Source organism: Pseudomonas sp. Fl5BN2 (assembly GCF_009908205.1).
Classification (GTDB): Bacteria; Pseudomonadota; Gammaproteobacteria; order Pseudomonadales; family Pseudomonadaceae; genus Aquipseudomonas.
The window spans coordinates 228135-285805 of record NZ_JAAARL010000004.1 but is presented as its reverse complement, the minus strand read 5'-3'; the positions used below and the strand labels follow the sequence as shown (position 1 = coordinate 285805).

At 63.6% G+C, this 57671-nt stretch carries 40 protein-coding genes (2 of these 40 cut by a window edge); 20 read left to right on the top strand and 20 right to left on the bottom strand.

Annotated elements, in window-relative coordinates:
• The 3 genes in view from GV819_RS07570 to pelG are tightly spaced (at most 8 nt apart) and all read left to right on the top strand, a layout consistent with a single transcriptional unit that may run on beyond the window.
• Positions 1–752, top strand: partial view of a tetratricopeptide repeat protein gene (locus tag GV819_RS07570; RefSeq protein WP_161755086.1) — the 3' portion only. The gene continues 238 nt to the left of window position 1, outside the view; 752 of the gene's 990 nt are visible here — the last part of the coding sequence; its start codon lies off the left edge, out of view; the stop codon is at positions 750–752.
• 8 nt (positions 753–760) lie between these two features.
• Positions 761–2275, top strand: a complete 1515-nt coding sequence (gene pelF, locus GV819_RS07565) for a GT4 family glycosyltransferase PelF (RefSeq protein ID WP_178125953.1) — start codon at positions 761–763, stop codon at positions 2273–2275.
• Positions 2276–3646, top strand: a complete 1371-nt coding sequence (gene pelG / locus GV819_RS07560) for an exopolysaccharide Pel transporter PelG (protein ID WP_161755084.1) — start codon at positions 2276–2278, stop codon at positions 3644–3646.
• 90 nt (positions 3647–3736) lie between these two features.
• On the opposite strand, the gene GV819_RS07555 is transcribed toward pelG, so the two are convergent.
• Positions 3737–4447 (bottom strand): aspartate/glutamate racemase family protein, encoded by a 711-nt coding sequence (locus GV819_RS07555; RefSeq protein ID WP_161755082.1) that lies wholly within the window; start codon positions 4445–4447, stop codon positions 3737–3739.
• A gap of 79 nt (positions 4448–4526) precedes the next feature.
• Here GV819_RS07555 and GV819_RS07550 point away from each other — a divergent pair, with 79 nt between their 5' ends.
• Together GV819_RS07550 and GV819_RS07545 are read left to right on the top strand one after the other, a co-directional pair.
• Positions 4527–5303: a helix-turn-helix domain-containing protein gene (locus tag GV819_RS07550; RefSeq protein WP_161755080.1), complete on the top strand. Its 777-nt coding sequence runs from the start codon at positions 4527–4529 to the stop codon at positions 5301–5303.
• A gap of 220 nt (positions 5304–5523) precedes the next feature.
• Positions 5524–6015 (top strand): hypothetical protein, encoded by a 492-nt coding sequence (locus GV819_RS07545; protein WP_161755078.1) that lies wholly within the window; start codon positions 5524–5526, stop codon positions 6013–6015.
• Positions 6016–6173: 158 nt separating this feature from the next.
• Here the strand turns inward: GV819_RS07545 and GV819_RS07540 are convergent, their stop codons facing one another.
• Together GV819_RS07540 and ccoN are read right to left on the bottom strand one after the other, a co-directional pair.
• Entirely contained in the window at positions 6174–6392 is a 219-nt protein-coding gene (locus tag GV819_RS07540) for a cbb3-type cytochrome c oxidase subunit 3 (RefSeq protein WP_161755076.1), read from the bottom strand.
• 62 nt (positions 6393–6454) lie between these two features.
• Positions 6455–7882 carry a cytochrome-c oxidase, cbb3-type subunit I gene (gene ccoN / locus GV819_RS07535; RefSeq protein ID WP_161755074.1) on the bottom strand — a complete coding sequence of 476 codons (1428 nt, stop codon included), beginning with the start codon at positions 7880–7882 and terminating at the stop codon, positions 6455–6457.
• A gap of 273 nt (positions 7883–8155) precedes the next feature.
• Between ccoN and GV819_RS07530 the strand changes: the two genes are divergently transcribed.
• From GV819_RS07530 to GV819_RS07520, 3 genes are all read left to right on the top strand, one after another.
• Complete coding sequence (locus GV819_RS07530) at positions 8156–9829, top strand: nitrite/sulfite reductase (RefSeq protein WP_161755072.1); 1674 nt, start codon at positions 8156–8158, stop codon at positions 9827–9829.
• Positions 9826–10320, top strand: coding sequence for a DUF934 domain-containing protein (locus tag GV819_RS07525; protein ID WP_161755070.1), 495 nt, complete (start codon positions 9826–9828; stop codon positions 10318–10320). Before GV819_RS07530 ends, GV819_RS07525 begins: the two co-directional genes overlap by 4 nt.
• Positions 10321–10537: 217 nt before the next feature.
• On the top strand, positions 10538–11209 hold the full coding sequence (locus GV819_RS07520; RefSeq protein ID WP_161755068.1) for a DUF3313 domain-containing protein: 672 nt from the start codon (positions 10538–10540) through the stop codon (positions 11207–11209).
• A gap of 163 nt (positions 11210–11372) precedes the next feature.
• Here GV819_RS07520 and GV819_RS07515 read toward each other — a convergent pair whose 3' ends face one another.
• A complete protein-coding gene (locus GV819_RS07515; protein WP_161755066.1) occupies positions 11373–12350 on the bottom strand; it encodes a DUF3829 domain-containing protein in 978 nt (325 codons plus the stop codon).
• Positions 12347–13984 (bottom strand): J domain-containing protein, encoded by a 1638-nt coding sequence (locus GV819_RS07510; RefSeq protein WP_161755064.1) that lies wholly within the window; start codon positions 13982–13984, stop codon positions 12347–12349. Before GV819_RS07510 ends, GV819_RS07515 begins: the two co-directional genes overlap by 4 nt.
• A gap of 405 nt (positions 13985–14389) precedes the next feature.
• Here GV819_RS07510 and GV819_RS07505 point away from each other — a divergent pair, with 405 nt between their 5' ends.
• From GV819_RS07505 to GV819_RS07465, 9 genes are all read left to right on the top strand, one after another.
• Positions 14390–14833 carry a polyketide cyclase gene (locus GV819_RS07505; protein WP_161755061.1) on the top strand — a complete coding sequence of 148 codons (444 nt, stop codon included), beginning with the start codon at positions 14390–14392 and terminating at the stop codon, positions 14831–14833.
• A gap of 52 nt (positions 14834–14885) precedes the next feature.
• Complete coding sequence (locus GV819_RS07500) at positions 14886–15563, top strand: type 1 glutamine amidotransferase domain-containing protein (RefSeq protein WP_161755059.1); 678 nt, start codon at positions 14886–14888, stop codon at positions 15561–15563.
• 304 nt (positions 15564–15867) lie between these two features.
• On the top strand, positions 15868–16368 hold the full coding sequence (gene tpx, locus GV819_RS07495) for a thiol peroxidase (RefSeq protein WP_161755057.1): 501 nt from the start codon (positions 15868–15870) through the stop codon (positions 16366–16368).
• Positions 16369–16546: 178 nt separating this feature from the next.
• Positions 16547–17878 (top strand): MdtA/MuxA family multidrug efflux RND transporter periplasmic adaptor subunit, encoded by a 1332-nt coding sequence (locus tag GV819_RS07490; protein WP_161755055.1) that lies wholly within the window; start codon positions 16547–16549, stop codon positions 17876–17878.
• Positions 17875–20973: an MdtB/MuxB family multidrug efflux RND transporter permease subunit gene (locus GV819_RS07485; RefSeq protein ID WP_161755053.1), complete on the top strand. Its 3099-nt coding sequence runs from the start codon at positions 17875–17877 to the stop codon at positions 20971–20973. Before GV819_RS07490 ends, GV819_RS07485 begins: the two co-directional genes overlap by 4 nt.
• Before the next feature lie 91 nt (positions 20974–21064).
• A complete protein-coding gene (locus GV819_RS07480) occupies positions 21065–24172 on the top strand; it encodes an efflux RND transporter permease subunit (RefSeq protein WP_161755050.1) in 3108 nt (1035 codons plus the stop codon).
• A complete protein-coding gene (locus GV819_RS07475) occupies positions 24169–25662 on the top strand; it encodes an efflux transporter outer membrane subunit (protein ID WP_161755048.1) in 1494 nt (497 codons plus the stop codon). Before GV819_RS07480 ends, GV819_RS07475 begins: the two co-directional genes overlap by 4 nt.
• A gap of 329 nt (positions 25663–25991) precedes the next feature.
• Positions 25992–28067, top strand: a complete 2076-nt coding sequence (locus GV819_RS07470; protein WP_161755046.1) for a putative bifunctional diguanylate cyclase/phosphodiesterase — start codon at positions 25992–25994, stop codon at positions 28065–28067.
• A 137-nt stretch (positions 28068–28204) separates the two neighbouring features.
• Complete coding sequence (locus GV819_RS07465; protein ID WP_161755044.1) at positions 28205–28951, top strand: SDR family oxidoreductase; 747 nt, start codon at positions 28205–28207, stop codon at positions 28949–28951.
• 89 nt (positions 28952–29040) lie between these two features.
• Here the strand turns inward: GV819_RS07465 and GV819_RS07460 are convergent, their stop codons facing one another.
• From GV819_RS07460 to ccoG, 6 genes are all read right to left on the bottom strand, one after another.
• Complete coding sequence (locus GV819_RS07460; protein WP_161755042.1) at positions 29041–29595, bottom strand: hypothetical protein; 555 nt, start codon at positions 29593–29595, stop codon at positions 29041–29043.
• Positions 29596–29637: 42 nt separating this feature from the next.
• Positions 29638–30429, bottom strand: coding sequence for a PoNe immunity protein domain-containing protein (locus tag GV819_RS07455; protein ID WP_161755040.1), 792 nt, complete (start codon positions 30427–30429; stop codon positions 29638–29640).
• Between the two features lie 14 nt (positions 30430–30443).
• Positions 30444–31232, bottom strand: coding sequence for a PoNe immunity protein domain-containing protein (locus tag GV819_RS07450; protein ID WP_161755038.1), 789 nt, complete (start codon positions 31230–31232; stop codon positions 30444–30446).
• 14 nt (positions 31233–31246) lie between these two features.
• Complete coding sequence (locus tag GV819_RS07445; RefSeq protein WP_161755036.1) at positions 31247–32302, bottom strand: hypothetical protein; 1056 nt, start codon at positions 32300–32302, stop codon at positions 31247–31249.
• Between the two features lie 197 nt (positions 32303–32499).
• Positions 32500–33909 carry a GntR family transcriptional regulator MpaR gene (gene mapR / locus GV819_RS07440; protein WP_161755034.1) on the bottom strand — a complete coding sequence of 470 codons (1410 nt, stop codon included), beginning with the start codon at positions 33907–33909 and terminating at the stop codon, positions 32500–32502.
• Between the two features lie 164 nt (positions 33910–34073).
• Positions 34074–35489, bottom strand: coding sequence for a cytochrome c oxidase accessory protein CcoG (ccoG, locus tag GV819_RS07435; protein ID WP_161755032.1), 1416 nt, complete (start codon positions 35487–35489; stop codon positions 34074–34076).
• 877 nt (positions 35490–36366) lie between these two features.
• Between ccoG and GV819_RS07430 the strand changes: the two genes are divergently transcribed.
• The 3 genes from GV819_RS07430 (at position 36367) to glgB (ending at position 44079) form a co-directional block, all read left to right on the top strand.
• A complete protein-coding gene (locus GV819_RS07430; protein ID WP_161755030.1) occupies positions 36367–38361 on the top strand; it encodes an alpha-1,4-glucan--maltose-1-phosphate maltosyltransferase in 1995 nt (664 codons plus the stop codon).
• Between the two features lie 142 nt (positions 38362–38503).
• Positions 38504–41851: a maltose alpha-D-glucosyltransferase gene (gene treS / locus GV819_RS07425; RefSeq protein ID WP_161755028.1), complete on the top strand. Its 3348-nt coding sequence runs from the start codon at positions 38504–38506 to the stop codon at positions 41849–41851.
• Positions 41848–44079 carry a 1,4-alpha-glucan branching protein GlgB gene (gene glgB, locus GV819_RS07420; protein ID WP_161755027.1) on the top strand — a complete coding sequence of 744 codons (2232 nt, stop codon included), beginning with the start codon at positions 41848–41850 and terminating at the stop codon, positions 44077–44079. Before treS ends, glgB begins: the two co-directional genes overlap by 4 nt.
• Positions 44080–44187: 108 nt before the next feature.
• On the opposite strand, the gene GV819_RS07415 is transcribed toward glgB, so the two are convergent.
• The 9 genes from GV819_RS07415 to GV819_RS07375 all read right to left on the bottom strand — a co-directional run.
• Complete coding sequence (locus tag GV819_RS07415; protein WP_161755025.1) at positions 44188–44877, bottom strand: alpha/beta hydrolase; 690 nt, start codon at positions 44875–44877, stop codon at positions 44188–44190.
• A 261-nt stretch (positions 44878–45138) separates the two neighbouring features.
• Entirely contained in the window at positions 45139–45897 is a 759-nt protein-coding gene (locus GV819_RS07410; RefSeq protein WP_161755023.1) for a PIG-L deacetylase family protein, read from the bottom strand.
• Positions 45898–46272: 375 nt separating this feature from the next.
• Complete coding sequence (glgX, locus tag GV819_RS07405; RefSeq protein ID WP_161755020.1) at positions 46273–48435, bottom strand: glycogen debranching protein GlgX; 2163 nt, start codon at positions 48433–48435, stop codon at positions 46273–46275.
• Positions 48436–48548: 113 nt separating this feature from the next.
• Entirely contained in the window at positions 48549–48836 is a 288-nt protein-coding gene (locus tag GV819_RS07400; protein ID WP_161755019.1) for a DUF2934 domain-containing protein, read from the bottom strand.
• A gap of 21 nt (positions 48837–48857) precedes the next feature.
• Positions 48858–51644, bottom strand: a complete 2787-nt coding sequence (locus GV819_RS07395) for a malto-oligosyltrehalose synthase (protein ID WP_161755017.1) — start codon at positions 51642–51644, stop codon at positions 48858–48860.
• Positions 51641–53722, bottom strand: a complete 2082-nt coding sequence (gene malQ, locus GV819_RS07390; RefSeq protein ID WP_161755015.1) for a 4-alpha-glucanotransferase — start codon at positions 53720–53722, stop codon at positions 51641–51643. Before malQ ends, GV819_RS07395 begins: the two co-directional genes overlap by 4 nt.
• Entirely contained in the window at positions 53719–55515 is a 1797-nt protein-coding gene (treZ, locus tag GV819_RS07385) for a malto-oligosyltrehalose trehalohydrolase (protein ID WP_161755013.1), read from the bottom strand. Before treZ ends, malQ begins: the two co-directional genes overlap by 4 nt.
• Positions 55516–55528: 13 nt before the next feature.
• Positions 55529–57097, bottom strand: a complete 1569-nt coding sequence (gene glgA, locus GV819_RS07380; RefSeq protein ID WP_161755011.1) for a glycogen synthase GlgA — start codon at positions 57095–57097, stop codon at positions 55529–55531.
• A gap of 495 nt (positions 57098–57592) precedes the next feature.
• A protein-coding gene (locus GV819_RS07375; RefSeq protein WP_161755009.1) for a D-2-hydroxyacid dehydrogenase family protein crosses the window boundary here: on the bottom strand, positions 57593–57671 show its 3' portion. The gene runs 875 nt beyond the window's last position; the window shows 79 of its 954 coding nt (coding positions 876–954); its start codon lies beyond the right edge, outside the window — the gene reads right to left on this strand; the stop codon is at positions 57593–57595.

Here is a 57671-nt window from a genome sequence, read left to right as displayed (position 1 = left end):
CGGTCGGAGTGATGGTGGCGATCTTCCCGGCGCTGTACCTGCCGCGCAAGCGCGAGACGCAGATGTGGCAGGCGGTGGGCATTCCCGATCTACCGTTCCGTGCACAGGTGCAACTGCATTCGCCGACCTTCGGCGACAGCGGCTTGCAGGATGTGCTGCGCCACGCGCCTGATCCGGACCAGCGCCTGGCAGCGTTGCTGGCCACCCGGCGGATGCCGGGCAAGGAAGCCGTGCCGATTCTCAAGCTGGCCCTGGGCGATCCAAGCGATGACGTGCGCTTGCTGGCGTACTCGATGCTCGACAAGCAGGAAAGCGATATCAACATGCGGATCCAGATGGCCCTCGCGCAACTGCCAACGGCGGTGCCGAAGAAGGCCGCGGCGCTGCACGCCACTCTGGCTCGCTGGTACTGGGAACTGACGTATCTGGGCCTGGCCCAGGGCAGTGTCCAGCAACACGTGCTCGGGCAGGCCGGTGAACATGCCGAGTTGGCCCTGGCGGCGGGCGAGGGCGGTGAGTTGCTGCTGCTGGCCGGGCGCATCGCCCTTGAGCGGGGTGACGCCGACAAAGCCCGGCTGCATATGCAGCAGGCCCAGGACGCCGGTATGGATCCGGCCAAGGTCCTGCCTTTTCGGGCGGAAATCGCCTTTGAGAGCGGGCGTTATGCAGAGATCCCGGAGCTGCTGCAAAGATTGCCGCTGGATATGCAGCAGCGGCCACCCTTTGCTGCGCTGGTCAAGAACTGGACATGAAGAGCCTGATGAAAAAACCGCTCACCACCCCGATAGCCGATGTCTGCCTGCTGCTCGAAGGCACCTGGCCTTATGTCCGAGGTGGCGTGTCCGGCTGGATCCACCAGATGATCCTCGGGTTGCCGGAGCTGACCTTTTCGGTGCTGTTCATCGGTGGGCAGCGTGAGGCTTATGGCCAGCGCCGCTATGACATTCCGCCGAACGTGGTGCATATCGAAGAGGTGTTCCTGGAGGAAGCCTGGCGCAATCCGAAACATCGGCGAGTCGCGCACCAGGCGTCCCTCGAAGAGCTGAGCAACCTCTATCGGTACTTGCACAACCCGGAGAAACCTGCGGCCGAATTGGGCTTCAGCGTGCTCGAGTCGCTGGCCCAAGGGCGGATAACCCTGGATGACGTGCTCTACAGCCGCCCCAGTTGGGAGGCGCTGACCGAAGGCTACCAGCAGCACTGCGCCGACCCTTCTTTCGTCAATTACTTCTGGACCCTGCGCACCATGCAGTCGCCGCTGCTGATGCTGGCCGAAGCGGCCCGGCGCATGCCGCGGGCGCGGGTGCTGCATGCGATCTCCACCGGCTACGCCGGGCTGTTGGGCTGCATTCTCAAGCAGTTGTGGAATTGCCGTTTCCTGTTGAGTGAGCACGGCATCTACACCAAGGAACGCAAGATCGACCTGGCCCAGGCCAGTTGGATCGCCGAGAGCACCGAGCAGGCCTTCAACGACAGCATGGACGCCGGTTCCGGTTATGTGCGCATGCTCTGGGTGCGCTTCTTCGAGCGGATCGGTTACCTGGCCTACGAGAGTGCCGACCAGATCATTGCGCTGTACGACGGTAACCGCCAACGCCAGATCAAGGATGGCGCACGGCCGGAGCGCACCCAGGTGATCCCCAACGGCATCAACCTGGAGCAATGGACCACAGCACTGAGCGCCCGGGCCGAAGGCATTGCGCCGGTGGTCGGGCTGATCGGTCGGGTGGTGCCGATCAAGGACGTCAAGACGTTCCTGCGGGCCATGCGCGGGGTGCTCAGCGTGATGCCGCAGGTCGAGGGCTGGATTGTCGGGCCGGAAGAGGAAGACCCCGAGTATGTCGCCGAATGCCGCAGCCTGGTGGCGAGCCTGGGGCTTGAGGACAAGGTGCTGTTCCTGGGGTTTCAGCGTATCCAGGACATCCTGCCGCAATTGGGCCTGATGGTGCTGACGTCCATCAGTGAAGCTCAGCCCCTGGTGATTCTCGAAGCTTGGGCTGCCGGTACGCCGGTGGTCAGCAGCGATGTCGGCTCTTGCCGCGAGTTGATCGAAGGCGGTGTGGCCGCCGACCGTGACCTGGGCTTGGCCGGTGCTGTGGTGGCGATTGCCGATCCGCAGGCCACCAGCCAGGCGATCACCGATCTACTGCGTAGCCCCCAGCGCTGGAAATCGGCCCAAGAGGCGGGTTTGTTGCGGGTGCACCGTTATTACAGTGAGACATTGATGCTAGATCGTTATCGCACGCTCTACCAAGCTGCCATGGGGGCCGAGTAAATGGCCGGTATCGGTTTCGAACTGCGCAAGATTCTCTCGCGCGACTCCTACACGGCGACACTGCATGCCTACGTCTACGCGGGCCTGATCAGCTCCGGGCCCTGGGTGCTGTCGATTCTCAGTGTGATGCTGGTGGGGATCATCAGCCTCGGGCTGGTGGTACCGGAGCTGCTGATCCGGCAGTTCCTGATTACCGTGACCTACCTGATGGCCACGTCGCTGATCCTCACCGGCGGGCTGCAGCTGTTTTTCACCCGCTTCGTTTCCGACCGTTTGTTCGAGCGCAAGTACGAGCAGATTTTGCCCAACCTGATTGGTGTGTTGCTGCTGGTGACCCTCGGCTCCGGGATCCTGGGCATCATTCTATTGGCCGTATTGTTCGACCAGTCGCTGATTTATCGCTTGCTGGTGCTGGCCAACTTCGTGGTGCTGTGCAACCTGTGGCTGGTGATCATTTTCCTCTCCGGGATGAAAGCCTATAACCGCATCCTGCTGGTGATGCTGGCGGGTTATTCGCTGATGGTCGGCAGCGCGTTCTTCCTGCGCTACATGGAAATGGAAGGCCTGCTGATGGCGCTGTTGCTGGGCCACAGTGCTCTGCTGTTCCTGTTTCTCTACGATATCCTGCGTGAATATCGCGCGGAAAAATTGGTGGCTTTCGACTTCCTCAAGCGTCGCCAGGTGTTCCTCAGCCTGTTGGTGACGGGGTTCTGCTACAACCTGGGAATCTGGATCGACAAGTTCATGTTCTGGTTCAACCCGGGCACCTCCAGCCAGGTGATCGGCCCGTTGCGCGCTTCGATTCTCTATGACTTGCCGATCTTCCTGGCGTACCTGGCGATCATTCCGGGGATGGCGGTGTTTCTGGTGAGGATCGAGACCGACTTTGCCGAATGGTATGACCGGTTGTTTCGTGCGGTGCGTGACGGTGAAACCTTGCAACACATCGGTTCGCTCAAGGCCGAGATGACCTTCTCGATCCGCCAGGGACTGCTGGAAATCTGCAAGGTCCAGGGCCTGACGGTGGTGTTGCTGTTCCTCTTCGGTCCGCGGCTGCTGGAATGGCTGGGGATGTCCAGCTACTACCTGCCGTTGTTCTACATCGACCTGATCGGGGTGAGCATCCAGGTGGTCTTCATGGCGATTCTCAACGTGTTTTTCTACCTCGACAAACGCGCGATCGTTCTGCAGCTGTGCCTGTTGTTCGTGGTGCTCAACGCTGTGCTGACGTCGGCCAGCCTGTACCTGGGGCCGAGCTTCTTCGGTTATGGCTTTACCCTCTCGCTGTTGGCCTGTGTGTTACTGGGGCTGGCGCGGCTGTCCACGGCGCTGGACGACCTGGAGTACGAGACGTTCATGTTGTCGCGCTGATCGGGCGAGCGCGTTGCAGGGTTGCACGCCGCGTGGGTTGACGCTGGCGCGAGCGGATCGCGCTGCGCCAGGTCAGGGTTACTGGCAGCGCTACTGTGCTGCCGGTGTGCCGCTGCCCAGGGCGAACTCCACCGCTGCCCGGGCATGCAGTTCGGTGGTATCGAGCAAGGGCAGGGGGCTGTGCTCCGGCTTGAGCAGCAGGCCGATTTCCGTGCAGCCGAGGATCACCGCCTGGGCGCCTCGGGCCTGGAGCGACTCGATCACCTGCTGATACACCCGGCGCGACGCCTCGCTGATAATCCCCACGCACAATTCCTCGTAGATGATCCGGTGCAGCGCCTGGCGCTCCTGCGCATCGGGTATCAGCACGTTCAGCCCGTGCTGCGCCAGGCGGTTCTTCAAGAAGTCCTGCTCCATGGTGAACGCTGTGCCCAACAGCCCCACGCTCAGGGTTGTCGCCTGCTGTGCAGCCTGCGCGGCGGGGTCGGCAATGTGCAGGAACGGCACCGTGATGGCCGCCTGAATCTGCTCGGCCACCTTGTGCATAGTGTTGGTACAGAGCACCACGCATTCAGCGCCGCCGTCTTGCAGACGCTGGGCCGCGTCCACCAGGATCCGTGCGGCGACGTCCCAGCGCCCGGCATGCTGGGCCTGTTCGACAGGCCCGAAGTCGACGCTGTACATTAGCAACTGCGCCGAACGCAGCGGGCCCAGTCGATCACGAACCTGCTGATTGATCAGGCGATAGTATTCGGCGCTGGATTCCCAGCTCATGCCGCCGATCAGGCCAATGGTGCGCATGTGCAACTCCTTGAAGGGTGGTGTTGAATGGCCTTCAGTCTCCCGTGGCCCGCGGTAGCGATCTATCAGGAAATTTCACATGCCCGAGGTGCTTGAACGCCGTCTGCTGGACGGTCGCCTGGTTCTGCAACTGCTGCCTGCGGCTGCTTACAGCGCCCGCGATCCGGCACAGTGGCAAACCCTGGGCGTGACCCTGGAACGCCAGCGTGGGGTGCATGCGATCGACTCCGACCGCCGCGAGGATTTTGACACCTGGCCCGGTACCCTGGCCCTGACTCCGAAGGGCGTTGAAGTGTTTTCCGAATCCGCCAGCGGCGGCGAGTACCTGTTGGCACGCTGGCAGGGCGAAGCGCCGTTGATCGCCGGCCAACAGCGCCTGCAAAGCCCGGGACATGCCCGCGCCCTGGCCTTGGGCCGTGAAGCGCGGCGCTTGCTGCTGGCGTCCGAGACCGACGAACTGGCCCTGGAGCAATGCGCCCTGGCCTTCATTGGCCTGCCCCAGCAGACCCGCGCCAGCTCAGCCGCGTCGCTGCGCCTGGGCCAGGTCCTGCAACAGATTGCCGATGAATACGCCCAACCGCTGTCCCTGGCGCAACTGGCCGTGACTTACGGTCACAACGAGCTGCGCCTGCTGCGGGACTTCAGCCGTGGGGTGGGCATGACGCCCCATGCCTGGATCAGCGAAGTTCGCCTGCAAGCGGCCCGGCGCCTGCTGGAGCAGACGGACCTGCCCCTGGCCGCGATTGCCCTGGACAGCGGTTTTGCCCATCAATCACATTTGGGCAGTGCCCTGCGTAAAACCCTCGGCCTGACCCCGCGCCAATACCGGCTGCAGTTCCACAACCGCGCAGGCTGATCACGCCACCCATGGCCGTCACAGCCGCAGTCGGTGATCGAGCGATACGCAGCCGACGATCTCACCGATGTCGCGCTCTTGCGGGTTGCTCGCAGCCTGGGGCTACGGCCACAGGTTTTGTCGGGCGTTCGCTAAACAGCTCTACGCACGCCCTGCGCATCTGCCATGATCAAGACCGGCGACCTGCTGTTCCCAAGGTCGATGCCAGGGAAAAAACGCAATGGATGACATTCAGCAACTGGGCGAGATGCTGCGGCATTACGCGGCAAGCGAAGCCCACAAGAAGCAGCTGTTCGACAGCCAGTCAGTGATCTGGAGTACGCGTATCCATGAGCTGTTCGGGCAGATCGAAGCGTGGCTGGCGCCGGTGCTGGTGCCGGACTTGCTGGCGCTGCATCGCGAGCCTTACGTGGCTTTCAGTCCCGCGGTGCCGGTGGAAAGCTCGACCTTCAAGAGCGAAAAGCTGACCATTGTGATTGCCGGGAAACCGGTGGAAATCGTGCCGGACATCATGGGCGCCAATGGGCAGATCTCCCTGGCGGTGATGGGCTTGACCGCTGCACGCCTGGGCAGTGTGTCGCTGGTGGGCGAGGCGTCTGGCGCCTGGCAGTGGCGCAAGACCAATGGCCTGAAAGACCCTGACATCTTCGTCTTCGACGGCAACTTGCTTGCTGCCCAGTTGCAGAGCCTGATCCCTCGCGACCGCGCCTGACCTGGCGCGGCACCCGCATGTTTAGGCGTTGGCTGGCCAGCGAAAGCGGTCAGCCGTCATGTGCAAGACTTGCGGGTCGATTCGCCGGCAAGCCGGCTCCTACAGCGAAGGCGGTCTGCAGAAGCCTGCAGAATCTGCAGGCCCCTTCGCCAGTTCGTTCACATATCCAGGTTGATCCACCCCGGCTTGGCTTCCTCCGGTGCCACGGCATTGACCTTCTTGCCCGTGGCCAACTCCACCCGGCGCGCTACGTCCGGGTCGTCGGCAAAGGGAATCAGGCTGGCCTCATCCAGGCTCTTGGCGCTCTGATGGCGCAGGCAGTACTCGATGCAGAGGTAGAGAAACACCACCCCCAGCAGGTTGAACAGGATATCCATCAGCAATCTCGTTCCCGGAAAAAGGAAACGCCGGCCATGGCGGCCGGCGTGGGAAGGGTGGGTCAGGCGATCTGGGCGTCGTTCAGTGCGAGCTGCTCATCGGCTACGCGCACGGTGCGCCAGGTGTTGTAGGCCATCAGCAGCATGCCGCTGAGGAAGAACACGCCGCCGGCGAAGCGCACGATAAAGCCCGGATGGCTGGCCACCAGGGCCTCGACGAAGGAGTAGGTGAGGGTTCCGTCTTCGTTGACTGCGCGCCACATCAGGCCCTGGGTGATGCCGTTGACCCACATCGAGGCGATGTAGAGCACGGTGCCAATAGTGGCCAGCCAGAAGTGCAGGTTGATCAGCGGCACGCTGTACATCTGCTCGCGGCCAAAGACCTTGGGCACCATGTGATAGATCGCGCCGAAGGTGATCATCGCCACCCAGCCAAGGGCCCCGGCGTGTACGTGGCCGATGGTCCAGTCGGTGTAGTGGGACAGGGCGTTGACGGTCTTGATCGCCATCATCGGACCTTCAAAGGTCGACATGCCGTAGAACGCCAGGGACAGCACCAGAAAGCGCAGGATCGGGTCGGTGCGCAGCTTATGCCAGGCCCCGGAGAGGGTCATCATGCCGTTGATCATGCCGCCCCAGCTGGGGGCCAGGAGGATCAGCGACATGGCCATGCCCAGCGACTGCGCCCAGTCCGGCAGCGCGGTGTAGTGCAGGTGGTGCGGGCCGGCCCAGATGTACAGGGTGATCAGTGCCCAGAAGTGCACGATCGACAGGCGATAGGAGTACACCGGGCGACCGACTTGCTTGGGCACGAAGTAATACATCATCCCGAGAAAACCGGTGGTCAGGAAAAAGCCTACGGCGTTGTGCCCGTACCACCACTGGACCATGGCGTCGGTGGCTCCGGCATACACCGGGTAGGACTTGAACCAGTCCACCGGGATCGACAGGTGGTTGACCACGTGGAGCATGGCGATCACCACGATGAAGGCCCCGAAGAACCAGTTGCCGACATAGATGTGCTTGCACTTGCGCTGCACCACGGTGGTGAAGAACACAATCGCGTAGGCAATCCAGACCACCGCCATCCACACCGCGCCGGCGAATTCGATCTCGGCGTATTCCTTGGTGGTGGTGTAGCCCAGGGGCAGGGTGATCAGCATGATCACGATCACCGACTGCCAGCCCCAGAAGGTGAAGGCGGCCAGGGTGTCGGAGTACAGCCGTACCTGGCAGGTGCGCTGTACTGCGTAGTAGCTGGCGGCGAACTGGGCACTGCCGGCGAAACCGAAGATCACCAGGCTGGTGTGCAGGGGCCGCAGGCGGCCGAAGCTGGTCCAGGGCAGGTCGAGGTTCATTTCCGGCCACACCAGTTGCGAGGCGATCCACACCCCCATGGCCATGCCGATCACGCCCCATACCACGGTTGCGACGACGAATTGGCGAACCACCTTGTAGTTGTAAGCCTGTCCGATTGTTGCTGAGTTCATGGTCAATGCTTCCACGGTTGCAAAGTCTTGCCAGGCCACCCGGTCTGGCACGGGGTGCACTGTAGGAATCAGCGAGGAAACAAAACAGGCTCAGAAAAACTGCATTAATACGGATCAGATTTATCGTTTGTCCACGGCACTTCGGTAGCTACTGATATGGTTTTTTAGTTTTTACCTGAATCTGTAACGTTCTGCGCCGCAAGCGCATAGTCGCTCCCTCACCGCACGCGCCGCTTAGAGCACGATGAGCATTGATGAGGACGAGGTAGGCACATGTATCAGTACGACGACTATGACCGGGCCCTGGTCTTTGAACGGGTGGCGCAATTTCGCGATCAGGTCGAGCGCTTCTTGGCCGGCCAGCTGAGCGAGGAAGAGTTTTTGCCCCTGCGTCTGCAGAACGGCCTGTATATGCAGAGGCATGCCTACATGCTGCGGGTGGCGATTCCCTACGGCACCCTGAGCGCCCGGCAGATGCGCACCCTGGCCAGCATCGCCCGGGATTTCGACCGCGGCTACGGGCACTTCACCACCCGCCAGAACCTGCAGTTCAACTGGATCGAGCTGGCCCAGGTGCCGGACATCCTCGAACGCCTGGCCGAGGTGGAAATGCACGCCATCCAGACCTCTGGCAACTGCGTGCGCAACATCACCACCGAAGCCTTTGCCGGGGTCGCCGCCGATGAGTGGCTGGACCCGCGTCCCCTGGCGGAGATCCTCCGCCAATGGTCGACCATCAACCCGGAATTCCTGTTCCTGCCGCGCAAGTTCAAGATCGCCATCTGCTCGGCCAAGCAGGACCGCGCGGCGATCATGATGCATGACATCGGCCTCTACCTGTACCGCGCCCACAACGGCGAAATGCTCCTGCGAGTGATCGTCGGCGGTGGCCTGGGGCGCACCCCGATCCTCGGCCTGCAGATCCGCGAAGGCCTGCCCTGGCAGCACTTGCTGTCTTATGTCGAGGCGGTGTTGCGGGTCTACAACCGCCACGGCCGGCGCGACAACAAGTACAAGGCGCGGATCAAGATCCTGGTCAAGGCCCTGGGCATCGAAGCCTTCGCCAAGGAAGTGGAGGAGGAGTGGCAGCACATCAAGGACGGCCCGGCGCAGCTCACCGATGATGAGTACCAGCGGGTCGCCAGCGCCTTTGTGCCACCCACTTACGAGCGCCTGGTGGACACCGACCTCGACTACGGCAGCCGCCTGGCCGAGCATCCGGCGTTTGCCCGCTGGGTAGCGCGCAACGTGCAGCCGCACAAGATGCCGGGTTATACCAGCGTGGTGCTGTCGACCAAGCCGGGCGGCAGCTCGCCACCGGGGGACGTCACTGGCCTGCAGATGGACGCGGTGGCCGACTGGTCCGAGCAGTTCGGCTTCGGCGAAATCCGCATCGCCCACGAACAGAACGTGGTCCTGCCGGATGTGCCCAAGTCGCAACTGTTCGAGCTTTGGCAACGGGCCAGTGAACTGGGCCTGGGGTGTGCCAACGTCGGCTTGCTGACGGACATCATCGCCTGCCCTGGTGGTGACTTCTGCGCCCTGGCCAACGCCCGGTCGATCCCGATCACCCTGGCCATCCAGCAGCGTTTCGAGGACCTGGACTACCTCCACGACCTGGGCGACTTGAGCCTGAACATCTCTGGCTGTATCAACGCCTGCGGTCATCACCATATCGGCAATATCGGCATCCTCGGGGTCGACAAGAATGGCGCCGAGTGGTTTCAGGTCACTCTCGGCGGCGCCCAGGGCCGCGACAGCACCTTGGGCAAGGTGATTGGCCCGTCCTTCAGTGCCGAGGAAATTCCCCAGGTGATCGAGCGCATCATCGGCACCTTCGTGCGCTACCGCGAGAGCGACGAGCTGTTTATCGACACCTTGCAGCGCATTGGCCTGGAGCCGTTCAAGGAGCGGGTCTATCCCAAGGCCGTGGAGCTGATGGCATGAACAACCTGTTGCGCTTGCATGAGGGTGAAGCCCAATTGGTCGAGGAAGATGCCTGGAGCCTGGTGCGTGGGGTCGACGACACGTTGCCCGATGGCCCGTTGATCCTGCCCCTGGCCCGCTGGCTGATGCGGCGCATCGAGCACCACCCGGCCCGGGATGGGGTATGGATCGGGCCGGACGATGAAGTGGAAAGCCTCAAGCCCTGGCTCAAGCTGATTCCGCTGATTGCCGTGGATTTTCCAAGTTTTCGCGATGGCCGGGGTTACAGCCAGGCGTACTTGTTGCGCACCCGCCTGGGCTGGATGGGCGAGTTGCGGGCCATTGGCGATGTACTGCGCGATCAACTGAGCCACATGCGCCAATGCGGGTTCGATAGCTTTGCCGTGCGTGAAGACAAATGCGCCATGGATGCGCTCAAGGGCCTGGCGGGCATGAGCGTGCTCTATGGCCGTTCGGTAATCGAGCCACGGCCGTTGTTCCGTCGTCGTTAGACGACGGACGCTGCGCCGCAGCATAGGTGCCGGCTGTCCGGCGAAGGGGCTCTCGCTCTTGCGCGAGCCTGGCGGCCAGTTTCTGCTGGCTCGCCAGCTCCTGCCCATTGCCGCTGTGATGGATTGCCGAAAAAACACAGTCCCTTGCGGCGACCTTTTGGCTATACCTGTATTTCCCCTGGCCAGTTTCTGGCTGCGGCACCTACAGGAGTTACCCATGAAGCTTGCTCTGACCCTCAGCACGCTGTGCCTTGCCACTCTCGGGATGGCTGGCTGCTCCAGCAATGTGACCCAGCCTGACGAATACTCCGGGTTTCTCCAGGACTACAGCCGACTCAAGGAAGCCAAGTCGCCATCCGGGATGGAGGTGATGCGCTGGATTGATCCCAAGCTCAAGCTGAGCAAGTACACCAGTGTGTACATCGAACCGACCCAGTTCTATCCGCAGCCGCATCCCACGGTGAAGATTCCGCAAAACACCTTGTCCAACATCACCCGTTATTACGACCAGGCCTTGCAGCGTGAGATGAGCAAGTCCTTGCCGCTGGCCACCGGCCCCGGCCCCGGCGTGGTGGTGGTGCGTGCGGCGATTACCGCGGTGAGCAGCAAGACCGAAGGCCTGAAGCCTTATGAAGTCATTCCGGTGGCCCTGGTGGCGGCGGCAGTCAGCACCGCCGCCGGCATACGCGACCAGGAGACCACCCTGGGAACCGAGGCGGCGTTTCTCGACGGTGGCAATAACGCGGTGATTGCCGAGGTGGTGCGCAAGGGCACTGGCAAGCCGCTGGAAAACGACACCCAGGTGATGCAGGCCAACGATGTGAAGAACGTTATCGATGGCTGGGCCTCGGACATGCGCCAGTCCTACCTGCTGCTGAAGAATAAATGACCCGACGCTGAGATCCGCACACTCGGGAATCAGGCCCTGCGGACGCTGCCTCAGGCCGCTCGGACGATAACCACCGAAGAGCCTGCGCCGTCGCCCGCGTTGCGTGGGTTCGCGGCTTTCAGCAGTGCCTGTGCTGTGCATGGACGGCGTGCGCCGACAGCCGTCAGTACTGTTTTCGCGCCAGTTTGTTGTAGCGGTAGAGCATCTGGTCGTAACCCTGGGTGATGGCGTGGTAGTCGTCGCTCAGGCGCTGTGGCGCGGCATGGTCGAGCCAGTCCCGGTGCAGCCTGTCCAAGGCGTGCAGGTACTGGTCGCTGGGTTCGGCGATCAGTTGCCAGAGATACAGGGCTTTCTGAGTGTCCTTGTCGGGCTGCTCGATGTGCAGAAAATGCTGCCTGGTGTCCTGGGCCTGGCGCAACTGCCGAGTGGTTTCGGCCAGTTGTTCCGGGGTCAGGGTCTTCTGCCGGACGCCTTCGGCAAGTAGCTCCACGGTGCTGCGGGCCTGGATCATGTAGTCCAGTAGCGCCCAGTGGACATTGCGATCCAGGCGCTGCTCCAGGCGCATCAGTTGTTCGCTTCGAGGTTCGACGTCCAGTATCTCAAGCAACTGGCGGACGCTGGTGGAGGCCTTCAGGTAGTCCCGGCGCTGGGGTTCAAGTTGGCTCAAGAACTGGTCGAGTTGCGCATCGCTCAGGGGGCGGCCATATCCCTTGCGCTGCATGTAGGCGTCCTTGGTCAGGGTGACAAAGCGTCCGAGTACCTGAAGGTATTGCTCGGTGGCACTGAGCAATGGGCTGTCGGGCGTGAGGATTTTCAGCTTGTCGGTGATGCTGCCGGGGCAGGCAAAGCGGTACACCGAGTCGATGTCCTGGCCGCCGTTGGGGCTGATGTCATAGGCGCCGGCCGCGGTGGCCCGAGGTGAGCCTGCGGCCAGGTACGCCTGATGGGCCAGGCGCAAGGGTACGTCCATCTGGTTCAGGCAGTTGATGATCGGGCTCAGGGCGTTGGCCTGGGCGGTGGCCGGGCTGTCTTGCTGGTCCAGCCAGAGGTCGAGCCGATCCAGCGGCCCGTGAGTGATTGCCAGCACGGTGAGGGTCATGCCCAGGCCCAGGCCGATGGGCAGTAGCCAATTGGCGTTCATCGGCCATCCTCCTTGCCGTACCACTGTTCGACGGTGGCTGGTACTGCGCATTCACTGGCGTCGATCGGCATCCGTGCGCACAGCCGTTCGCTCCATTGCTGCAGGCCCTGGTTGGCAGTCACGGTGCCGTAGTTGCTGGCCAGCTTGATTGCGCTCAGTGCGGCGACCAGCACCATGCAGCCCAGGCCTATCAGCAGGCGCCGTTGCCAGGGATCGGCCTGTTCCCAGGGCGCCCGGACCTTGAGCTCCCGGCGTCGGCCAATGGCAATCCCCAGCAGCACCAGCAGATAAGTTGCGCCACTGACCGCGCCACAGAAATACCCCAAGACCGCACCGAGCAGCACGGCCGGCAGCAGGTCCTGCAGGATCAGCACGTCGCACTGTCGATCGAGCCAGTGCGGCAAGCGGCTACTGAGCTGCTGGTCCCTGGCCCAGAGCCGATGGGCCAGGGGTTGCCAGAGCCACCACAGCAGCGCCGCGAACGCCGCAAAGCAGGCGCTCCAGAACAACGCTACGCCGATGATCTCCTCCAGGCTGCTGGCTTGCGGGGCATAGCGGGCGAAGGCTCCGGCCAGGCTGGCGATGATGATCCCCAGGTACATCGGCCAGGCATCGAAGGCAAATTCCCAGTCGCGCCAGAAAAACGCGGTGCCGCCGGGCATGCCGGCCGATACCTCGGGGTGGTTGGCATGCAGCCGCGAGCTGAGCTGGCGACAACTGGCCCAGTCGTCGCTGCGCAAGCGCCGGGCAAATGCCCGACGCCGACTGAAGCTGATGGGGGCCAGCAACAGGTAGGCGGCCCGTTGCTCTGCTGTGGCCAAGGGTTCAGCGGCCAGGGCCTGCTGGCGGGCGATGAACTGCGGTGCTTCATGGCGCGCCAGCAAGCGCTCCCACTCCAGGGCCGGGCAGGCGTTGTCGTCGCCTGCCTGCCAGCCTTGGCCGGCGCAGACCGCCTCGAATACTTCGGTGAGCCAGTAAGGGCTGTCCAGCAGCAACACGACCAAGCGCTGGTTGAACCACTGGCGCTGATCCAGGCTATTCAGCCAGACATGCTGCGAGCGCTGGGCATAGTGCTGCACAAAGGCTGCGCCGTCCTGTTGCTGCAGCGCTTCGAACAAGGGCTGCTCAAGCGCCTGCCGACAACCTTGCAACAGCGCTTCGAGCAGGTAGTCCGGCAGTTCCAGGCGTTGCCAGGCGCTGAGCCAGTGAAAGGTGGCGAAGGCCCAGGCCAGCAGTTGCACCGATTGCTCGGGCCGCTCCACGCAGTGGCGCAGCAAGCCCAGTTCGAACTCCAGTAGGCAGTCGGTATCGATAGCCTGCTGATGGCGCTGATCCAACTGGTCGATGCGGATGCCTTCCAGCAGTGGTGCAACTCGCTGGGCAGGGGACTGCTGAGGTTGCTGTTGCAATGCCGGCCAGTCATCAGCTGCGGTAGCCTGGGGCGGTGTCTCGAGGTCGTCCTCGGAGCTCAGCCAGTGGGCTTGATCCAGCGCTTGTTCATAAGCCTCGCGCAACTGCTGGAAGCCTTGCGGATCTTCATCCGGTCGGGTCTGTTTCAGCAACCTGGCGTAGTGACGCTTGATGGTCCGGGTATCAACGGTGGGCGGCAGGCCAAGCAGGGTCCAGCAACTCATTGGGCGGTACGACTCCATGAAAACCCGCAGCGAAATCCAGCGATGGCTGGGTGAAACTGCGCACCCTAGCGGTTTCTCGGTTAAAAGTCCCAGGCCGGTGAACGTCTTGTTCGTGGTGCAGGCACAATCTTGAAGGGTTATTGGCCGTGTCGAGGGTGGCGTTTCTGGCTGCGCAGGATATCGCACAGCAGACGGTGGTTTGCTGCTGGTTGGCGGTCACGGGGTATATGAGGGGGGGCTGGCACTGATTTGTCTTAATGTTGAATGTTACTATTTCCATGCATTTTTAGTGGTTAAGTTAATGTGATTTATTGATTAGTTAAAATCGTTATAAATCATGTATTTATAGTTATTTTATAATGTGATTTATCTGTATTTATTGGCTGGACAAGGAGGCTTTCAGGTATGCCAGTCGTTGAGCGCAGGACATTTATTGCCGGCTACAGTCCGGCTCAGGTGCTGGATTTCTGCCTTGAGGGGGCCAACTTTCCGAAGATCTTTCCCGAGCGAATCACGCCTCTCGGTGGCGTCGACATCAATGACCTGCGGATCAGCGTCGGGCGCCAGTTCAGTTTCCTGCACTGGATGTGGGGTGTCATACCGGCGAAATGGACAGTGGTTATACGTGAGGTCAGCGATTGTCATTTCGTCGACGAGATGCTCAAGGGCCCGTTGCGCGCCTTTCGTCACGAACACCGGGTCGAGGCCGCTGAAGGAGGCACCCTGTACACCGACCGGGTGACTTACAGGGCCATTGGCGGTGCACCTTTGGAGTGGCTGATGGTCAACGTCTACATGGCGCGCATTTTCGATGCCCGGCATCGCAACATGTTGCGCTTGCTGAGCTGAGAGTCGCCGTTGCATTTCTTTGTCTTCTTTTGCAGATACCAAGGAGCATGCCGTGAGCAAGAAAATTCTGGTGGTCCTGACCAGCGTGGCCAAATACCCGACCCTGAACCGCGCCACCGGTTTGTGGCTGGGGGAGGCGGTGCATTTTGTGAAGAAAGTCGAAGCCGCCGGCTTCCAGGTGGACTATGTCAGCCCCAAGGGTGGTTATGTGCCGATTGACCCCCACAGCCTGGCGATGGCCGACGAGACCGATTGGCAGTGGTATCAGGACAGCGCCTTCATGAGCCGCCTGGGGGCAACCTTGCGACCGGAGCAGGTCAAGGCCGAGGATTATCTGGCGATCTACTACGCCGGCGGCCATGGCGTAGTCTGGGATTTTCCCGACAACAGCCAGTTGCAGGCCTTGAGCCGTGACATCTATGAGCAGGGCGGTTATGTCAGTTCGGTCTGCCATGGCGCGGTGGGCCTGCTCAACATCAAGCTCAGCGATGGCTCGCTGCTGATTGCCGGCAAGCAGGTCACCGGTTTTTCCAACGAAGAGGAGAAGCTTGCCGAGTTGGACCAGTACGTGCCGTACCTGACGGAAACCGAGTTGGTCAAGCGTGGTGCCCTGTACCAGAAGGCCGCCGCACCCTGGGCGCCCTTTGCGGTAGAGGACCAGCGAGTGATCACCGGGCAGAACCCGGCATCCGGCGGCCCGGTCGCGCAGCTGCTGCTGGCGCACCTGTAGGAGCCGGCTTGCCGGCGAAGGGGCCCTTGAGTCTTGTGGCGCTCTTGCGGACGCCTTCGCTGGCAAGCCAGCTCCTACGATTGCCGATTGCCGATTGCCGATTGCCGATTGCCGATTGCCGATTACCGATCGGTGATCGGTGATCGGTGATCATTGCGCGCTCCGCCTGGGCGCTGTCGACGGGGCTTGTCGGACAATTTATCCGCCCGGCAATAGGTGCTCGCGCCGTTTCATGCTTAACTTCGGCCTCTCAACAATTTCTCATTGCTGTTCCATCATCACTGTTCAATAAAGGACTCCGTTCATGGCTCAAGTCACTCTCAAAGGCAACCCGGTACAGGTCAACGGCCAGCTGCCACAAGTGGGCTCCAAAGCCCCTGCGTTCTCCCTGGTAGGCGCCGGTCTGGCTGATGTTGCGCTGAGCAGCCTCGCCGGCAAGCGCAAGGTGCTGAACATTTTCCCAAGCGTTGATACCCCGACCTGCGCGACCTCGGTTCGCAAGTTCAACGCCCAGGCCAACGAGCTGAGCAACACCGTGGTGCTGTGCATCTCCGCCGACCTGCCGTTCGCCCAGGCACGCTTCTGCGGCGCCGAAGGCCTGGAAAACGTGCAGAACCTGTCGACCTTGCGCGGCCGCGAGTTCATCGAAAACTACGGTGTGGCGATTGCCGACGGTCCCCTGGCTGGTCTGACTGCCCGCGCCGTGGTGGTACTGGACGAAAATGACACCGTGCTGCACAGCGAGCTGGTCAAGGAAATCGCTGAAGAACCGAACTACGACGCGGCGTTGGCTGTACTCAAGTAAGCGGTTTTACAATTATTCACGGCCTGGCCCTGTCCAGGCCGTTTTTATTTGTGCTTCAGTGGCTTAGCGCTGCACGTTAAAACGTCAGTCAAAGGTAAATTGCCGGTAAAGGCGCTTTGCTAAAACAGCTTCAGTGCTTATCTTTCAGCCTTCTCAAAAGAAGACTCCCACGCGCCCAATGGTTGATCACTCCATGCAATCCTCTGCTCCCCGCAACTCCCGTCGCTGGCTGTTCGGTCTGTTTGTCCTGCTGCTGGTCGCTGGCCTGTGCTGGAAATTCTGGCCGGCCGGCAGTACCCACCAGGAGGCTGCCGGGCAGAAAGCCGCGACCGGGCATACCGGGCGCAGCGGCAGCATGCGCCCGGGTTTCGGCGGCGCCAGCGGGCCGATCCCGGTACGGGTGTCGCCGGTGACCCAGGGCGACTTCGCGGTCTACTACAAGGCCCTGGGCACGGTAACGGCGCTGAACACTATTAATGTGCGCAGCCGGGTGGCGGGGGAGTTGGTCAAGGTCAACTTCGAGGAAGGGCAAATGGTCAAGGCCGGCGACTTGCTGGCGCAGATCGACCCGCGGCCTTATCAGAATGCCTTGCTCCAGGCCGAAGGCACCTTGCTGCAGAACCAGGCCCAACTGAAGAACGCCCAAGTCGATCTTGAGCGTTATCGCGGCTTGTACGCCCAGGACAGTATCGCCAAGCAGACCCTGGACACCGCCGCGGCGCTGGTGGGCCAGTATCTGGGCACGGTCAAGACCAACCAGGCGGCGGTCAACGACGCCAAGCTCAACCTTGAATTCACCAATATCCGCGCACCAATTGCCGGGCGCCTGGGCCTGCGCCAGCTGGACGTGGGCAACCTGGTGGCCGCCAACGACACCACCGCGCTGGTGATCATCACCCAGACCCAACCCATCAGCGTGGCCTTCACCTTGCCGGAAAACAGCCTGGAGACCGTGCTCGGGCGCTACCACAGCGGGGCCAAGCTGCCGGTGCAAGCCTGGGACCGTGGTGATGTGAAGCTGCAGGCCAGTGGTGTATTGCAGAGTCTCGACAACCAGATCGACACCACCACCGGCACCCTGAAGTTCAAGGCGCGCTTCGATAACCGCGACCAGGGCCTGTTCCCCAATCAGTTCGTCAATGTGCGGCTGCTGGCCGATACCCTGAAGAACGTGGTACTGGCACCGTCGGCGGCCATCCAGTTCGGCACCAACGGAACCTTTGTCTATGCCCTCGATGGCGACAACAAGGTCAAGATCCGGCAGTTGAAAGTCGGTGACAGCAACGGCGATTCGACGGTGATCAAGGAAGGCCTGCAGGCTGGCGATCGGGTGGTGATGGAAGGCACCGACCGCCTCAAGGACGGCAGTGATGTCGAAGTGGTCAACGACAGCGCCGAGCTGCCGAGCACTCCGACCGAACACCTGCAAGGCCAGCCAGGCGGTCCGGCCAGTGCGCCGGCAGCCGATGGCAAGCCGGCTGCAGCCAAGGCGCAAAAGGTCGGCGCATGAATTTCTCGCGGCTGTTCATCCTTCGTCCGGTAGCCACCACCCTGAGCATGCTGGCCATTGTCCTGGCCGGCCTGATCGCCTACCGCCTGTTGCCGGTGTCGGCCTTGCCTCAGGTCGACTACCCGACCATCCGCGTCATGACCCTGTACCCCGGGGCCAGCCCGGACGTGATGACCAGCGCGGTCACCGCGCCGCTTGAGCGCCAGTTCGGGCAGATGCCCGGCCTGACCCAGATGGCCTCCACCAGTTCCGGTGGTGCCTCGGTGCTGACCCTGCGTTTCAGCCTCGACATCAATATGGACGTGGCCGAGCAGCAGGTGCAGGCGGCGATCAATGCCGCCAGCAACCTGCTGCCCAAGGACCTGCCGGCACCGCCGGTGTACAACAAGGTCAACCCCGCGGATACCCCGGTGCTGACCCTGGCCATCACCTCCAAGACCATGCTGCTGCCCAAGCTCAATGACTTGGTCGACACCCGCATGGCGCAGAAGATCGCCCAGATCAGCGGCGTCGGCATGGTCAGCATCGCCGGCGGCCAGCGCCAGGCGGTACGGATCAAGGTCAACCCCGAGGCCCTGGCGGCCAACGGCCTGAACCTGGCGGACGTGCGGACCCTGATCGGCGCGTCCAACGTCAACCAGCCCAAGGGTAACTTCGACGGCCCGACCCGGGTCTCGATGCTCGACGCCAACGACCAGTTGACCTCGCCCAAGGACTACGCCGAGCTGATCCTGGCCTATAAAAACGGCGCGCCGCTGCGCCTGAAGGATGTTGCCGAGATCGTCGACGGCGCCGAGAACGAACGTCTGGCGGCCTGGGCCAATGAGAACCAGGCGGTGCTGCTGAACATCCAGCGCCAGCCCGGGGCCAACGTGATCGAGGTGGTGGACCGGATCAAGGCGCTGCTGCCGAGCATCACCGACAACCTGCCGGCGGGCCTTGAAGTCACGGTGCTTACCGACCGTACCCAGACCATCCGCGCCTCGGTCACCGATGTGCAGCACGAAATGTTCATCGCCATTGCCCTGGTGGTGATGGTGACCTTCCTCTTCCTGCGTCGGGCCAGTGCCACTCTGATTCCGTCGATTGCCGTGCCGCTGTCGCTGATCGGCACCTTCGGCGTGATGTACCTGGCCGGCTTTTCGGTGAACAACCTGACCCTGATGGCGCTGACCATCGCTACCGGTTTCGTGGTGGACGATGCCATCGTCATGCTGGAGAACATCTCGCGCTTCATCGAGGAGGGTGACAGCCCGATGCAGGCGGCGCTCAAGGGCGCCAAGCAGATCGGCTTCACCCTGATCTCCCTGACCCTGTCGCTGATCGCGGTGCTGATCCCGCTGCTGTTCATGGCCGATGTGGTGGGCCGGTTGTTCCGCGAGTTCGCCATCACCCTGGCGGTGGCGATCCTGATTTCCCTGGTGGTGTCCCTGACCCTGACCCCGATGATGTGTGCTCGGCTGCTCAAGCCCGAGCCCAAGCCTGAAGAGCAGGGGCGTTTCTACCGCGCCAGTGGTGCCTGGATCGATTGGCTGATCGAAAGCTACGGGCGCAAATTGCAGTGGGTGCTCAAGCATCAGTTCCTGACCCTGATGGTGGCCATCGGTACCCTGGGCCTGACCGTGCTGCTGTACATGGCGGTGCCCAAGGGCTTCTTCCCGGTGCAGGACACTGGGGTCATCCAGGGGATTTCCGAGGCGCCACAGTCGATCTCCTTCGCTGCCATGAGCCAGCGCCAGCAGGACCTGGCGAAGATCATCCTGCAGGACCCGGCGGTAGAAAGCCTGTCGTCCTACATCGGTGTCGACGGTGACAATGCCACCCTCAACAGCGGGCGCCTGCTGATCAACCTCAAGCCCCACAGCCAGCGTGACTTGAGCGCCACCCAGGTGATTGCGCGGATCCAGCCGGAAGTCGACAAGCTGCTGGGCATCCGCCTGTTCATGCAGCCGGTGCAGGACCTGACCATCGAAGACCGGGTCAGCCGCACCCAATATCAATTCAGCCTGTCGTCACCGGATGCCGAGATGCTCAGCCTGTGGAGCGGGCGCCTGGTGGAGGCCCTGGTCCAGCGCCCGGAACTCACCGACGTGGCCAGCGACCTGCAGGACAAGGGGTTGCAGGTGTACCTGGTGATCGACCGCGACGCCGCCTCGCGGGTCGGGGTCTCGGTGTCGAACATCACCGATGCGCTGTATGACGCCTTCGGCCAGCGGCAGATCTCCACCATCTACACCCAGGCCAGCCAGTACCGCGTGGTGCTCCAGGCCCAGGCCGGCGAGCGCATCGGTCCGCAGGCCCTGGAGCAGATCCACGTCAAGACCACCGACGGCGGGCAAGTGCGCCTGTCGAGCCTGGCCCATGTCGAGGAGCGCCAGGCGCAACTGGCGATCGCCCATATCGGCCAGTTCCCGGCGGTGATGATGTCCTTCAACCTGGCGCCGGGCGTGGCCCTGGGCGAGGCGGTGAACGTCATCGAGCAGGTGCAGCAGGAGATCGGCATGCCGGTGGGGGTGCAGACCCGCTTCCAGGGCGCGGCGGAGGCCTTCCAGGCGTCGCTGTCGAGCACCTTGCTGCTGATCCTGGCGGCGGTGGTGACCATGTACATCGTGCTCGGGGTGCTCTATGAGAGCTACATCCACCCGATCACCATCCTCTCGACCCTGCCTTCGGCAGCGGTGGGGGCCTTGCTGGCGCTGATCCTCAGCGGCAATGACCTGGGCATGATCGCGATCATCGGCATTATCCTGCTGATCGGCATCGTCAAGAAGAACGCGATCATGATGATCGACTTTGCCCTCGACGCCGAACGCAACCAGGGCATGGAACCGGAGAAGGCCATCTACCAGGCGGCGCTGTTGCGTTTCCGGCCGATCCTGATGACCACCCTGGCGGCGTTGTTTGGCGCTGTGCCACTGATGCTGGCCACCGGCTCCGGTGCGGAGCTGCGCCAGCCTTTGGGCCTGGTGATGGTCGGCGGCCTGCTGGTCAGCCAAGTGTTGACGCTGTTCACCACGCCGGTGATCTACCTGTACTTCGATCGCCTGGGCCGTCGCTTCGGCAAGCGCGAAGCCGCCCAAGAGGCGCAGGTATGAGCCGCAGCGGCAAGTGGGCTGCTCAGTCCACGTCCATGTCTGGCGCGTTTTCCCCTCGCTGCGTGCAGCTTGAAGTGTGGAGCCGTCGCCGATGAACCTGTCAGGACCTTTCATCAAGCGTCCAGTGGCGACGATGCTGCTGAGCCTGGCAATCATGTTGCTGGGCGGGGTCAGCTTCGGCCTGTTGCCGGTGGCGCCGCTGCCGCAGATGGATTTTCCGGTGATCGTGGTCCAGGCCAGCCTGCCGGGGGCCAGCCCCGAGGTGATGGCCTCCACCGTGGCCACGCCCCTGGAGCGCTCCTTCGGGGCGATTGCCGGGGTCAACACCATGAGCAGCCGCTCCAGCCAGGGCTCGACCCGGGTGATCCTGCAGTTCGACCTCGATCGCGACATCAATGGCGCAGCAAGGGAAGTGCAGGCGGCCATCAACGCCTCGCGCAACCTGCTGCCCAGCGGCATGCGCAGCATGCCCACCTACAAGAAGGTCAACCCGTCCCAGGCGCCGATCATGGTGCTGTCACTGACCTCCGACGTGCTGGAGAAGGGCCAGCTCTACGACCTGGCCTCGACCATCCTGTCCCAGAGCCTGTCCCAGGTGCAGGGCGTGGGCGAAGTACAGGTCGGCGGCAGTTCGCTGCCGGCGGTGCGTATCGAGCTCGAGCCACAACTGCTCAACCAGTACGGCGTGGCCCTGGACGACGTGCGCAATGCCATTGCCAATGCCAACCAGCGTCGGCCCAAGGGCTCGGTGGAGGATGACCAGCGGCTGTGGCAGATCCAGGCCAACGACCAGTTGGAGAAGGCCAAGGATTACGAGCCGCTGATCATCCATTACAACAACGGCGCGGCCCTGCGCCTGAAGGATGTGGCCAAGGTCAGCGACGGCGTCGAGGACCGCTACAACAGCGGCTTCTTCAATAATGACGCCGCGGTGCTGCTGGTGATCAACCGCCAGGCCGGGGCCAACATCATCGAGACGGTGAACGAGATCAAGGCCCAGCTGCCGGCGTTGCAGGCGGTGCTGCCGGCCAGCGTCAAGCTCAACCTGGCCATGGATCGCTCGCCGGTGATCAAGGCCACCTTGCACGAGGCCGAGATGACCCTGCTGATCGCCGTGGCCCTGGTGATCCTGGTGGTGTACCTGTTCCTCGGCAATTTCCGCGCCTCGCTGATCCCGACCCTGGCGGTGCCGGTGTCGCTGGTGGGCACCTTCGCCATCATGTACCTGTACGGCTTCTCCCTGAACAACCTGTCGCTGATGGCCTTGATCCTTGCCACCGGGCTGGTGGTGGACGACGCCATCGTGGTCCTGGAGAACATCTCCCGGCACATCGACGAAGGCATCGCGCCGATGAAAGCGGCGTACCTGGGGGCCAAGGAGGTGGGCTTCACTCTGCTGTCGATGAACGTCTCGCTGGTGGCGGTATTCCTCTCGATCCTGTTCATGGGCGGGATTATCGAGAGCCTGTTCCGTGAGTTTTCCATCACCCTGGCGGCGGCCATCGTGGTGTCCCTGGTGGTGTCCCTGACCCTGACCCCGATGCTCTGCGCGCGCTGGCTCAAGCCCCATGTGCCGGGGCAGGAGAACGGCCTGCAACGCTGGAGCCGGCGCAGCAACGAGTGGATGGTGGGCAAGTACGCCACCAGCCTGGACTGGGTCCTGCGACACAAGCGCCTGACCCTGTTCAGCCTGCTGCTGACCATCGGCGTCAACGTGGCCCTGTATGTGGTGGTGCCCAAGACCTTCCTGCCCCAGCAGGACACCGGCCAACTGATTGGGTTTGTCCGTGGTGACGACGGCCTGTCCTTCACGGTGATGCAGCCGAAGATGGAAATCTTCCGCCGCGCGGTACTCAAGGACCCGGCGGTGGAGAGCGTGGCCGGCTTTATCGGTGGCAACAACGGCACCAACAACGCCTTCATGCTGGTGCGCCTCAAGCCGATCAAGGAGCGCAACCTTTCCGCGCAGAAGGTCATCGAGCGCCTGCGCAAGGACATGCCCAAGGTCGCCGGCGCCCAACTGATGCTGATGGCGGACCAGGACCTGCAGTTCGGCGGCGGCCGCGAGCAGACCACCTCGCAGTACTCCTACATCCTGCAAAGCGGCGACCTGGGTTCCCTGCGCGAGTGGTACCCGAAAGTGGTCACCGCGCTGCGCGCCTTGCCGGAACTGACCGCCATCGATGCCCGTGAAGGTCGTGGCGCGCAGCAGGTGACCCTGATGGTCGACCGCGACCAGGCCAAGCGCCTGGGGGTGGACATGGACATGGTCACCGCAGTGCTCAACAACGCCTACAGCCAGCGGCAGATCTCCACCATCTACGACAGCCTCAACCAGTACCAGGTGGTGATGGAGGTCAATCCGAAATACGCCCAGGACCCGATCACCCTGAACCAGGTGCAGGTGATCACCTCCAGCGGTGCGCGGATTCCGTTGTCGGCCATTGCCCACTACGAAAACAGCCTGGAAGACGACCGGGTCAGCCACGAAGGGCAGTTCGCCTCGGAAAGCATCTCCTTCGACATGGCCGAAGGGGTGACAGTGGAGCAGGGCACCGCGGCCATTGAGCGGGCGATTGCCAAGCTCGGCATGCCGGAGGAGGTGATCGTCAAGATGGCCGGCACCGCCGACGCTTTCGCCGCGACCCAGAAGAGCCAGCCGTTGATGATCCTCGGTGCGTTGCTGGCGGTGTATCTGGTGCTGGGGGTGCTGTATGAAAGCTACATTCACCCGCTGACCATTCTCTCCACCTTGCCCTCGGCCGGGGTTGGCGCCTTGCTCTCGATCTACGTGCTGGGCGGGGAGTTCAGCCTGATTTCCTTGCTGGGGTTGTTCCTGTTGATCGGGGTGGTGAAGAAGAACGCGATCCTGATGATCGACCTGGCCCTGCAACTGGAGCGGCACCACGGGCTTGACCCACTGCAATCGATTCGCAGTGCCTGCCTGCAGCGCCTGCGGCCGATCCTGATGACTACCCTGGCAGCGATCCTCGGTGCCTTGCCGCTGCTGCTGGGGGGCGCCGAGGGCTCGGAAATGCGCCAGCCCCTGGGCCTGACCATTATCGGCGGCCTGGTCTTCAGCCAGGTCCTGACCCTCTATACCACTCCGGTGGTCTACCTCTATCTCGATCGCCTGCGCCACAAGTTCAACCACTGGCGTGGGGTCCGTACCGATGCTGCTCTGGAAACGCCGCTATGACCGACCATTCGTCCCGTCCTGTTTTCCCGCTGTCGGCCCAGCGCCTGGCCATGGCCCGAGGCTCGCGGGCCTTGAGCCTGGGCCTGTGCGTACTGTTGCTCAGCGCTTGCGCCATCGGTCCCGACTACCAGCGGCCCGAGGTGGCCGAGCCGGTGCAATACAAGCAAGCCCAGGGTTGGCGTCAGGCCAACCCCAGTGACGCCCTGGCCCGTGGCGCCTGGTGGGAGCTGTATGGCGATGCCGAGCTCAACGGCCTGATCGACAAGCTCAACCGCTCCAACCAGAGCGTGGCCCAGTCCGAGGCGCAGTTCCGCCAGGCCCGGGCTTTGGTGCGCAGTTCCCGGGGATCATTCTTTCCCAGCGTTGACCTCAGTGCTGGCAAGACCCGGGCCAGCCAGGGCACCGGCAGCAGCAGTTCGGGGCTGAGCAGTTCCAGCAGCGGTATTCGCGACACCTACAACAGCCAGTTGGGGGTGAGTTGGGAGGCGGATGTCTGGGGCAAGCTGCGCCGTGACCTGGAGGCCAACGAAGCCAGTGCCGAGGCCAGCTTTGCCGACCTGGCGGCGATGCGCCTGAGCCAGCAGTCGGAGCTGGTGCAGAACTACCTGCAGTTGCGCGTGATCGACCAGCAGAAGCGCTTGCTGGACGCCACGGTGGCGGCCTATCAGCGTTCCCTGACGATGACCCAGAACCAGTATCAGGCGGGGGTTTCCGGCAAGGATGCGGTGGCCCAGGCCCAGACCCAACTGAAAAGCACCCAGGCTGACCTGATCGACCTGATCTGGCAGCGGGCGCAGTTCGAGAACGCCATTGCGGTGCTGATCGGCGAGCCACCGGCACAGTTCAACCTGGCCGAAAGCCAGAGCATTCCTGCGCTGCCGCCAGTGCCGCTGGGGGTGCCGTCGCAGTTGCTCGAACGCCGTCCGGACATTGCTTCGGCGGAGCGTTCGGTGATCGCCGCCAATGCCAAGATCGGCGTGGCCAAGGCTGCCTACTATCCGGACCTGACCCTGAGCCTCGCCGGAGGCTACAGCAGCAGCACCTATGCCGACTGGATCAGCTTGCCGAACCGCTTCTGGTCGGTGGGGCCGAAACTGGCCATGACCCTGTTCGACGGTGGCCAGCGCTCGGCGGAAGTGGACCGCACCGAGGCGGTGTATGACCAGACCGTGGCCAAGTACCGGCAGACCGTGCTCGACGGTTTCCGCGAGGTGGAGAACTACATGGTCCAGCTCAAGGTTCTGGAGGACGAGGCGGGGGTTCGCCAGCAGGCCCTGGATTCGGCCCGCGAAGCCCTGCGCCTGACCGAGAACCAGTACAAGGCCGGGTTGATCGCCTACCTGGACGTGGTCACCAGCCAGACTACCGCCCTGAGCAACGAGCGCAGCGTCCTCACCTTGCTGCAGAGCCGGCTGATTGCCAGCGTGCAATTGATCGCTGCCCTGGGCGGCGGTTGGGATGGCCAGTTGCAGGTCAGCGAGCAGAAGTAGCCCGGACTCATTGCTGTAGCGGCTGGCGCAGGCTGCGCTCGGCCGCTACGGGCATGGCGATTTGGCAACCATTGACGGTTGGGCACGACCCCGGTCTTGCCCCGTTGCTGGCACTGGCCAGGGAGGGCGACTGGCCTGCCGTGGAGCATGGTCGAAGGGCGCAGAGCCCATGTCCACAAGGCCTGTAAGGGCATGAGCGGCTCGAACCAAACGTTCTGTCTGACTAATGGCTTTTTGCTCACTTTGTAGATGCGTTCTTCCACGCAATCAGTACAATCTGCGCTTTTGCCGCCGAGCAGGACTGTCGGCACAACGACCAAGAGATGCTCATGCTCATCGGAAGTTACTCCCCCGCACTGGTCGTGATCTCCATTTTCGTGGCGATCCTCGCGTCTTATACCGCCCTCGATCTCACTGGACGGATCGCCACCACCAAAGGTCGCGCGGCCTATCTGTGGATGTGCGGCGGAGCCATGGCAATGGGCGTCGGCGTGTGGTCCATGCACTTTATCGGCATGCTCGCTTTCAACCTGCCAATTGACCTGGGCTACGACATCACGCTCACCGCCTTGTCATTGCTGATCTCGATCCTCTCCTGCGGCTTTGCCCTGTGGCTGGTGAGCCAGCCGCGCCTGCCGTTGTCGCAGTTGCTGTTCGGCGCCTTGATCATGGGGGCGGGCATCAGTGGCATGCATTACACCGGCATGGCGGCCATGCGCATGCAGCCGGGCATCGACTACGACCCGCGGCTGTTCAGCGCGTCGCTGTTGATTGCCTTCGGCGCCTCGCTGGCGGCGTTGTGGATCGCCTTCCGCCTGCGCCAGAACACCCCCTATGTGCGCCTGGCCCGCAGTGGCGCGGCGGTGGTCATGGGTTTTGCGATTGTCGGCATGCACTACACCGGCATGGCCGCAGCGCGCTTTGGCGACGGCAGTTTCTGCGGTGCCCTGGGCAATGGCCTGAGCGGCAAGGGCCTGGACAACCTGGTGTTGATCACCACCCTGGCGGTGCTGATCATCGCCTTGCTGACTTCGGTGCTGGATGCGCGCCTGGAGGCCCGGACCGCGGTGCTGGCGCAGTCCTTGACCGAGGCCAACAAGGAACTCACCCAGCTGGCCCTGCATGACACCCTGACCGGCTTGCCCAACCGCATCCTGCTGGCGGACCGGATCGATCAGGCGATGCACCGGGTGACCGCCCATGGCGGCTGTTTTGCGCTGATGTTCATTGACCTGGACGGCTTCAAACCAGTCAACGATGCCTTTGGTCACCACATGGGCGACCAGTTGCTACGTGAGGTTGCTCAGCGTTTGCGCGAGGATCTGCGCAGCGAAGACACCCTGGCACGGATCGGTGGCGACGAATTTGTCCTGTTGGTGCAACTGGGCGAGCCCGATGATGCTTTGCGCCTGGCCGCCCGCCAGGTGAGCCTGGTGTCGCGTTCGTTCCGGGTGGCCGAGCATGAGCTGCAGATTTCCGCCAGCATCGGTATCGCGGTGTACCCCGGCAATGGCCTGAACGCCCAGGAATTGCTGATGAATGCCGATGCGGCGATGTATCACGCCAAGGGCACCGGCAAGAACGGCTACAGCTTTTTCGACGCCTCGATGAACGGCAACGCCCGGCGCCAGCTGCAACTGCTCCAGGACCTGCGCAATGCCCTGGAGCATCATCAGTTCCGCCTGCATTACCAGCCCAAGTTCGATGCCGCCAACGGCCGGCCGGTAGGTGCCGAGGCGCTGCTGCGCTGGGAGCACCCGCAGCATGGCCTGCTGTTGCCGGACAAGTTCATCGAACTGGCGGAGAAGACCGGGCTGATCATTCCCATCGGTGATTGGGTGTTGAACGAAGCCTGCCGGCAAATGCGCGAGTGGTACGTCCAGGGCTACACCGACTGGCGCATCGCGGTGAACCTCTCGGCCCTGCAGTTCTGTCATGTGGGGCTGGTCAAGAGCGTCACCGGTGCCCTTGAGCGCTATGAACTGCCGGCCAACAACCTGACCCTGGAGATCACCGAGACCACGGCGATGAATGACGCCGATGTCAGCATGGTGGTGTTGCAGCAACTGGCGGACATGGGAGTGGACCTGTCCATCGATGACTTTGGCACGGGCTATTCGAGCCTGATGTACCTCAAGCGCCTGCCAGCCAACGAGCTGAAGATCGACCGTGGGTTTGTCCGCGACCTGGAGCATGACAGCGACGACGCAGCGATCGTCTCGGCGATTGTCGCCCTGGGCCAGGCCTTGGGTTTGCGCATCGTCGCCGAGGGCGTGGAGACTGGCGTGCAGCAGACCTTTCTCACCCAATTGGGCTGCGACTCACTGCAAGGTTACTTCCTTGGCCACCCGTTGCCTCCTGAAGGCTTCATGCAAGGCATCCACCTGGCCGAACACAAGGCCTGAATAGCTGATCGTCCGCGTGCTGCCCGAGCCTGGGGCGGCGCTTATCGGGCGCGCGTCGTGTATCGATGCGGTTTTCATCGTGGCCTGTGCGGTGTTTAATGGCTGGCGTTGAATTGATCAGTGAGGGAGTCGGCAGCATGGACAAAGTCATCATCATCACCGGTGGCGGACGGGGAATTGGTGCAGCCACGGCGTTGTTGGCTGCGCAGCAGGGTTTCAAGGTGTGCATCAATTATCAGGCCGATGAGCAGTCGGCCCATCAGGTGCTGGAACAGGTGCGCGCCCTGGGCGTCCAGGCCATTGCGGTACGTGCCGATGTCAGCATCGAGGATGAGGTCATCGGCCTGTTTCAGCGGGTCGACAGCGAACTGGGCCGGGTCACCGCCCTGGTCAACAATGCCGGGACCGTGGGGCACAAGTCGCGTCTCGACGAGATGTCCGAATTCCGTATCCAGAAAATCATGAAGACCAATGTCATGGGGCCGATTCTCTGCGCCAAGCACGCGGTGCTGCGCATGTCGCCGCGTCATGGCGGGCAGGGTGGCAGCATCGTCAACGTGTCATCGGTGGCGGCGCGCTTGGGCTCGCCGGGTGAGTACATCGACTACGCCGCCTCCAAGGGGGCCCTGGATACCTTCACCATCGGCCTGTCCAAGGAAGTGGCGGGCGAGGGCATCCGCGTCAACGCCGTGCGTCCGGGTTACATCTACACCGACTTCCATGCCCTGAGTGGCGATGCCGACCGGGTCAGCAAGCTGGAGTCGGCCATCCCCATGGGCCGTGGCGGGCGCCCCGACGAAGTGGCCGAGGCGATTGTCTGGCTGCTGTCGGACAAGGCCTCCTACGCCACCGGCACCTTCGTCGACCTGGGCGGCGGTCGCTGACACCCTGGTTCATCGCAGGAGCCGGTTTACCGGCGAAGAGGCCGCAGAGTCTTGCACTGGAGCGGGCGCCTTCGCTGGCAAGCCAGCTCCTACCTGGCGTGGCGTCGGCCGGGGCCGATCAGCAAGGCCAGCAACAGCCCCAGCACGCTGATGCCAAAGCTCAGCGACAGTAGCAGTACGTACCCCAGGGTTTCTTCCGGGCGGGTGCAGCTATAGCCAAATCCGTAGCCTTGTTCATCCGCCCAGACACCCGCTACTGCACTCAAGTCCACTGGCGCCGAAGGCGGTGGCTGCTCATTCGAGATACCCAGGTTCGAATGGCTCGCGCTGCGCATCGCCAGTTGTTCGATGGCCTGTAACTGGGCGTCGTTGCAACGGTTCTGCGCCCAGCTGCCGACCACCACCAGGGCGGACAACAGAAGCAGCAGCGGCACCGGGTAATAACGCCGGGTGCGCAGCAGGGGCGCCACCAGCAGCCCGGCAAGGAAACCGGCCAGCAGCAGATTGGCCCAGTACCACCCAGCGCCTTCCCAGCTCGGCTGCACCAGGAGCATCAGCAGCGGGGGCAGTACAAGGCGGGTCAGCAGCAGGCACAAGGCGGCCGCGAGCAGGGTGATCAGCAGGGTCTTGATCCAGGACTTCATGGGCAATGCATAACCTGTGTGGAGGGGAGGTAAAGGGACGTATCAGTCCTGCGCCGCCGGCCGGGGAATCGGCGGCGGGGTGAAGCGCCGGGCGTATTCGAGCATCTCCCGCGGGAACACCATGTGCTTGACCGCGCTGTCGTCCAGGCCGTAGAGGTAGGCCACTGCCGCGGCTTCAAAGGCCCAGTAGCCGAAGTAGGACTCACCGTCCAGGTGGGAGTCGTGCCATGGGGCCTGCTCGAATGCCTCGTACCACTGGTTGCAGTAGTCCGCCAGCAGTTCCCGGGGCTCGTCCGGTTGATCGCAGTAGATGGCCCTGATCAGCGGCGTGTAGACAGGGTGGTACCACTCATCAATGTCTGCGCGGCCCGGCAGGCAGGGCTTGAGCAGATCCTCGATCAGGGTGTCCTCGGCGTGGTAGCCGGCGCGGTCCTGCAGCGCCACCATACGGGGCAGCAGGTCGCGGCGTTGCAGCAGGATGCACAGACTGATGACCTGCACGTATTCCTCGTACTGGTAGAGGTAGTCCTCGATGTTCAGTGGTGCGATATCCGGTATTTCATTGCAGAGGGCCAGTGTGCGCTGGTGCTCCTCGTAGCTGCCGATCAGTGCGTCCAGCTCATCGGCCAACTCCTGCATGTCCTTGCCGCCGGTATAGCCCAGGATCAGGTGGTCCAGACGCGCTTGCTTGACCTCCCAGGCCTTGAGCGAAGCTTCCTGTCCGGGGAAATCCTCTTCCAGGGAGTGAGTCTGCCAATGGGCTTCGGCCCCCGCCAGGAACTCGAGGAGGATGAGGTACTGCTTGTGGTCGAGAAACACTTGCCTGCGTTGCATGTCAGTACCCAGCCTCAGTGGAGGGGAATCGGCGGCGGGGTGAAGCGCCGGGCGTATTCGAGCATCTCCCGCGGGAACACCATGTGTTTGACCGCGCTGTCGTCCAGGCCGTAGAGGTAGGCCACCGCCGCGGCTTCAAAGGCCCAGTAGCCGACGTAGTAACCGCCCTCGTCCATGTCCAGGTGGCTGTCGTACCACGAGGCGTGCTCGAAGGCCTGGTACCACTGGTTGCAGTACTCCACCAGCAGTTCCCGGGGCTCGTCCGGGTCTTCGCTGTAGATGGCCCAGATCAGGGGCGAGTACATGGGGTGGTACCACTCATCGAGGTCTGTGCGGTCCGCCAGGTAGGGCTTGAGCAGGTCCTCGATCAGGGTGTCCTCGGCACGATAGCCGGCACGGTCCTGCAACAGCGCCACCCGGGGCAGCAGGTCGCTGCGTTGCAGCAGGATGCACAGGCTGATGACCTGCACGTATTCCTCGTACTGGTCGAGGTAGTCGTCGATGTTCAGCGGCGCGATGTCCGGCAGCTCTTCGCAGAGCCCCAGCTTGCGCTGGTAGTCCTCGTAGCCTTCGATCACCCCGTCCAGCTCCTGGGCCAACGCCGCCATGGGCGCACCGCCGGTGTAGTTCAGGATCAGGTGGTCCAGGCGCGCGTCCTTGACTTCTGCGGCCTTGAGGGCGGCTTCCTGCTCGGGGCTGTCGGCCGTCATCGAGTGCATCTGCCAGCGGGCTTCGGTGCCCGCCAGGCTTTCCAGGTAACGGTGGTAATGCGCGTGGCTGAGAAACACTTGTCTGCGGTTCATCTGGGTGCCTGGCCTCAGTAGACGGGAATCAGGGTGAAGGGCGCCTTGCGCTGCGAGGTTTCCAGCAGCAGGGTCGCCAGGTCCACTTCGGCCGGCTCCAGGTCAAGCTGCTCCAGCTCTTCTTCCAGCTGTTGCGCATCGGCGGGCAGGGCCGAGATCGGCAGGCGCAGGTAGGGGCGGGGGTCTTCGCCGTAATACACCTTGGCCGGACCGGGAGGAATGCCCTCCAGGCGGGCGAAGCCTTGTTCGTCAAGGTTGCCTTCGATTTGCGAACCGTCGCTGAAGATCACTCGGTAGGCGGCGCCGGATACCGGCTCCAAGTTGGGGTGATGCAGGTTCAGCTCCAGCCAGTGGTCTTCACCGGTGAGGTGTTCCATGCCCTGGTTGATGTCCCGGGTGAGGCTTGCGGCATCGCGGCTTTCAGGCGGCGCTGCGCGGTTGATGGTGGGCGTGCCGGCTTCCAGTGAGGATTGCGGCTTGGGCTGTAGGGCCGGGCCACGGCTGTGGGCGGCGGCCGAGCTGTTGCGCTGTTCGGCGACCCAGGGGGCGATGCGTTCTTGCACCGAGGCCATGAGGAACTCAGTGTGTTCCTGGGCTTCGTTGAGGTTGTGGATCACCAGGCGTTGCTGCTGGGGCGTGAGGTTGTTGAAGGTCGAGGAGGCGCGCACGCCGCTGATGATCTCGGGCAGTTCCTCGGCCAGGCGCTGTGGCTCCAGGCACTTCTCCAGCAACTGTTCGGGGCTGGTCTTCAGGCGGCAGGCCAGCAGTGTGTGGCGGATCAGGTCGAAGAGCTTTTCGGCGTGGCGCTGGGGCGCGCGGTTGATCAGGCGCAGCAGGATCTTCAGGCCTTGGCCGGGGCCGGGGATCCAGCCGATCAGGGCCAGGGCCAGGTCAAAGAAGGCGTCCTCTTCGTCCTTGGGGTTGTTGATCGCATCCAGTTCGAAGATCGCCTGGATGCAGTCGTAGGCGTTGAGCTCCTGGGTCAGCAGCGGCAGGCGGCCGCGTTCAATGGCCTTGAGCAGTTCGGCCTTGGCCTCTGGGTAGTCGTCGTAATACAGGTCTTCGACCATGACGTGTTCCGGTCCCTGGAAAAATGGAGCGCGGATGCTGAAGGAATTGAGGGGAGGGGGCAAGGGGATTGTTCGGCGGCCCGCGTATCGAGCACCTCTGCGTAGGAGCCGGCTTGCCGGCGAAGGGGGCCTTGGATTGTGCCACGATCCTGAAGACGCTTTCGCTGGCAAGCCAGCTCCTGCAGACGGGCTAGCGGTCAGAAGGAGCGGATGATCCGCCCCAGGGTTTCCATGGCTTGTTCCATGGCTTCATTCCACGGGCTGCCGTAGTTCAGGCGAATGCAGTTGCGAAAGCGCTGGGTCGGGGAAAAGATCGGCCCGGGGGCGATGCTGATGCCTTGGGCCAGGGCCATCTGGAACAGTTTCAGCGAATCCATCTGCGGCGGCAGTTCCAGCCACAGGAAGTAGCCGCCCGCCGGCTGGCTGACTCGGGTCTGGGCCGGGAAGTAACGGCCAATCGCCGCCAGCATCGCGCTCTGCTGTTCTTCCAGGGCATAGCGCAACTTGCGCAGGTGGCGGTCGTAGCCACCGTGCTGCAGGTAGTCGGCAATCGCCGCCTGGGCCGGCATCGAGGCGCATAGCGAGGTCATCAGTTTCAGCCGTTCGATTTTCTGCGCATAGCGCCCTGCAGCCACCCAGCCGACGCGGTACCCCGGGGCCAGGCTCTTGGCGAAGGAGCCGCAGTGCATCACCAGGCCCTCGGTGTCGAAGGCCTTGGCCGGCTTCGGCGCTTGTTGGCCGTAGTACAACTCGGCGTAAACGTCGTCCTCGATCAGCGGCACCTGGTGCTGGCGCAACAGCTCCACCAACTCCTGTTTCTTCGCCTCGGGCATGCTCGCGCCCATCGGGTTCTGGAAGCTGGTCATGCACCAGCAGGCCTTGATCGGGTGGCGCTCAAGGGTCTGGGCCAGCACCCCGAGGTCGATGCCGTCGCGCGGGTGCACGGGGATTTCCACCGCCTTGAGCTTGAGCCGCTCCAGTACTTGCAGGCTGGCGTAGAAGGCCGGGGCCTCGATGGCTACCAGGTCGCCGGGTTCGGTCACGGCCTGCAGGCACAGGTTCAGCGCTTCCAGGGCGCCGTTGGTGATCAGCAGTTCCTCCATGGGCAGCATCAGGCCGGCGACCATGTAGCGCAGGGCGATCTGCCGGCGCAGTTGCGGGTTGCCCGGGGACATGTCGGTGACCACCACCCGCGGGTCCATTTCGCGGCTGGCACTGGCCAGGGAGCGGGACAGGCGCTGCAGGGGGAACAGGGTCGGGCTGGGGAACGCCGAGCCGAAGGGCACGGTGCTCGGGTCCTTGATCGAGTCGAGCACCGAGAACACCAGCTCGCTGACATCGACTTCGGTGGATTCATTGACTTCGCTGCTAATCACCGGCTCGGAAAACGGGCTCGGCGCATGGGCATTGACGAAGTAGCCGGAGCGCGGGCGGGCGCGGATCAGGCCGCGGCGCTCCAGCAGGTAATAGGCCTGGAACACCGTCGACGGGCTGACCCCGTAGGTCTGGCTGGCGTAGCGCACCGAAGGCACACGCTGGCCAGGGCCAAGGACCCCGGAGCGAATCAGTTCGGCGATGTCCTCGGCGAATTTTTCGTAGCGTTTCATCTGCGGTTGAAGATCCAGTCTGGTCATTGAGTCAACGTGTGTGCGGTGGCGAGGGAGTGGGGAGGTACTTGACCGCCATGGCGGTCGTAAACGCTCATTGCCGGTGGCTCCGCAGGGGCGGCCTCAATCGAGGCACGCCCCTCTCGCCACGGCATTCTAGAGGTTCAGCGGTTCATCGGGGCGACAAAACGACTCTTGGCCACGGCGTAGACCCCGGGTTCGTCGCTGTCGGTGACTTTGAAGGTGATGGCCTGGGAGCTGCTTTGCGGGCGGTCCTGGGTCATCGCCACGGAAACCGGCAGGTCGGTGATTTCTCCCGGGGCCAGGCCCAGCTCGGTCTTGCCCTGCAGTTCGAAGCCATCGCCATCTACCAGGGCTACGCGGTACTGCTGGTATTCCTGGGTCTTGTTGATGATCTTCAGGCTGTAGATGTTCTCGATCTGCCCCTGGGCGTTCTCGCGGAACAGACCACGGTCCTTGCTCACGTCCAGCGACACCATCGGCCGCTGCACCAGAGCCATGGCCAGGGCGCCGATCATCACCAGCAGCACCAGGCTGTAGCCCACCAGGCGCGGCCGCAGCAGATGGGTCTTGCCCCCTTGCAGTTCATGCTCCGAGGTATAGGCGATCAGGCCGCGGGCATAGCCCATCTTGTCCATGATCGAATCACAGGCATCGATGCAGGCGGCACAGCCGATGCATTCCATCTGCAGGCCGTCGCGGATGTCGATGCCGGTAGGGCAGACCTGGACACACACCTGGCAGTCGATGCAATCACCCAGGCCGACATCGGCAGGTTTCACATCGCGCTTGCGCGGGCCACGGCTTTCACCACGGACCGGGTTGTAGGAGATGGTCAGGGTGTCCTTGTCGAACATCACGCTCTGGAAGCGCGCATAAGGGCACATGTGCATGCACACCGCTTCACGCAGCCAGCCGGCATTGATGTAGGTGGCGGCGGCGAAGAACAGCACCCAGAACAGGCTCAGGCCACCGATCTGCAGGGTCAGCAGTTCCTGGGCCAGGGGGCGGATCGGGGTGAAGTAGCCAACGAAAGTCAGGCCGGTAAGCAGGCTGATGGCCAGCCACAGCGTGTGTTTCATCGCGCGTCGAGCCAGCTTGTTCAGGCCCCAGGGCGCGGCTTGCAGCTTGATCCGCTGGTTGCGTTCGCCTTCGGTGACCTTCTCGCACCACATGAACAGCCAGGTCCAGGAACTTTGCGGGCAGGTGTAGCCGCACCACACGCGGCCGGCGAACACCGTGATGGCGAACAGGCCGAAGGCGCAGATGATCAGCAGGGCCGAAAGGAGGATGAAGTCCTGGGGCCAGAAGGTTGCGCCAAAGATGTGGAACTTGCTTTCGGCCAGGTCCCAGAGCACCGCTTGGCGGCCACCCCAGTTCAACCAGACAGTGCCGAAGAACATTAGGAACAGGAACCCGGCGCCGGTCATGCGCAGGGTACGGAACAAACCAGTGAAACTACGGGTGAAGACTTGCTTGTCGGTGGTCTTCGACTTCATCTGTTTAGGGTGTGAAGGTTCGAAGGTTTCTACTAATCGGACGGGGATTCTTTCGCTCATGGTCGTTCGCTCATCAGCCTCCATCAGGCACGGCAACTATGACCATGGATCTGTTTGCATAACAGGCTCAGGTATTTTATAAAAAACCGGATCAGATGGATATTTGCGCGCCCCTGCGACAACTTGCTGCACCCCCTCAAGTGCCTTTGGGGATGGCTGCAGCGGCCTCTGGCACAGGCCTTGGCAAGGAACCCTGATCCAGATCAGCCAAATGACCGAATCACCGTAGATGGCCTTTATATGGCACCGCCCGCCGATTGCGCCTGCTACGGTCAAAGCGCCGCCTTCTGCTTCGGTGATGCAGATCCGCTCCCGCATTGGCGCCCCCGCCAAGTGACTTGGTGATGCGGCCGGCGGCATTGTCGGGCAGGCGCATCTGGAACGTCTGTGCGTTGAAATAACCGGCGTGGTGGACCGATCGGCGGCCAGGCCTTTCATCCACCAGCGGCGCATTTGTTGTAGGTGTCGGCTCCTGCGAGATAGGGCGCGGGACTGTCTATGCTTGAGGGCTGGAATGGGTCACCACCGGGGGCGGGCATTGCTCGGATCGACTTTGCGCGGTGGGGGCTGCCCGGCGGTTGGCGCTCGGCGACTGGCTCAGGTTCGCTAGGGGGCAGGGTCGGTTGATCGATGTTCGGGTCGGCAGTCTCTGCCGGGATCGGGATATTCATCGCTATGGCCTCCTTTGTGCTTGCAGATGTACCGGCGCCCTCGGTGGATCGCGGGGGGCGCGGATTTGATTCCCCCTGTATTCAACAATCCATTGCGATGAACTTTCGCCGCTGTCGATGGTTCGGAACCTAAGTGCATTGATTCACCGAGGCGCCGCCAGCCTCGCCACCAGAGCGTCGAAGACGTGTGAAAGGGGTGATGCTCGATGACTACCGAAAAACCGACTGAACAGCAGTACCAGGCGCATCTGCCCTTGTCCCAGGCTTTGTTGCTGCCGCGCATTGCCATCGAAAACACCCGCCCGGTGCTCGATGGTGGGCAATTCGCGGTCAAGGCGGTGGTCGGCCAGCAGGTCGAAGTAGGGTGCAAAGTGTTCGCCGACGGCCACGACAAGCTGGCGGTGCGGGTGCGCTGGCGTGACGAACAGCAGGACATCTGGGACAGCCAGGCCCTGGAGGACCAGGGCAACGATGGTTGGCTGGGGCACTTCCCGGTGCCGTCCGTGGGTCGCTACCGATTCTGTATCGAAGCCTGGATCGATCAGTTCGCCAGCTTCTGCTACGAGCTGGAAAAGAAACACCAGGCCGGGGTGCCGGTGAGCCTGGAGCTGCTGGAGGGCCGCAGCCAGGTGCAACTGGCCGCCGAGCGCAGCGAAGGGCCGTTGCGCGAGCAACTGCTGGCACTGCAACAGCAGCTTGGCGGATTGCTGGAGACCGAGCAGGTGGCGCTGTTCCTCAATCAACACAGTGCCCGATTGATGGCCGAGGCCGATCACCGGCCCTACCTCAGCCTGAGCCCCGAATACCCGGTGGATGTGGAGCGTGAACGGGCGCAATTTGCCAGCTGGTACGAGCTGTTTCCCCGCTCGATCAGCGACGATCCAGCCCGCCACGGCACCTTCAATGACGTTCATTCGCGGCTGTCGATGATCCACGACATGGGGTTCGACGTGCTGTATTTTCCGCCGATCCATCCCATTGGCCGCAGCCACCGCAAGGGTCGCAACAACTCGCTCAGCGCCGGCCCGGATGATCCGGGCAGCCCTTACGCGATTGGCAGCGAGGAGGGCGGCCACGAGGCCATTCACCTGCAACTGGGCAGTCGCGAGGATTTCCGTCGACTGCTCGCTGCCGCCGCCGACCATGGCCTGGAGATCGCCCTGGATTTCGCCATCCAGTGTTCCCAGGATCACCCCTGGCTCAAGCAGCACCCGGGCTGGTTCAACTGGCGTCCGGACGGCAGCATCAAATATGCCGAGAACCCGCCGAAGAAGTACCAGGACATCGTCAATGTCGACTTCTACGCCGCCGATGCCATACCCGGCCTGTGGCTGGAGTTGCGGGACATCGTCATGGGCTGGGTCGAGGAGGGGGTCAAGACCTTTCGCGTCGACAACCCCCACACCAAACCGCTGCCATTCTGGCAATGGCTGATCGGCGACGTGCGCAGCCAGCACCCGGAGGTGATCTTCCTGGCTGAAGCCTTCACTACCCCGGCGATGATGGCGCGCCTGGGCAAGGTCGGTTACTCCCAGAGCTACACCTACTTCACCTGGCGCAACAGCAAGAGCGAATTGTCGACCTATCTCAGCGAGCTCAACCAGTCGCCGTGGCGCGAGTGCTTCCGGCCGAACTTCTTCGTCAATACCCCGGACATCAACCCAGGCTTCCTGCATGAGTCGGGGCGCCCCGGGTTTCTCATCCGCACGGTGCTGGCCACCATGGGCTCGGGGTTGTGGGGCATGTATTCGGGGTTCGAACTGTGCGAATCGGCGCCGGTGCCAGGCAAGGAAGAGTACTTGGATTCGGAGAAGTACCAGATCCGCCCCCGGGACTTCACGGCGCCGGGCAATATCATTGCCGAGATCGCCCAACTCAATCGTATCCGCCGGCAGAACCCGGCATTGCACAGCCACCTGGGGCTGAAGCTGTACAACGCCTGGAACGACCAGATCCTGTATTTCGGCAAGCGCAGTGCCGATGGCGGCAACTTCGTACTGGTGGCGGTCTGCCTCGACCCGTTCAACCCCCAGGAAGCGCATTTCGAGTTGCCCCTGTGGGAGCTGGGCCTGCCCGACGATGCCGCGATCCAGGGCGAAGACTTGATGAACGGCCACCGCTGGACCTGGTACGGCAAGAGCCAATTCATGCGCCTCGAGCCGGCGCAACCCTTCGGTATCTGGCGTATCAGCTTGCCCTGAGCGCGGCGAGAACTGCTGCCAACGGCTTTGAACGAAGGCAACGCTCGCGGCGACCTCACTGCTGCGTAAAGGCCCTGAGGTTTTTTCTGTCGCCGAGGCAGGCGTCCGACAGGCGCATTCACCTCATTTCCAGGAGTTGAACATGGCGAAGACCCCCCGCCCAGCAACCTTTATCAATGACCCGCTCTGGTACAAGGACGCGGTGATCTACCAGGTGCACGTGAAGTCCTATTACGATTCCAACAACGACGGGATCGGTGATTTCCCCGGGCTGATCGCCAAGCTCGACTACATCAAGGACCTGGGGGTCAACACCCTGTGGCTGTTGCCGTTCTACCCTTCGCCACGGCGCGACGATGGCTACGACATCGCCGAATACCGTGGGGTCAGCCCGGACTACGGCACCCTGGCCGATGCCCGGCGTTTCATTGCCGAGGCGCATAAGCGTGGCTTGCGGGTAATCACCGAGCTGGTGATCAACCACACCTCCGACCAGCACCCCTGGTTCCAGCGGGCACGCAAGGCCAAGCCCGGCTCGGCGGCGCGCAACTTCTACGTGTGGTCCGATGACGAGCACAAGTACGCCGGCACGCGGATTATCTTTCTCGACACCGAGAAGTCCAACTGGACCTGGGACCCGGTGGCCGGCCAGTATTTCTGGCACCGCTTCTATTCCCACCAGCCGGACCTCAATTTCGACAACCCGCAGGTGCTGAAGGCGGTGCTCTCGGTGATGCGCTACTGGCTGGACATGGGCATCGACGGGCTGCGCCTGGACGCCATTCCCTACCTGATCGAGCGTGACGGCAGCAACAACGAGAACCTGCCCGAAACCCACGAGGTGCTCAAGCAGATCCGTGCCGAGATCGATGCCCATTACCCGGATCGCATGCTCCTGGCCGAGGCCAACCAATGGCCGGAGGACACCCAGCTGTATTTTGGGGATGCCAAGGGCGACGACGGCGATGAGTGCCACATGGCTTTCCATTTCCCGCTGATGCCACGCATGTACATGGCCCTGGCCCAGGAAGACCGTTTTCCGATCACCGACATCCTGCGTCAGACACCGGAGATCCCGGCCAACTGCCAGTGGGCGATCTTTTTGCGCAACCACGATGAGCTGACCCTGGAAATGGTCACCGACAAGGAGCGCGACTACCTGTGGAATTACTACGCCGCCGACCGCCGGGCACGGATCAATTTGGGGATCCGCCGGCGCCTGGCGCCACTGATGGAGCGGGACCGTCGGCGTATCGAATTGCTCAATAGCCTGCTGTTGTCGATGCCCGGTACGCCGACCCTGTATTACGGCGATGAAATCGGCATGGGCGACAACATTTACCTGGGCGACCGCGACGGAGTGCGCACACCCATGCAGTGGTCCATCGACCGCAACGGCGGTTTTTCCCGGGCCGACCCGGCGAGCCTGGTGCTGCCACCGATCATGGACCCGCTCTACGGTTACCCGTCGGTCAACGTCGAGACTCAGTCCGGCGACCCGCACTCATTGCTCAACTGGACCCGGCGCATGCTGGCGGTGCGCAAGCAGTCCAAGGCCTTTGGCCGGGGCAGCCTGAAAATGCTTTCGCCGAGCAACCGGCGGATCCTCGCCTACACCCGGGAATACACCGCCGCCGACGGCCAGCATGAAATCATCCTCTGTGTGGCCAACGTATCGCGCAGTGCCCAGGCGGTGGAGCTGGAGCTGTCGGCGTTCGCCGGCATGGTGCCGGTGGAGATGCTTGGCGGGAATGCCTTCCCGCCGATTGGCCAGTTGAGTTTCCTCCTGACCCTGGCGCCCTACGGTTTCTACTGGTTCGTCCTGGCGGCGCAGAGCCAGATGCCCAGCTGGCACGTGGAACCGGCGCAGAGCTTGCCGGACTTCACCACCCTAGTGCTGAAGAAACGCCTCGAAGAATTGCTCGAAGTGCCGTCGCGCACCACCCTGGAGCACAACGTGCTGCCCCAGTGGCTGCCCAAGCGTCGCTGGTTCGCTGGCAAGGACACGGCCATCGAGCAGGTGCGGATCGTCTATGGCGTGCGCTTTGGCGAGCCCCAGCACCCGGTATTGCTCAGCGAGATCGAGGTCGGCAGCCAGGGCCACCGCCACCTTTATCAATTGCCGTTCGGCCTGCTGGTGGAAGACCAGATCAGCAGCGCCTTGCCCCAGCAACTGGCCATGGCCCGGGTGCGCCGCGGACGCCAGGTGGGGTTGATCACCGATGCCTTCGCCCTCGACAGTTTCGTGCGCAGCGTGCTGCTGGCGCTGCAGGCGGGCACCGCACTGGACAGTCAGGCCGGGCGGATTCGCTTCGAGGGCACCGGGCAGTTGGCCGAACTGGGCCTTACCGCCGAGTCCGAGGTGCGCTACCTGTCGGCGGAACAGTCCAACTCTTCAGTGGTGGTGGGGGGCAGCCTGGTGCTCAAGCTGATTCGCAAAGTGGCGCCAGGTGTCCACCCGGAACTGGAAATGGGTGCCTTCCTGACGGCTGCCGGCTTCGCGCATATCTCGCCGCTGCTGGGCTCGGTAGTGCGCCGCAATGATCAAGGCGAGGAGCATTTGCTGATGATTGCCCAGGGCTACCTGAGCAATCAGGGGGATGCCTGGGAGTGGACTCAGAACAACCTGGAGCGGGCGATCCGAGATGAACTGGCGGACGCCATGTCTGAGCAGGAGCAGCATTACAACGCCCTGGGAGAGCTTGAGGATTTCGCGGGCCTGCTGGGGCTGCGCCTGGGCGAGATGCATGTGCTGCTGGCGGATGCCAACGGCAACCCGGATTTCGCTCCAGAGGTCAGCAATGATCAGGATGTCGAGGCCTGGAATCGCCAGGTCGGCGGGCAGTTGGAACGCGGGTTGCAGTTGCTCAAGCAGCACCAGGGCCAACTGAGCGTCGCCGATCAACAACAGGTGAGTCGATTGTTGCAGCATAAAGCGCAGATTCTCGATCACCTCCAGCAGTTGGCCAGACAGTTGGTGGGAGGCTTGCGCATTCGCGTTCACGGCGACTTGCACCTGGGGCAGGTGCTGGTGGTCAAGGGGGATGCCTATCTGATCGATTTCGAGGGCGAGCCGGCGCGGCCCCTGGTGGAACGCCGGGCCAAGCACAGCCCCTACAAGGATGTCAGCGGGGTGTTGCGTTCCTTCGACTACGCGGCGGCGTTGGCCCTTGAGGCCCTTGCGGTGCAGGGTTCGCAAACCGCCGGGGTGGCCCAGCAGCGAGTGGTCCGGCGTTACCTCGAAGCGTCGCGACGTACCTTTGTCGAGGCGTATCGGCTGGCGACGGCTAATCTTGCCCATGGCTGGCAGGAACCGACGGCAGCGGATGCCGCTTTGGCGCTGTTTAGCCTGGAGAAGGCCGCCTATGAACTGGCCTATGAAGCGGAAAACCGGCCCGCCTGGCTGCACGTGCCATTGCATGGTTTGGTCGGGCTGATGCGTGAACTGAAACCCTTTTCCGATATTGAGAGTGGTGGAGAGCAGTCATGAGTTTCTCGAACAAGGAACAGGGAAAGAACCAAACGGCATTGCTTCCTTCGGCCAAGGCCATCGATGCCCTGGTACGGGCTGAACATCGTGATCCATTTGCCATCCTCGGTCCCCACGAGGATGGCGCTGGTGGGCAATTCATCCGTGCCTTCCTGCCCGGCGCGCTGAGCGTGCAGGTGCTGGAACGCCAGCAGCAACAGGTGCTCGGCAGCCTTCAGGCCGCCACGGTGCCGGGTTTGTTTGTCGGACATTTTCCCCAGGCCCAGGCGTACCTGTTGCGCATTCAGTGGGCCACGGGCGAGCAGGTCAGCGAAGACCCCTACAGCTTTGGCCCCTTGCTAGGAGATATGGACCTGTATCTGTTCGCCGAAGGCAATCATCGCGACCTCAGCTCTTGCCTTGGGGCGCAGCTGACTCGCGTGGACGGGGTCCAGGGCGTACGCTTTGCGGTCTGGGCGCCGAACGCCCGCCGGGTCTCGGTGGTGGGGGACTTCAACGTCTGGGATGGGCGCCGGCACCCGATGCGCCTGCGGCACCCGTCGGGGGTCTGGGAGTTGTTCATTCCACGGCTGCAGCCCGGTGAAGCCTACAAGTACGAGATTCTCGGGGCCGAGGGCATTCTGCCGCTCAAGGCCGACCCGATGGCCCTGGCCACCCACTTGCCGCCGGACACGGCGTCCAGGGTCGCCGAGCCGTTGCAGGTTGACTGGCAGGACCAGCAATGGATGCAGGCCCGGGGTGAGCGCCAACGGGCCGATGCGCCATTGTCGATCTACGAATTGCACGCGGGATCCTGGCAGTGCGAAGTCGATGACCTGGGAGAGGTAGCCCGCCAGTACAGCTGGACCGAGTTGGCCGAGCGGCTGATTCCCTACGTCAAGGACCTGGGGTTCACCCACATCGAACTGATGCCGATCATGGAGCATCCCTTTGGTGGTTCCTGGGGCTACCAGCCGCTGTCGCAGTTCGCCCCCAGTGCCCGCTACGGCACGCCGCACGACTTCGCCGCTTTCGTCAACGCCTGCCATCAGGCGGACATCGGCGTGATCCTCGACTGGGTACCCGCGCATTTCCCCACCGATACTCATGGCCTGGCGCAATTCGACGGCACCGCGCTGTATGAATACGGCAATCCCCTGGAAGGCTTTCACCAGGACTGGGACACCCTGATCTATAACCTCGGACGCACCGAGGTGCACGGTTTCATGCTGGCGTCGGCGCTGCACTGGCTCAAGCACTTCCATGTCGATGGCCTGCGGGTGGATGCCGTGGCCTCGATGCTCTATCGCGATTACTCACGCAAGGCCGGGGAGTGGGTGCCCAACCGTCACGGCGGCCGCGAGAACCTCGAGGCCATCGACTTCCTGCGTCACCTCAACGACGTGGTGGCCCTGGAAGCTCCCGGCGCGCTGGTGATTGCCGAGGAGTCCACCGCCTGGCCGGGGGTCAGCCAGAGCACCGCCCAGGGCGGGCTTGGCTTTGCCTATAAATGGAACATGGGCTGGATGCATGACTCCCTGCACTACATCCAGCAGGACCCGGTGTACCGTGCCCATCACCACAACGAGCTGAGCTTTGGCCTGGTCTACGCCTGGTCCGAGCGCTTCATCCTGCCGATCTCCCACGACGAAGTGGTGCACGGCAAGCATTCGCTGATCGACAAGATGCCCGGGGACCGCTGGCAGAAATTTGCCAACCTGCGGGCCTATCTCAGCTTCATGTGGGCTCATCCGGGCAAGAAGCTGCTGTTCATGGGCTGCGAGTTCGGTCAATGGCGCGAGTGGAACCACGACCAGCAATTGGACTGGTACCTGCTGCAGTACCCCGAACACCGCGGGGTGCAGCAATTGGTCGGGGATCTCAATCGCCTGTACCGCCAGTATCCGGCGCTGCATGACCAGGATGATGCCCCCCAGGGTTTCCAGTGGCTGATCGGCGATGACGCGATCAACAGCGTGTATGCCTGGCTGCGCTGGAGCAAGGCGGGCGAACCGTTGCTGGTGGTGGCCAACTTCACCCCAGTGCCGCGTCAGGCCTACCGGGTCGGCGTACCGGTGGCGGGGCGCTGGGGCGAACTGCTCAACAGTGATTCGCAGCTGTATGCCGGCTCCAACTATGGCAATGGCGGCGAAGCGTTCAGTGAAGAGCAGGGCAGTCATGGCCAGGCGCTGTCTCTGGTGCTCAACCTGCCGCCGCTGGCGGTGTTGATCCTGCGCCCCGACAGCTGACCCCAAGGACCGCTGCCGCAGGCTTGAAGGGCCGGGGTGGCGGTGCTCAGGCAGGGTCAGCCGATTGGTAGCCAAGCCCCAGGCTCAGGGCTATGGCGTCTCGGCCGCTTACAGGGATTCAGCGGCTTCGATGATCAGCGCCGCCACGGCAGCCGGCTGGGACGCCAGGGACGCATGGCTGGCGTCCAGATGGATCACTTTGCGCGCGTTCAGGCGCGCGGCCATGCGTTCCTGGTTCTGCGGGGCGATCATCCGGTCGGCAGTGGACACTTGGTACCACGAGGGTTTGTCGCGCCATGCCGGGGCGCCCAGGGTGTCGCCGAAAGTACTGGCCAAGGGCGCTTTCTGGGTCAGGCCCATGACCAGGCCCTCTTGCGGGCTCAGGTCCTGGCAGAAACTCTGCTGGAAGCGCTCCGGCCGTACCCACAGGTAACCGTCGCTGTCCGGCTCCAGGTTGGCTGCCGCTTCAGGTAGATGTTCCTGGGTCAGGCCGCCGGGGCTTTCACCCTGGTCGGGGGCGAAGGCGGCGATGTACACCAGGCCGGCGACGTTGGCCGCATGCCCGGCCTGTGTGATCACCGCGCCGCCATAGGAGTGCCCGACCAACAGCACCGGCCCCGACTGCTGGGCCACCAGCTTGCGGGTGCGCTCGACGTCTTCGGCCAGGGAGGTCAGGGGCAGTTCCACCGCGCGGATTTTCTCGTAGCCGTGGTTCAGCAGTTCGACTATGACCCGGTTCCAGTGGGCTGCGCCGCCCCAGAACCCGTGGACCAGGACGATCGTGGGTTTATCGCTCATCAATTGACTCCTTCTGCTTGGACCAGGCCGACCTCGGGACGGATGCTCTGGGGTCCAGGTCCGGAAAAAAGCATGGACGACTATTGTGGCGGCGGCGTGATTTATTCGGTGAATCGGATGTGCGGCCCCTGCTGGCCATTGCACTGCCACGCTCAGCAACCAGCGGTCGCCGAGGTGGGTCGCTGCTCAGAGCCAGTGACGGTGACGGATGGGGCTGCTGAGCGTGAGGTGCACGTGCAGCTTATCTAGTCCTCAGGCCCGTTACATGAGGATGATCTCGTAGGGCATGCGCAAGCGCTCCAGCAGCACGGGCGACAGCGACGGCTGCAGGCCGATCTCCGGCTCGGCTTGCAGTTGGCTGGCGTAGGCGTGGACGGCATGGCGCTTGCGCGCCACGGTCCAGGTGTCCAGGCGCAGCTTGCGGGCCCGCGCCCAAGGAATCTGGTGTTCCTCGCGGGCAGACCAGTGCCAGGCCCAGAGCGGAATTTCATGAAAGCGCGCGCCCACCAGCGCCGCGGCCTTGGCCGTCGCCCGGCCTACCGCCTCGTGGTCGAGATTGCCGTCGGCGCGCCAGGTGCTGAACACCACGTCGCTGGCCCGCAAGTAGCGGCTGATGAACGGCACCAACTGTTGCTCGCCCTGGGCCAGGGCGCTGTCGGCAAAGCCGCCGCGAATCCACTTCAGGCTGTGCAGGGGTAGCCCCAGGCGGCGCAGGGCCTCGGCACTTTCCTGGGGGCGAAAGACACTCAGGCGCCGTTTGGGCCACAACTCCGAGCCTGGATGGCTGGCGCTGCCGTCGCTGATGGAAATCAGTTGCAAAGGGTAGCCATGGTGCGCGAGCACCTGCAGCAGGCCGCCGCTGGCGACTACTTCGTCACCAGGGTGCGGGGCGACGATCACCACCCGGGAGCCGGCCGGGACCAGGTTGGAGAGGTTGATGGCCGGGAGGTCGGCCAGGCTGCTGGCAGTGTTCCAGATCTGACTGGGCCAACTGTTATCGAGTGCGGGTATGGCTTTCATGACGGGTCACATCCCTGTGTCGGCCGCACGCTAAGGCGCTGAACGAAGGTTCAAACTTGGCCTTGGGTTTACACATACGCTGATTCCATGGCGGTTGCCTCAGCGTGAAGTACCGGTGTTCCATACCTTTGGAACGCCGTGATGGTGCGCAATCATACCCAGCCCGAGCCCCTCTACACAGGGGGCAGGCCAACTTATCGATTGCGATTCGGTACATAGGGTAGACGCATTTTTCTCCGGGGCAGGCCCTTTCGATGAATCTCCGCGAATTGCCGCGGCCTTCCCGGGTGCTATCGGTTGCCGGCGCAGGCTTGCCGCGACGGCAGCGGCCGGAACGCTGCAAGGCTTGCGGGCCGATTCGTCGGCACGCCGCACTTACTCTTGTTCCTCATGCTGGAGTTCGAAGAACAGCAAGGAGCGACCGGTGACCGAGTATTCGTGGCCGAAGGCGAAGCGTTCCTGGCCGCGCACCGCCGGCTGGTTGGTGTCGATCATGCAGGTCCAGAACTCCCCGGCGGGGACCTGGGGCAAGCGGAAATTGACCACGTCGTGGTGGGCGTTGACCACCAGCAGCACGGTGGCGTCGGCCCCGGGGCGGCGGATCCCGGTTTCCTGGGCGCGGCCGTCCAGCAGCATGCCCAGGCAGCGGCCATGGGCGTCCTGCCAGTGCTCGGTGGTCATCTCGCTGCCGTCGGGGGCCAGCCAGGTCACGTCCTTGACCCCGATGTCCTCGTTGTAATTACCCACCAGGAAGCGCCCACGGCGCAGGATCGGGTAGTTCAGGCGCAGCTTGATCAGGCGCTTGACGAACTTCAGCAGCGACTTGCCGTCGGCGTCCAGGTCCCAGTTGACCCAGCCGATCTCGCTGTCCTGGCAGTAGGCATTGTTGTTGCCGTGCTGGGTGCGGGCGAATTCATCACCGGCCACCACCATCGGCGTGCCCTGGGCCAGCAGCAGGGTGGCGAAGCAGTTGCGCATCTGGCGCAGGCGCAGGGCGTTGATCTCGGGATCGTCGGTGGGCCCCTCGACGCCGTGGTTCCAGGACAGGTTGTTGTTGCTGCCGTCCTGGTTGTTCTCGTCGTTGGCCTCGTTGTGCTTGTCGTTGTAGGACACCAGGTCGTGCAGGGTGAAGCCGTCGTGGGCGGTGACGAAGTTGAGCGAGGCATAGGGGCGCCGGCCGCGCTGGTCGAACATCTCGCCGGAGGCGGTCATGCGCCCGGCAAAGTCCGCCAGTTGACCATCGTCGCCTTTCCAGAAGGCCCGTACGGTGTCGCGAAAGCGGTCGTTCCACTCCACCCAGCCCGGCGGGAAGTTGCCTACCTGATAGCCACCGGGGCCACAGTCCCAGGGTTCGGCGATCATTTTCACCTGGCGCAGCACCGGGTCCTGGCGGCAGGCCACGAGGAAGCTGTGGCGTTCGTCGAAACCGTTGTGGTAGCGGCCGAGGATGGTCGCCAGGTCGAAGCGGAAGCCGTCCACGTGCATTTCCGTGGCCCAGTAGCGCAACGAGTCGGTGACCATCTGCAGCACGCAGGGGTGGCTCAGGTCGAGGGTGTTGCCGGTGCCGGAATCGTTGATATAGAAACGCTTGTCGTCGGGCATCAGGCGATAGTAGGAAGCGTTGTCGATGCCGCGCATGGACAGGGTCGGGCCTTGCTCGTTGCCTTCGGCGGTGTGGTTGTAGACCACGTCCAGCAGCACTTCCAGCCCGGCTTCGTGCAGGTGCGCGACCATTTCCTTGAATTCGGCAATCTTGCCGCTGGCCAGGTAGCGCGGGTCCGGGGCGAAGAAGGCGATGCTGTTGTAGCCCCAGTAGTTGGTCATGCCCTTGTGCAGCAGGTGCTGGTCGTTGACGAAGGCGTGGACCGGCAGCAGTTCCACCGATGACACCCCAAGCTTGCGGATGTGCTCCAGCACGTCGTCGACCATCAGCCCGGCGAAGGTGCCCCGCAGGTTTTCCGGGACCGCGGGGTGGCGCATGGTGAAGCCGCGCACGTGGGTCTCGTAGATGATGGTCTTGTCCCACGGCACGCTGACCCGCTGGTCGTTGCCCCAGGTGTGGGCCGGGTCGATGACCTTGCACTTGGGCACGAAGGGCGCGCTGTCGCGCTCATCGAAACTGAGGTCGGCGTCGGGGTGGCCAATGGTGTAGCCGAACAGCGCCTCGGACCATCGCAGCTGGCCCACCAGCTGCTTGGCATAGGGATCGATCAGCAATTTGTTGGGATTGAAGCGGTGGCCGTTGGCGGGGTCATAGGGACCATGCACCCGGTAGCCGTAGATCAGCCCGGGATGGGCGTCGGGCAGGTAGCCGTGGAAGATCTCGTCGGTGTATTCCGGCAGTTCGATGCGCTCCAGTTCGACCTCCCCGGTGTCGTCGAAGATACACAGTTCGACCTTGGCGGCGTTGGCCGAGAACAGCGCGAAGTTGACCCCCAGACCGTCCCAGGTGGCGCCCAGGGGGAAGGGCAGGCCTTCACGAATGCGCGAAGGTTCACTCTCGGGGGGAGGCGCCGGGATCTGCTTGGATCTGCTCATGGTTGCTCCTGCAAATAAGGTCGGGGTTCGAGCCCGGGGTTTCTCCGGGCGAGCGAAACCTTTGTGGTGCTGGGGCGCGCCACAGGTTCATCGCAATGAGGCCAGGAGTGTCGTCAGTTGGCTGGCGGTTTGCGCGGCGCTCGGGGTTTCCTGGTGGCGGGCTTTTCACCCGGAGGCACCACCACGGCAGCGGCCGACTTGGCCTTGGGCTTGGCTGCGCTCTTGCTCGCCGGCTTGGCAGCGGTGGATTTGGCCTTGGATGGCGAGTTTGGGGCCAGGGCCTCGGCTTCGGCGAGCTTGCGGGCCATTTCCCAATGGCGGGCCTCGTGGCCCTGCGGCTTACCTTCCGACTCCCAGATCTGATAAGCGAATTCACGAATGCGTTTGTCGTCGGTACTCATCGCAATGCTCCTGGACTGAACTCAATGTTGGATCAAAAGGTTGAGCGGAAAGTCTTGCAGTACGGCACTGATCATCAGCTCTCTGTTGGGTGTGACTAGCGCCGTGGAAAAAAGTCCATTCAGGTTGCGGCCCGAGGCGGCGAACGGTAGTTGCACCCGAGCATCGCCCCAAAGCGGCGCATCGACCCAGGGCAGTGCACTGTCTTTCAGCCAGCCGGCGACCTGGATCGGCACGATCACCACGGCCCGCTGCTGCTGGTATTCACGCATGAATGCCAGGACTCGTTCGGCGCCTTGGCCGATGACCGGCAACGGCTGATAGCGCCCTTGGCGAAACAGCTGTGGATACTGGCTGCGCAGCTCCAGGGTACGGGCGATCAAGCCTTGCTTGATGCGCCCATCCCGCCACTGGGCGAGCCACTCGCCCGGGGCCGGCAACCTTTCCAGTGCCCGCTGCCGGGCGCGGTAGTCCACTGGCCGGCGGTTGTCCGGGTCCACCAGGCTGAAGTCCCAGAAATCATTGCCCTGATACAGGTCCGGGACACCCGGTACGGTCATGCGCAGCAAGGTTTGCGCCAGGCTGTTGAGAGCCCCGGCGGGAGCGATGGCGTTGGCTGCAGCGGCAATCGAACGGCGCAAGGCCAGGCCTTGGGGGAAACACAGCAGGGCGTTGACAAACCCCTGGACCGCGTTTTCGTACTCCGGGTTCACGGCCGCCCAACTGCTGTGCAATTTGGCCTCGCGCAGGGCCTTGAGCTGCCATTGGCAGATTCGCTCTGCATAGCGCTCGAGTGCTGACCCATCCTGCGCTCCGAGATCCAGGGGCCAACTGCCCAGCAAGGTCTGATAGAGGATCAATTCATCTCCCGCCGAGGGGGCGTCGGGATGGGCGCGCAACGGCACGGCCAACTCGCGCCAGGTGTCGACTTGCCCGGCGTACCACTCGGCGCGTTCACTGAGCACTGCCAGGCGCGCACGGCTGTCTTCACCGCGCTTGTGGTCATGGGTGGCGCTGGCCAGCAGGTTGTCGGGGAAACTCGCCAGGCGTTGCTCGCAGGCCGCGTGGAAGGCCGACACCGGTGCACTGAACTGCTCGGTATTGAAGCCCACGTCATTACGCGACAGCAGCACTGCCGAGCGATAGAAGGCCGTGTCTTCCACGGCCTTGGCCGCCGCCGGCGACGTCAGTTGCTGAAAGCGCACGCAGGCGTGACGCAGCAGTTTGCGCCCGCGACCCGGTGGCTGCCGGCGCCAGCCCTGGCCGCCAAGCCAGCGCTCCAGGCAATCCAGCACCGGCCAATCTGCTTCGCTCAGGCTGGCCCGGGCGCCGCTCATGGCTTGCTCGAAGAACGCTTGGTCTTGTGGCGCACGGCCGCAGGCACTGATGTAGGTGCGGTACACCGGGAAGTGCACGATCAGCGCCTGCAATGCCCGGCGGATGGCGCCCAGGGTCAGGTCGCGGCTCATCAGGTCCAGGCGTGCGACCTGCAGCAGGGCCTGCGCGACACTTTCAAAATCGCTGGCCAGAGAACTGTTGAGAATCTGCTGGCGTGCCAGTCGTGCTTCTTCGCCAAACTGCGCCGGGCGCTGGCTGTGTCGACTCCACAGCTCGGCGAGCAATGGCTGGCCCCTGGGCGCCTGTTGCAGCAGCGACACTTGGTTCATGAATTCGTAGCCGGTGCTGCCGTCCACCCCCCAGTCGTGGTGCAGGTGCTCGCCGGCGCCGAGGATCTTCTCGACAAAGATCGGCAGGTGCTGGCCGGGGCGCAGGCGGTCAACCCGGCGTCGCAGTTTGCGGCAGTACCCCCGAGGGTCGGCGAGGCCGTCGATATGGTCGATGCGCAGCCCGTCTACCAGTTGCTGCTCGATCAGCTCGAAGAGCTTTGCGTGAGTGGCTTCGAACACTGCCGGGCGTTCGACCCGCAGGCCTCCCAGTTCGTTGACGTCGAAGAAGCGCCGCCAGTTGATGTCGTCGGCAGCGGTGCGCCAACTGGCCAGGCGGTAGCTCTGCTGTTCCAGCAGTTGATGCAGGCGCGCCAAACCCTCTGGCTGGCGGCAGTCAAAGCGGTGCAAGTGGCTCTCGATCGCCTGGCGTACCGACGGCTGTTCCAGCAACTGTCCCAGGGACTGCTGCAAAGGTTGTGCTTGGGCGTGGGCATCGCCGTTGAAACGCAAAGCGGAAAAACCGTCGGCGAGGGTTTTCAGGGCGGCGCAGTATTCGGCCTGCAAACCGCCCTCAACTTGCAGTAACTGCCCATAGTCGCCGGGACAGACTGGGAAACGGTGCTCGTGGTGCCGGACATGAAAGCCCCGCAGGTCGTCATCCAGCTGCAATATCAGGTGGCCTTCCTGCAGCGCCACGCCGTAGTCGCTGCCAAGGAATGGCAAGAGCAACTGGCCTTCCATCAGCGGGTCGGGGGAATGCCACTGGATATCGAAGAACTCGCCATAAGGGCTCAGGCGACCCCAGCGCAACAAGTCGAGCCACCAGGGGTTATCGCCACCGCCCACCGCCATGTGGTTGGAGACGAAGTCGAGGATCAGCCCCATCTGCTGCTGGCGCAGGGCAGCCACCAGGCGCTTGAGGGCCGATTCGCCGCCCAGTTGCGGGTTGACCCGGGTCGGGTCAACCACGTCATAACCGTGCATCGAGCCGGCTCGGGCGCAGAGCAGTGGCGAGGCATACAGGTGACTGATGCCCAGGCGGGCGAAGTAGGGCACCAGGGGCACCGCGTCGTCGAGGGTGAAGCCTTGATGAAATTGCAGGCGCAGGGTCGCTCGTAGCAACGGCTCGGCCGGCGGGTTCATCGGTCACGCTCAAGGGCTTGTTGGCGGGCACAGGCCAGCAGCTCCAGGCGCCGTGCGGCGTCGCTATCATCCAGCAGGCGTGTGCTCGAACTGGCCAGGCGCCGACGCCAGTTGGGGTGGGTGTCGAGGGTGCCGGGCAGGTTGGCCTGCTCGTCGATGCCCAGGGCATCTTCCAATGGCAGCAGTACCAGGGGCGCCCGGGTATGGCCGAGAAAACGCACGCTGGCGTCCACCACCTGATCGGCTTCGTGGGCCTGCTCGTGGAAATTCTGCGGGTCCTGGGCCAGGGCCTGGCGCAGGCCCTCGCGTTCGCGCTGGCGATGTTCGCGCCATTGCAGCGCACCGGCTTCATCCACCAGGCCCAGGCGCAGGTTCCAGTCGATGTCGCGGCCGTGCCACCAGCCGTTGAGGGTGGGCAGGTCGTGGGTGCTGGTGGTGGCCAGGGCGTTGTCCGGCCAGTCGAGGATCGGCTTGAAGTGGCAGCCATGGTCCTGTTCGAACAACAGCACGCGCATGCCGAGCATGGCCCGGGCCGCGAGTTTTTCCCGCAGGCCGTCAGGCACCGTGCCCAGGTCCTCGCCGAGCACGATGGCCTGGTGACGGTGTGATTCCAGGGCCAGCAGGCGCAGCAGGTCGTCCACCGGGTAATACAGATAGGCACCATCACTGGGGGGCGCGCCCAGGGGGATCACCCACAGCCGTTGCAGGCCCATCACATGGTCGATGCGCAGGCCACCGGCATGGGCGAAGTTGGCCCGGAGCATTTCGATGAAGGCGCGAAACCCATGGCGCTGCAAACCCTCCGGGGAGAAGGCACAGATGCCCCAGCCCTGGCCCTGGCGATTGAGAATGTCCGGTGGCGCGCCCACGGTCAGGGCCGCCAGCAACTGTTCCTGGCGACTCCAGGCCTGGCTGCCGCCACCGTCGGCGCCCACCGCCAGGTCGGCAATCAGGCCGATGCCCATGCCGCTACTGCGCGCGGCACTTTGCGCCCGTTGCAGGCTGCGGGCGATCAGCCACTGGCAGAAGGCATGGAAACTGATTTCATCGGCATGCTCCTCGGCGAACTGCACCAGCGCCGGGCTGGCGGGATTGCGCCAGTGCTCCGGCCAGTGGCGCCAGTCGAGGTCTTCGCCACGGGTCGCACGCTGGGCCTGGATGGCCTCGAAGCGGCAATGGTTCTCCAAGGCTTCGCCGGCGGCCTGGCGGTAGCTGGCGAAGTCCTGGTGCAGCGGGTGCGCACCGTGGCAGAAGCCTTGATACAGGGCCCGCAGCGCCTGTTGCTTGGCCTGGGCCGCCTGGGGCCAGTCGATCAACGGGTGCTGCTCCAGTGCCTGCAGCTGTTCAGCGACGCCGCAGGCTTCGATCGCTGCGCGCCAGGCCCGTTCGCCGAGGATCGTTCCGGGGGCGGCATACAAACTATTGAGAAACAGACGGCTGGAGGGTGAGTAGGGGCTATAGCGCTGGGGGGCGCTGGCGAACATGGCGTGCAGCGGGCTGATGGCCAGCGCGTTGGCCCCGCGTTCGGCCGCTTGCCGGGCCAGTTCCTCCAGGGCCTGGGTGTCGCCGAAGCCGCCATCGCCGGGGCGGCGCAGGGAATACAGTTGCACGCTGAGGCCCCAGGCCCGCGGCGTCGCCTGGTCCACCGCTTGAGCCACGCTGTAGCAGCGCTCCGGGGCCACCGCGAGGATGAAGTGTTCGTCCTCGATGCTCGCGCTGTGGTAACCCACGGGGATCTGACCGGGCAGCACACTCTGCCCATCCAGTTGCAACGACAGTTGCTGGCCGTCTTCCAGCTGCAGCTCACAGAGGGCCTGGGGCGGAAAATAGCGGGCCAGGTCCAGGCCTTGGCCGACATCCGCGGTGAGCAGCGGCGGCAGGTGCCGGCTCTGTTGCGCCTGGTGCAATTGCCGCAGGCTGTTTTCGATTTCCACAGGGTTCTCGGCTGGGTGCCCCAGGCCTGCCAGCACCGCGCGCAGCACCCGCGGTTCGACCCGTTGCGCACGGCCGTTGGCATCCACCCAGTCCACTGCCAGACCGGCGCGGCTGGCGAGTATTTCCAGTTGCGCATCGTTCATAGGCGTTCTCCATCAGGGGCGGTCGGGGAGGTCTGGTCATCCAGTTGCACCAGCGCGCTGAAGGCCGGCAGGTAACCCTGGCTCCAGTGCTTGAGGGTGTGCGCTGGGTACTCGAACCACAGTCGCGAGGCTTGCAGGGGCGGCAGCTCGACCCGGTGCGGGCTGAGGTTGAGGTCGATGCGCAACAGGCTGCCGTCCCCCAGACGCCAGCGCGCACTCAAGGCGCCTTCCGCCAGTACCTCGGTCTCCAGGGCACGGGCGCCGACCAGGCGCGGGATCAGCTCGCGGTGGCGGATACGCAGCAAGCTGCGGTACAGCTCGCGAGTCGCGCAGGCTTGTTGCAATTGTGCTTGCGGGCGTGAGGCATTGAAGGTTGAGAGCGCATTGGGGTCGGGAATGCGCTGGCGCTGCTGCGCGTCGGCAAAGGCGCTGAAGGCGGCGAATTCATTGCGCCGCCCCTCGCGCACCGCTGCCGCCAGTTCGCCCTGGTGGCTGGTAAAGAACAGGAACGGCTCCTGGGCCGCCATCTCGTCGCCCATGAACAACAGCGGGATCATCGGCGACAACAGCAACAGTACGGTGGCGGCATGCAGGGCCTGGGTTGGCGCCAGTTGGTTGAGGCGCTCACCGAATGCGCGGTTGCCGATCTGGTCGTGGTTCTGCAGGAACAGTACGAAGGCGCTGGGGGGCAGATGGCCGCTGGGTTCGCCGCGAGCCTCGCCATGGCGATTGGCATGCCCCTGAAAGGCGAAGCCCTGGCTCAGGCAGCGGGCCAGTTGCGCGGTAGGCTGCTCAGCGAAATCGGCGTAGTAGGCGTCGGTTTCCCCGGTCAGCAGCACGTGCAGGGCGTTGTGCCCGTCATCGTTCCACTGCGCGTCAAAACCTTGCTGCAGGAGGCTGGCCTGGTTGAGTTCGTTTTCCAGGTTGAGCCATACATGGCGCGAGGCCGGCACTGCCCGGCGTACCCGTTGGGCCAGTTCGACCAGGAAGTCCGGATCGTCAATGGCGTGCACCGCGTCCAGGCGCAGGCCGTCGAAGCGATACTCCAGCAGCCACATCAGGGCGTTTTCGATAAAGAACTCGCGCACCGGCCGGCGGCGAAAGTCGATGGCCGCGCCCCAGGGGGTGTGCAGGTCCGTGCGGAAGAACTCCCTGGCGTATTGCAGCAGGTAGTTGCCGTCGGGACCGAAGTGGTTGTAGACCACATCAAGGATCATCGCCAGCCCCAGGCCGTGAGCGGCATCGATCAAGGCCTTGAGGTCGTCGGGGGAACCGTAGGAGGCTTCCGGGGCGAAGGGCAGGACGCCGTCGTAACCCCAGTTGCGCTCGCCGGGAAACTCCGCCAGGGGCATCAGTTCGATGGCGCTCACCCCCAGCTCCACCAGGGCCGGCAAGGCTTGCCGTACCGCCAGGTAGCCACCCATCACGCCCACGTGCAGTTCGTAGATCACCGCTTCATGCCAGGGGCGGCCGCACCACTGGGAGTGCTGCCAGCAATAGCTGTGGGGGTCGACCACCAGGCTCGGGCCATGCACGTCGCCGTCCTGGGCCCGGGAGGCCGGGTCCGGAACCTGGATCTGGCCGTCGATAGTGAAGCGGTAGCGGCTGCCGGCCGGGCAGCGCGCCTGGACCATGAACCAGCCCTCGGGCTGGGGGTGCATCGGCAGTGACTGGCCGCCCCCCAGTTCGACGCTGACCGCCTGCGCATCCGGCGCCCACAGGGCGAAGCGGGTGCGCTCGGCATCCAGCATCAGCGCACCGTGGCTCGAGGTTTCCAAAGTGCTTAACGGCATCTGTCCAGGCCCCTTACTGTCTGGCCGCTTGCCCCAGGGCCTTGGCCACCAGTTGTTCGTAGAGTTCGGCGTAGGGCTCCACTGCCTTGCACCAGTTGAACGGCGCCGCCATGGCCCGGCAGCGCATGGCGTTGAGCAGCGCCGGGTAGGCGAACACCTTGAACGCCCGGGTCAGGGCTTGCTGGTAGCTGGCGACCGTGGATTCGTCGAAGAGAAAACCGGTGACGCCGTTCTCGATGGTGTCTGCCAGGCCGCCGGTATTGCGTGCTACTGGCAGCGAGCCAAAGCGCTGGGCGTACATCTGGCTCAGGCCGCAGGGCTCGTAGCGCGACGGCATGAGCAAGAAGTCGCTGCCGGCAAACATGCGCCGGGCGTCGGTTTCATTGAAGCCGATGTGTACCCCGATGCGCCCGGGGAAGCGCCTCGCCAGGGCGCGCATGGATTGTTCCTCTTCCGGTTCGCCGCGGCCGATGATGGCGATCTGGCCAGCGGATTCGACGATGAACTCGGCCACCGCTTCGGTCAGGTCCAGGCCTTTCTGATAGACCAGCCGCGAGACCACGGCAAACAGCGGGCCGTTGCTGGCATCGAGGCCGAACATTTGCCGCACATGGGTGGCGTTGGCGGCCTTGCCGTCCCAGTCGCCGATGCTGAAGCGGCACACCAGGTGCGGATCGGTGGTGGCGTCCCAGCTCTCGTCGATGCCGTTGGGGATACCGCTGAGCAGGCCCTGCTGGGTCTTGCTGGCGAGAAAGCCGTCCAGCCCACAGCCAAAGGCCGGGGTGGTGATTTCCTGGGCGTAGGTGGCGCTGACCGTGGTGATGTGGCTGGCGTAGGCCATGCCGGCCTTGAGGAACGACAGCTTGCCGTAGAACTCCATGCCTTCCTGCTGCAGGGCATGTTCGGGAATCCCCAGTTCCGGGCACGAGGCCAGGCTGACCACGCCCTGATAAGCCAGGTTATGGATGGTGAACAGGGTCGGAGTGCGCTGCCCACGCCAGTGCATATAGGCCGGAGCCAGGCCAGCGGGCCAGTCATGGGCGTGCACCAGATCGGGGCACCAGTGGATCTGTGCCAGGTTGGCGGCAATATCTGCGGCGGCCAGCCCCAGACGGGCGAAGCGGATGTGGTTGTCCGGCCAGTCGCGACCGTTGTTGGCGCCGTAGGGGGTGCCTTCGCGCTCGTAGAGTTCCGGGCAGATCAGCACATAGATCACCAGGCCGTCGGGCATGTCCATGCGGCCGATCTGGCACGCTGGCAGCGCCGCGTGGCCGCTCAGCTCACCAATGATGTGGATCGGGTTTTCACTGTGCAGCACCTGGGGGTAGCCGGGGATCAGTACCCGTACATCATGCAGGTGGGCCATGGCCCGGGGCAGGGCGGCGGAGACATCGCCGAGGCCGCCGGTCTTCACCAGGTCGGCGATTTCCGAAGTGACGAACAGCACCCGCTTGCGGTTCGGGTTCTGCCGCGCCAGCGGCAGTAGCGTCTTGCCCCCAGGCACCGCAACCGAGTGGGCGGGCCGTTCACCGGCAGGCTGTTGAGGATGCTCTCCCTGAGTGTCCAATACGGCGCTGATCATATGTCTCTCCCGTCTTATTGATCTGTTCTGGTGTCTCAAGCGTTGCCGGCGGCCATTCCTGTGGTCGCGCGCAAACGTGCCACGCATCGATCAGCCTGAGCTGCTCGAGCGCTGAAGCAGAAAGGATGGAGGAGCCTTTGCAAGGAATGCACCAGTGGCAGTGCCCCTACCTTTAACCTGACCTTGGGCCGAAGCGAAAAGTTTCGACTTTTTCAATGACAATGTGACTGCCCGGTCACAGTGCGAAATTCAGTCTAGGACAGAACCTAGAGCGGTGCCGGGCAGTGCAGGCTTTTAGCGGGGAGTGGGGGCAGTCGGGTGGATACATCCCGACGAAAGGTCAACCATGCACCGTCCCGGCGCGCGGCCGTTATGACCCCGGTGCAAAAACGCCGAGCACGTGCGAGGGGCTGGTGCAGCCCTTGCCGGCCTTGCCCAAACAATGGGCAGTGCCGACACCGGGCTACAGCACTTCGTTGCGTGACTGGGGCGCTGTCAGTTGAGCCGGCGGATCGGCTGGCCCGCCTGCCAGGCCTGCAGGTCCTCGATCATCTGGGCGAAAAACTGCTGGTAG

Coding starts and splice junctions, on each gene's coding strand:
- GV819_RS07540 (WP_161755076.1), bottom strand. CDS start 6,392: ATGGATATCCTGTTCAACCTGCTGGGGGTGGTGTTTCTCTACCTCTGC.
- treZ (WP_161755013.1), bottom strand. CDS start 55,515: ATGCCGTTAAGCACTTTGGAAACCTCGAGCCACGGTGCGCTGATGCTG.
- malQ (WP_161755015.1), bottom strand. CDS start 53,722: ATGAACGATGCGCAACTGGAAATACTCGCCAGCCGCGCCGGTCTGGCA.
- GV819_RS07460 (WP_161755042.1), bottom strand. CDS start 29,595: ATGAAGTCCTGGATCAAGACCCTGCTGATCACCCTGCTCGCGGCCGCC.
- GV819_RS07530 (WP_161755072.1), top strand. CDS start 8,156: ATGTATCAGTACGACGACTATGACCGGGCCCTGGTCTTTGAACGGGTG.
- GV819_RS07410 (WP_161755023.1), bottom strand. CDS start 45,897: ATGAAAGCCATACCCGCACTCGATAACAGTTGGCCCAGTCAGATCTGG.
- GV819_RS07545 (WP_161755078.1), top strand. CDS start 5,524: ATGGATGACATTCAGCAACTGGGCGAGATGCTGCGGCATTACGCGGCA.
- GV819_RS07475 (WP_161755048.1), top strand. CDS start 24,169: ATGACCGACCATTCGTCCCGTCCTGTTTTCCCGCTGTCGGCCCAGCGC.
- GV819_RS07450 (WP_161755038.1), bottom strand. CDS start 31,232: ATGAACCGCAGACAAGTGTTTCTCAGCCACGCGCATTACCACCGTTAC.
- GV819_RS07525 (WP_161755070.1), top strand. CDS start 9,826: ATGAACAACCTGTTGCGCTTGCATGAGGGTGAAGCCCAATTGGTCGAG.
- GV819_RS07400 (WP_161755019.1), bottom strand. CDS start 48,836: ATGAGTACCGACGACAAACGCATTCGTGAATTCGCTTATCAGATCTGG.
- GV819_RS07555 (WP_161755082.1), bottom strand. CDS start 4,447: ATGCGCACCATTGGCCTGATCGGCGGCATGAGCTGGGAATCCAGCGCC.
- glgB (WP_161755027.1), top strand. CDS start 41,848: ATGAGTTTCTCGAACAAGGAACAGGGAAAGAACCAAACGGCATTGCTT.
- GV819_RS07445 (WP_161755036.1), bottom strand. CDS start 32,302: ATGGTCGAAGACCTGTATTACGACGACTACCCAGAGGCCAAGGCCGAA.
- tpx (WP_161755057.1), top strand. CDS start 15,868: ATGGCTCAAGTCACTCTCAAAGGCAACCCGGTACAGGTCAACGGCCAG.
- GV819_RS07480 (WP_161755050.1), top strand. CDS start 21,065: ATGAACCTGTCAGGACCTTTCATCAAGCGTCCAGTGGCGACGATGCTG.
- GV819_RS07515 (WP_161755066.1), bottom strand. CDS start 12,350: ATGAACGCCAATTGGCTACTGCCCATCGGCCTGGGCCTGGGCATGACC.
- GV819_RS07510 (WP_161755064.1), bottom strand. CDS start 13,984: ATGAGTTGCTGGACCCTGCTTGGCCTGCCGCCCACCGTTGATACCCGG.
- GV819_RS07455 (WP_161755040.1), bottom strand. CDS start 30,429: ATGCAACGCAGGCAAGTGTTTCTCGACCACAAGCAGTACCTCATCCTC.
- treS (WP_161755028.1), top strand. CDS start 38,504: ATGGCGAAGACCCCCCGCCCAGCAACCTTTATCAATGACCCGCTCTGG.
- GV819_RS07465 (WP_161755044.1), top strand. CDS start 28,205: ATGGACAAAGTCATCATCATCACCGGTGGCGGACGGGGAATTGGTGCA.
- GV819_RS07550 (WP_161755080.1), top strand. CDS start 4,527: ATGCCCGAGGTGCTTGAACGCCGTCTGCTGGACGGTCGCCTGGTTCTG.
- GV819_RS07470 (WP_161755046.1), top strand. CDS start 25,992: ATGCTCATCGGAAGTTACTCCCCCGCACTGGTCGTGATCTCCATTTTC.
- mapR (WP_161755034.1), bottom strand. CDS start 33,909: ATGAAACGCTACGAAAAATTCGCCGAGGACATCGCCGAACTGATTCGC.
- GV819_RS07430 (WP_161755030.1), top strand. CDS start 36,367: ATGACTACCGAAAAACCGACTGAACAGCAGTACCAGGCGCATCTGCCC.
- GV819_RS07520 (WP_161755068.1), top strand. CDS start 10,538: ATGAAGCTTGCTCTGACCCTCAGCACGCTGTGCCTTGCCACTCTCGGG.
- GV819_RS07485 (WP_161755053.1), top strand. CDS start 17,875: ATGAATTTCTCGCGGCTGTTCATCCTTCGTCCGGTAGCCACCACCCTG.
- GV819_RS07505 (WP_161755061.1), top strand. CDS start 14,390: ATGCCAGTCGTTGAGCGCAGGACATTTATTGCCGGCTACAGTCCGGCT.
- glgA (WP_161755011.1), bottom strand. CDS start 57,097: ATGATCAGCGCCGTATTGGACACTCAGGGAGAGCATCCTCAACAGCCT.
- GV819_RS07395 (WP_161755017.1), bottom strand. CDS start 51,644: ATGAACCCGCCGGCCGAGCCGTTGCTACGAGCGACCCTGCGCCTGCAA.
- GV819_RS07415 (WP_161755025.1), bottom strand. CDS start 44,877: ATGAGCGATAAACCCACGATCGTCCTGGTCCACGGGTTCTGGGGCGGC.
- GV819_RS07490 (WP_161755055.1), top strand. CDS start 16,547: ATGGTTGATCACTCCATGCAATCCTCTGCTCCCCGCAACTCCCGTCGC.
- glgX (WP_161755020.1), bottom strand. CDS start 48,435: ATGAGCAGATCCAAGCAGATCCCGGCGCCTCCCCCCGAGAGTGAACCT.
- pelF (WP_178125953.1), top strand. CDS start 761: ATGAAAAAACCGCTCACCACCCCGATAGCCGATGTCTGCCTGCTGCTC.
- ccoG (WP_161755032.1), bottom strand. CDS start 35,489: ATGAGCGAAAGAATCCCCGTCCGATTAGTAGAAACCTTCGAACCTTCA.
- pelG (WP_161755084.1), top strand. CDS start 2,276: ATGGCCGGTATCGGTTTCGAACTGCGCAAGATTCTCTCGCGCGACTCC.
- ccoN (WP_161755074.1), bottom strand. CDS start 7,882: ATGAACTCAGCAACAATCGGACAGGCTTACAACTACAAGGTGGTTCGC.